Origin of the sequence: Maritimibacter sp. 55A14 (genome assembly GCF_003122205.1) — a bacterium.
GTDB lineage: Bacteria > Pseudomonadota > Alphaproteobacteria > Rhodobacterales > Rhodobacteraceae > QEYE01.
In genome coordinates this window covers 1-54,403 of the sequence record NZ_QEYE01000018.1, presented here as the reverse complement: position 1 = coordinate 54,403, position 54,403 = coordinate 1, and the positions used below count along the sequence as shown (strand labels likewise).

Sequence of the window (54,403 nt, the reverse complement as noted above, 5' to 3'; positions counted from 1 at the left end):
AATCGATACGAGCGCTCCCGGCTACGTGCCGCCGCCCGGCGAGACGGACGCAAGCGAGCCCGCAGTGACCACTTCAAATACAGAGGCCCCGAGATGACCGATGCAAAGACCCAGATCGACGACACCGTGAAATCCAACGACGTGGTGCTGTTCATGAAGGGCACCAAATCCATGCCGCAATGCGGCTTCTCCTCCCGCGTGGCGGGGGTGCTGAGCTACATGGGCGTGGAGTTCACCGACGTGAACGTGCTGAGCGACGACGCGATCCGGCAGGGCGTCAAGGATTATTCCGACTGGCCCACCATCCCGCAACTCTATGTCAAGGGCGAGTTCGTGGGCGGCTGCGACATCATCACCGAGATGACGCTGTCGGGCGAGTTGGACAAGCTCTTCGAGACCCAGGGCGTCGGCTACGACAAGGCCGCGGCCGAGAAGATCCGCGAAGCCAACGCCTAGACGCGGCGCAGCCCGAAGGCCCAGAAAGCCCGGCAGGGTTCCCCGCGCCGGGCTTTTTCATTTCCTTCGCGCCGCCGGCTCAGCCGGCGGCGCGTTCCTCCACCTGATCGGCCAGCGCCTCGGCGCGCGCCGCGATCTCGGCCATCGTTTCGGTCACTTCGGCGGGGATCACCGGCACCTCGACGCGCTTCGGAGCGGGCGCGGGCGTCTCGCGCATCTCCTCGATCAGCGCCTGCTTCTCGGCCAGATCGTCGCGTAGGGCGCGCAAATCCTCCTCCAGCCCGGCGGTCTTGTCGGCCAGCATCAGCGCCGCCATCAGCAGCATCCGCGATTCCGGCAGCCGGCCGATCTGTTCGGCCAGAACCTGCGCCTCGCCATCCAGCATCGCCGCGGCGGCGCGCAGGAAATGCTCCTCCCCGTCCTGGCAGGCGACCTGGAAGACCCGGCCGCCGATCTCGATCGAAACCTCAGGCATTTGCGGCCTCCTGTTCCAGAAGCGGCTTGAGGTCGCGCAGGATCGCGTCGATCTCGGCGGCCTCGGCCTGGCGTGCGACTGTGAGCGCGTGCAACTCGGCGCGCAGCCCCTCCTCCACCGCATCGGCATCGCCCAGCATCGCCTCGTTCTGCTCTCGCAGTTTGGCGTTGCTGGCGCGCAGTTCCGCATTCACGTTGCCAAGCTGGGCGATCTGGGTTTCCTTGAGTGAAATATGCTCCATCAGGCCCGCGACCTTCTCCTCCAGCTTCGCGATCCGCTCGCCGGTCTCCTGCACCGTCGCCTCGGCACGCTCCAGCGCTGCCGTGAGTGCGGCGTTCCGGTCACCTCCCGTCGCGGTGCCGGCATCCAGCCCCGCCGCGATCCGGTCAAGCGCCGCGCGGATGCGGCCTTCCAACTCGTTCAACTCGCTCATGCGTCCGTCCTGTCCGTTCCAGCCCGTTCCGAATCGACCAAACGCGCTCCCGGCGCCAGTCTACCCAATGCGTGCGGAAAATGCTGCCCCCCGGCAACGACGCGGCGGTGCAGCGCTTGCACTTCACGCGCGGGCTGCTATCACGCGCCCAATGTCCAATGTCGCGACAGCGACCTCAAGGGAGCGCGCCCCAGTGGAAATCGCCGATCTTCGCAAGACCCATCCCCAGCACTGGCAGAACGCCTGCGCGATCCGCGCCCTGGCCATGGACGCCGTGCAGGCCGCCAAGTCGGGCCATCCCGGCATGCCGATGGGCATGGCCGACGTGGCCACGGTGCTCTTCGAGAAGCACCTCAAGTTCGACGCCTTCGCCCCCGCCTGGCCCGACCGCGACCGTTTCATCCTGTCCGCCGGGCATGGCTCTATGCTGCTCTACGCGCTGCTGCACCTGACCGGCTACGAGGACATGACGCTGGATGAGATCAGGAATTTCCGCCAGCTTGGCGCGCGGACCGCGGGGCATCCCGAATACGGCCATGCCGCGGGGGTCGAGACCACGACCGGGCCGCTCGGACAGGGCATATCGAACGCCGTGGGCTTCGCGATGGCCGAGGAGTCTCTGCGCGCGCGTTTCGGGCGCAAGCTGGTGGACCACCACACCTGGGTGATCGCCGGCGACGGCTGCCTGATGGAGGGCATCAGCCACGAGGCGATCGGGCTTGCCGGGCGGCAGCGGCTGGGCCGGCTCACCGTGCTGTGGGACGACAACGGCATCTCCATCGACGGCAAGATCGAACTGTCGGACGTGACGGACCAGAAGAAGCGCTTCCAGGCTGCGGGCTGGCACGTGCTCTCCTGCGACGGGCACGACCCGGACGACATCGACCGGGCGCTGAGCGCGGCGCGAAAATCCTCGCGGCCCACGCTGATCGCCTGCCGCACCCATATCGGCTTCGGCGCGCCGGGCAAGGAGGGCACCTCGGCCGCGCATGGGTCGCCGCTGGGCGAGGACGTGATCGCCGCCACCCGCGAGATCTACGGCTGGCCCTACGGCCCCTTCGAGATCCCCGACGACATCCGCGCGCAATGGGCGGCAATCGGGGCGCGCGGCGCGGATGAGCGGCAGGCCTGGGAAGCCCGGCTCGCCGAACAGGGCGCCGGCCGCCGGCGTGCCTTCGAGCGCGTGCTTTCGGGCGCAGCGCCAGCGCAGCTTTCGGCCCGGATCAAGGCACTCAAGAAGCAGCTCTCCGAAGAGGCGCCCAAGGTCGCCACCCGCAAGGCCAGCGAGATGGCGCTGGAGGTGATCAATCCGGTGATGCCCGAGACGATCGGCGGCTCGGCGGACCTGACCGGCTCCAACAACACGCTGACCGGCGATCTGGGCATTTTCGAGCCCGGCAACCGCAAGGGCCGCTATGTCTATTACGGCATCCGCGAGCACGGCATGGCGGCGGCGATGAACGGCATGGCGCTGCATGGCGGCATCCGTCCCTATGGCGGCACCTTCCTGTGTTTCACCGACTACGCGCGGGGCGCGATGCGGCTCTCGGCCCTGATTGGGGTGCCCACGGTCTATGTGATGACCCATGACAGCATCGGGCTGGGCGAGGACGGCCCGACGCATCAACCGGTCGAGCATCTGGCGATCTGCCGCGCCACGCCCAACACAAGGGTCTTCCGGCCCGCCGACGCGGTGGAGACCGCCGAGGCCTGGGAACTGGCGCTGACCAGTGTGCGCACCCCTTCGGTGCTGGCGCTGTCGCGGCAGGGCCTGCCCACGCTGCGCCGCGAGCACAAGGTGAAGAACCTGACCGCGCAGGGCGCCTATGTGCTGGCCGAGGCCGGGGCGAAACGGAAGGCGATCCTGCTGGCCACCGGCTCGGAGGTGGAGATCGCGATGGCCGCCCGCGCGCTGCTGGAGGCCGAGGGCATCGGCACGCGCGTGGTCTCGATGCCGTGCTGGGAGCTGTTCGAGGCCCAGGACGAGGCCTATCGCAAGCGCGTCCTGCCCGCCGGACCGGTTCGCGTCGCCGTGGAGGCCGGCATTCGCTTCGGCTGGGACCGTTGGCTCTATGGCGAGCGCGGCCGGCGCGAGAAGTCGGGATTCATCGGGATGCACGATTTCGGCGCCTCCGCGCCCGCGCCCGAACTTTACGCCCATTTCGGCATCACCGCGGAGGCCACCGCCGAGAAGGTGAAGTCGCTGCTGAAGTGACCGGCCGGGCTGGGGGGCTGTCTGCCCCCCGGCCCCGCGGCGCGGGGCCGCCCCCCGAGGATATTTCGGGCAAGAAGAAACCGGGCGGTCAGTCCGCCCGCGGCCGCAGCGCGGCGATGAGCGGGCCCACGAGACGGGTGGCGGCCGGGATCAGCGCGAGCCCCAGCGCGAGGCCGAAGAGCCCGTTCAGCCCGGCGGTCACAGCCCATTCCACGGCGCCGACAAGCGCGGCGGGCGCGGCATGGGCGGCGGCCAGGGCGATGCCGTGGATCAGGTGGCCCGGACCGGGCAGCGCCAGCACTTCCAGCCCGTGCAGGACGATCGCGCCGCCGACCCAGAGCATCGCCGCCGTGCCCACCGTGGAGAGCAGGCTCATGAGCCGCGGCATGGCGCGCACCAGCCCGCGCCCCAGCGCGCGGCCTGGCGCCGTGCGGGCGGCGCCCGCGAGATGCAGCCCGATATCGTCCATCTTCACGATCAGTGCCACGCTGCCATAGACCGCGACCGTCACCAGGATGCCGACCAGCGCCAGTGTCGCGGCCTGCATCCAGAACGCGCCGGCCGGGATCTCGGACAGCGCGATGGTCATGATCTCGGCCGACAGGATGAAATCGGTCTTGATCGCCCCCGCGACCTTGCGTTCCTCAAGGTGGCCCGGATCGCCGGTGGCCATGTCGGCCTCCACATGCGGATCGCCATGCGGGAAGAGGAAATGGAAGACCTTTTCGGCCCCCTCGAAACAGAGATAGGCGCCGCCCAGCATCAGGAGCGGCGTGATCGCCCAGGGCGCGAAATGCGACAGCGCCATCGCCACGGGCAGCAGCACCAAGAGCTTGTTGCGGAAGGATCCCTTGGTGATCCGCCAGATGATCGGCAGCTCGCGCGCGGGCGCGAATCCGTGCACGTAGCGCGGCGTCACAGCGGCGTCGTCGATCAGCACGCCCGCGGTCTTGCCACCGGCCTTGGCCGCCGCGCCCGCGATATCGTCGACTGACGTCGCCGCAACCTTGGCGATCGCCGCAACATCGTCGAGGAGAGCCAGCAATCCGCTCATGTCCGATCCTCCGCCCGGGTCCTGTCGCTGATAGCGTTGCGGCCCGCGTCAGGCAAGCCGCGCGGCGCGCGGCGCGGCAAGCTTGTCGCAGTTTGCGCTAACAGTGCGGCCTGCCTGCCTTTTACGTCTTTCAGCCCCGCGCAAGGGCCGCTATATGGCCGCCAAACCCATCATGCGCAGGAGTATTCCCATGACCATCACCGTCGGGATCAACGGAATGGGCCGGATCGGCCGCTGCACCCTTGGCCATATCATCGAGAGCGGGCGCAACGATGTGGAGGTCGTCAAGATGAACGCGACCGGCCCGATCGAGACCAACGCCCACCTGATGCGCTATGACAGCGTACATGGCCGGTTCCGCGGCGATATCCGGGTCGAGGGCGACACGATGGATCTGGGCCGCGGGCCGATCAAGGTCTTCTCCACCTACGACCCGCATGAGTTGGACTGGTCGGGTTGCGACATCGTCCTGGAATGTTCCGGCAAGTTCAACTCGCGCGAGGCGGCGGCCGTGCATCTGGAGCATGGCGCCAGGCGGGTGTTGGTCTCTGCCCCCGCCAAGGGCGCGGACCGCACCGTGGTCTTCGGCGTGAACGACAAGGACATGAAGCCGTCCGAACTGGTAATCTCCAACGGCTCCTGCACCACCAACTGCCTGGCCCCGGTGGCCAAGGTGATGCATGACGCCTTCGGCATCGAGAGCGGCATCATGACCACCATCCACAGCTATACCGGCGACCAGCCGACGCTGGACCGCCGCCACAAGGACCTCTACCGGGCGCGCGCCGCGGCGATGGCGATGATCCCGACCTCCACCGGCGCGGCCAAGGCGCTGGGCGAGGTACTGCCGGAACTGGCCGGGAAGCTCGACGGCACCGCGATGCGCGTGCCCACGCCCAATGTCTCGGCCGTCGATCTGAGCTTCGTCGCGGGCCGCGACGTGACCGTGGAGGAGGTCAACGAAGCCGCGCGCAAGGCCGCGGAAGGCGCGATGGCCGGCATCCTGGCCTGGGATCCCGAGCCCAAGGTTTCCATCGACTTCAATCACACCACCGAGTCGTCGATCTTCGCGCCCGACCAGACCAAGGTCGTGGGCGGCCGCCTGGTGCGGGTGCTGGCCTGGTACGATAACGAATGGGGCTTCTCCTGCCGCATGGCCGACATGGCCGTGGCAATGGGCCGGCAACTCTGATCGCGCGGGCGGGGGCCGGGGCCATGACCGACAGGATCGCACTCTTCCTGGCGCTGGCCCTGGTCCTGCTGCTGGTGATCGACGCGCAGATCTTCGACTGGGCGAACACTCTGTTCCTGGTTCAGAAGCTCACCGAACTGACCGAATGGCTGGCCTTCTGGCGCTAGACCCCGCGCCACGGTCCGCCTGAGCAGGAGACGACATGGCCTGGAAGACCCTCGACGACATGGAACTGGCCGGCAAGCGCGTGCTGGTGCGGGTGGACATCAACGTGCCGGTCTCGGGCGGGCTGGTCACCGACGACACCCGTATCAGGCGCATCCTGCCCACCGTGAACGACATCATCGCGGCCGGCGGCAAGCCGATCCTGCTCGCGCATTTCGGCCGCCCCAAGGGCAAGGCCGTGCCGGAGATGTCGCTGGCCGTCGTCCTGCCCGCGCTGGAGCGCGCGCTGGGCCGGCTGGTGGGGTTCGCCACGCTGGAGGAGGCGCCGGCGCGCGCCGCGGGGCTGGTGGCGGGCGACGACGTGCTGCTGCTGGAAAATGTCCGATTCCATCCCGGCGAGGAGGCCAACGATGCCGATTTCGCCGCGACCCTGGCGGCGCTGGGCGATGTCTATGTCAACGACGCCTTTTCCACCGCGCATCGGGCGCATGCCTCCACCGAGGGGCTGGCGCATCTGCTGCCGTGCTGCGCGGGCCGGCTGATGGAGGCGGAACTGCGCGCACTCGAAGCCGCGCTGACCACTCCGGAACGCCCGGTCCTGGCGGTCGTGGGGGGCGCCAAGGTCTCCACCAAGATCGAACTGCTGTCGAACCTGATCCGCAAGGTGGACAAGCTGGTGATCGGCGGCGCTATGGCAAACACCTTCCTGGCCTCGCAGCATATCGGCATCGGCCGGTCGCTGGCCGAACACGACATGACCGGCACCGCCGCCGAGATCATGGACTGCGCGGCGGAGACGGGCTGCGAGATCCTGCTGCCCTCGGATGTGGTCGTCGCGCGGGAGTTCCGGGCGGATGCCCCGCATTCGGTCGTGGACGCCGCGCGTTGCCCCGAGGACGCGATGATCCTCGACGCCGGCCCCGAGAGCGTGGCGCGCATCACCAGCGCCTTCCGCGCCTGCCGCACGCTGATCTGGAATGGCCCGCTGGGCGCTTTCGAGATCGCGCCCTTCGACGCCGCCACCACGGCCGCCGCCAAGATGGCCGCCGAACTCAGCCGCTCCGGCGCGCTGGTCAGCGTGGCCGGCGGCGGCGACACGGTGGCGGCGCTCAACCATGCCGGGGTGGCCGGGGATTTCAGCTATATCTCCACCGCCGGCGGCGCCTTCCTGGAGTGGATGGAGGGCAAGACATTGCCCGGCGTGGCGGCACTGGAAGCCTGCGCGCGGGCCGATTGAAAAGCCACGCGCCTTGACCTAGACAGGCGCAGGGGCGCCCGCGTCCCGGTATTGTCGCGGGAAATCATTGTCGGCCGAGAGTGGAGAGCGAGATGACCAACCAGACCCAGGCAGAGCAGATGCGCAGCGGCAAGGGCTTCATCGCGGCGCTGGACCAGAGCGGCGGCTCCACGCCCAAGGCGCTGAAGCTCTACGGCATCGGAGAAGACGCCTATGGCTCCGAGGCCGAGATGTTCGACCTGATCCACCAGATGCGCGCGCGCATCGCCCAGGCCCCCGCCTTCACCGGCGATCGGGTGATCGGCGCGATCCTCTTCGAGATGACGATGGATCGGCAGATCGCGGGCAAGCCCTCGGCCACCTACCTGTGGGAGGACCGCCGCGTGGTCCCCTTCCTGAAGGTCGACAAGGGGTTGGCGGACAGCGCCGACGGCGTGCGGCTGATGAAGCCGATGCCCGATCTCGATGCGCTGCTGGAGCGCGCCAAGGCGGCGGGCATATTCGGCACCAAGATGCGCTCGGTCATCGACGCGGCCGCGCCCGCGGGCATCCGCGCGATCGTCGATCAGCAATTCGAGATCGGCCGCCATATCCTCGGCCACGGGCTGATCCCGATCATCGAGCCCGAAGTGACGATCAGCATCGACGACAAAGCGGCAGCCGAGGAGTTTCTGCTGGCCGAGATCGCCCGCAATCTCGACGCCCTGCCGGAAGGCCAGGAAGTGATGCTGAAACTCACCCTGCCGGAGGTTGCCAATCTCTACCATCCGCTGGTGGATCATCCGGCGGTGATGCGGGTCGTCGCGCTCTCCGGGGGGTATTCGCGGGACGAGGCAAATGCCCGGCTGGCACAGAATGCGGGCGTGGTCGCCTCCTTTTCCCGTGCGCTGACAGAGGGGCTTTCGGCCGACCAGTCCGATGCAGAATTCAACGCCACGCTGGCCGCCACCATCGACAGCATCCACGCGGCCTCCGTGGCGGGCTGAACCTGCGGCGCGGCCGGGGCTTTTCCGCCACCGCACCGCTTTTTAAGGGATGGGGGATTCACAAGGCGAATCACCTGTGGCAGAGTGGCCTTCAGCCGCGCGACAAAAGACGCGGCATGTAGAGGCAGTAGACGGTTATGTCCCCAGGAAACGGGCGCCCCGCGATCGGCGCGGCGATTTATCTGACCCTGGCCATGTCACTCGGCGCGTATTTCACATTCGCCGCCGTGCAGGGGGATTACGGCCTGTTCCGCCGCATCCAGCTTGAGGCCGAGGGTGACGCGCTGAAGGCCGAACGCGAGGCCCTGCGGCGCGAGATCGCCTGGATGGAAAACCGCACAAGGCGAATGTCCGACAGCTATCTCGACCTCGACCTGCTCGACGAGCAGGCCCGCAAGGTGCTTGGCCTGATCCGGGCTGACGAAATCATCATCCGCTGAACCGCTCGACTCCGGCCATCGGCCACCCTCGCAATTTTTCCGTGCGTTGCGGCGACTCCTGCGTTATATAATATTGTTTAATGTTGAACTACTTTTAAAGCTAGGGGATCGCGCATCATGGCCACCCGAAAAACCTCCAACAAATCAAGTGCCTCGAAGGAAGAGCTTCTCCAATTCTACCGGGACATGCTGCTGATCCGGCGATTCGAGGAAAAGGCGGGCCAGCTTTATGGCATGGGGCTGATCGGCGGGTTCTGCCATCTCTATATCGGTCAGGAAGCCGTCGTCGTGGGGTTGGAGGCCGCGTCCGAGGAAGGCGACAAGCGCATCACCACCTATCGCGACCACGGGCATATGCTGGCCTGCGGGATGGACCCTGACGGTGTCATGGCCGAGTTGACGGGACGCGACGGCGGCTATTCGCGCGGCAAGGGCGGCTCGATGCACATGTTCTCCAAGGACAAGCATTTCTACGGCGGCCATGGCATCGTCGGCGCCAACGTCCCGCTGGGCGCCGGACTGGCCTTCGCGGACCAGTATCGCGAGAACGGCCGTGTCACCTTCACCTATTTCGGCGACGGCGCCGCGAACCAGGGCCAGGTCTACGAGACCTTCAACATGGCGAGCCTCTGGAAGCTGCCGGTGATCTTCGTGATCGAGAACAACCAGTACGCCATGGGTACATCGCAGAAGCGGTCGACCTCCACGCCGGAGATCTACACGCGCGGAGAGCCATTCGGCATTCCGGGCGAGGCCGTGGACGGCATGGATGTCGAGGCCGTCAAGGCAGCGGGCGAGAAGGCGGTCAAGCACTGCCGCGCGGGCAAGGGCCCCTATATCCTGGAGATGAAAACCTACCGCTATCGCGGTCATTCCATGTCCGACCCGGCCAAATACCGCACCCGCGAAGAGGTTCAGAAAATCCGCGACGAGAAGGATCCGATCGAGCATATCCGCGACGTGCTGATTGCGGGCAAGCATGCGGGCGAGGAGGACCTCAAGGCCATCGACAAGGAAATCAAGGCCACGATCAACGCCGCCGCCGACTTCGCCAAGGAAAGCCCGGAGCCCGATGAGGGCGAGCTCTGGACCGACATCTACGCCACCGAAGTGCCGCAGGAAGCCTGAGGAGAGACCGCACATGCCTACCGAGATTCTTATGCCCGCGCTGTCTCCGACGATGGAGGAAGGCACGCTCGCCAAATGGCTGGTCAAGGAGGGCGACGAGGTCGCCTCCGGCGACATCCTGGCCGAGATCGAGACCGACAAGGCGACGATGGAATTCGAGGCCGTCGACGAGGGGCGGATCGGCAAGATCCTTATCTCCGAGGGCACCGCCAATGTCGCCGTCAACACGCCCATCGCCGTGCTGCTGGAGGAAGGCGAGAGCGCGGAGGATATCGAGAGCGCCGAGTCGGGCGGCGACGAGACCGAAAGCAAACCCGCGGAAAAGGCGGAGCCCGCATCCTCCAAGTCCCCCGCGAAACCGAAATCCGAACCCGCCCCGCAAGACCCCGAGATCCCCGAAGGGACCGAGATGAAATCCACCGCGATGCGCGAGGCACTGCGCGATGCGATGGCCGAGGAGATGCGGCGCGACGACAGCGTCTTCGTGATGGGCGAGGAAGTGGCCGAATACCAGGGCGCCTACAAGGTCACGCAGGGGCTGCTGGACGAATTCGGGGCCAAGCGCGTGATCGACACGCCGATCACCGAGCACGGCTTCGCCGGGCTGGGCGTGGGTGCCGCCTTCGGCGGGCTGCGCCCGATCGTGGAATTCATGACCTGGAACTTCGCCATGCAGGCCATCGACCAGATCATCAACTCGGCGGCCAAGACGCTCTACATGTCCGGCGGCCAGATGGGATGTCCTATGGTCTTCCGCGGCCCCAACGGCGCGGCGGCGCGCGTTGCCGCCCAGCATAGCCAGGACTACGCCGCCTGGTTCGCGCAGATCCCCGGACTCAAGGTGGTGCAGCCCTATTCCGCCGCCGACGCCAAGGGGCTGCTCAAATCCGCGATCCGCGACCCCAACCCGGTGATTTTCCTGGAGAACGAGATCCTCTACGGCAAGTCATTCGAAGTGCCGGTGATGGACGATTTCACCGTCCCGCTGGGAAAGGCGCGCATCTGGCGCGAGGGCTCGGACGTGACGCTTGTGAGCTTCGGCATCGGCATGACCTACGCACTCGAAGCGGCCGAGAAGCTGGCCGAGGACGGGATCGAGGCCGAGGTGATCGACCTGCGCACGCTCAGACCAATGGACACCGACGCGGTAATACGCTCGGTAAAGAAGACCAACCGCTGCGTCACCATCGAGGAGGGCTGGCCGGTCTGCTCGATCGGCAACCACATTTCCGCAGTGCTGATGCAGCAGGCGTTCGACTATCTCGACGCGCCGGTCATCAACTGCACCGGCAAGGACGTGCCCATGCCCTATGCCGCGAACCTCGAGAAACTGGCGCTGACCTCGGTCGCCGAGGTGCTGGACGCCGTCAAGCAAGTGACATACCGCTGAGGAGCGCCGCCCATGCCCACTGAAATTCTCATGCCCGCGCTGTCTCCGACGATGGAGGAAGGCACGCTTGCGAAATGGCTGGTCAAGGAGGGTGACGAGGTCTCCTCCGGCGATCTTCTGGCCGAGATCGAGACCGATAAGGCGACGATGGAATTCGAGGCCGTCGACGAGGGCCGGATCGGCAAGATCCTTATCTCCGAGGGCACCGCCAATGTCGCCGTCAACACGCCCATCGCCGTGCTGCTGGAGGAAGGCGAGAGCGCTGAGGATATCGAGAGCGACACCGCGGGCGGCGACGGCTCCGAGAAGCCGAAGACGGAAGACAAGCCCGCGAAATCCGAAGACACGGCCACGAAACCTGAAAGTGGGAACGGCCCGGACACCAGGGCCCCGGCCGCCCCGGAAACCGCGGAGGGGGAGCGTATCTTCGCCTCCCCCCTCGCCCGCCGGATCGCCGCCGAGAAGGGCCTCGATCTGACCGCGATCAAGGGCTCCGGCCCGCATGGCCGCATCGTCAGGGCCGATGTGGAGGACGCAAAGCCAGCCGAGGCCGCCAAAGCGCCCGCCGCCAAAGCCGCCCCTGCGGCGCAGGCGGCCGCCCCGTCCGGCCCGTCGGCGGATCAGGTGGCCAAGATGTTCGCGGATCGTGACTACGAGGAAATGCCGCTCGACGGCATGCGCCGCACCGTGGCCGCTCGCCTGACCGAGGCCAAGCAGACCATCCCGCATTTTTACCTTCGCCGTGATATCGAACTGGACGCGCTGCTGAAATTCCGCTCCCAGCTCAACAAGCAGCTTGAAGAGCGCGGCGTGAAACTCTCGGTCAACGACTTCATCATTAAGGCCTGCGCGCTGGCCCTGCAGGAAGTCCCCGACTGCAACGCGGTCTGGGCCAGTGACCGGATACTGAAACTCAAACCCTCGGATGTGGCGGTGGCCGTCGCGGTCGAAGGCGGGCTCTTCACTCCGGTCCTCAAGGACGCGCATCTCAAGACGCTCTCGACGCTCTCGGCGGAAATGAAGGATCTCGCCAGCCGCGCCCGCGACCGCAAGCTCGCGCCGCATGAATATGTCGGCGGCAGCTTTGCGATCTCCAATCTTGGCATGTTCGGGATCGAGAATTTCGACGCCGTCATCAATCCGCCGCACGGCTCGATCCTGGCCGTGGGCGCCGGGGTCCGCAAACCCGTTGTCGGCGCGGATGGCGAGTTGACCACCGCCACTGTGATGTCCTGCACGCTCTCGGTCGACCACCGTGTCATCGACGGTGCGCTCGGCGCGGAATTTCTGGCCGCGGTCAAGACGCACCTGGAAAACCCGCTCGGCATGCTGGCCTGACCGGGCCACACGCGAACACAAAAGAACGCCCGCCTGGACAGGCGGGCGTTTTCGTTTTCCTCAACCGTTGCGCGGGGCCTGAATGGCTCAGAGATTTTCGCTGGGGCTGTTGAGAAGCTGGTCCATGCTGATCGCGGGCTGCGCGCATCCCGCCTCGCCCACGATCTTCGCCGGCACGCCCGCCACCGTTTTCATCGGCGGCACCGCCTCCAACACGACCGAACCCGCGGCGATGCGCGAGCAATGGCCCACGGTGATATTGCCCAGCACCTTGGCACCCGCACCGATCATCACGCCATCGCCGATCTTCGGGTGCCGGTCGCCGTCCTCCTTGCCGGTGCCGCCCAGCGTCACCGAGTGCAGCATCGAGACATTGTCGCCGACGACCGCGGTCTCCCCGATCACGATGGAATGGGCGTGGTCGATCATGATCCCCTGCCCCAGCCGGGCAGCCGGGTGAATATCGACACCGAACACTTCCGAGACGCGCATCTGGATGAAGAAGGCCATGTCCTTGCGCCCGATCTCGTAGAGCCAATGCGCCAGCCGGTAGGATTGCACCGCCTGGTAGCCCTTGAAGTAGAGAACCGGCTGCAACAGCCTGTGGCAGGCCGGGTCGCGCTCGTAGACCGCCACCAGATCGGCCCGCGCCGCGCGGCCCAGTTCGGGGGCGCGGCCATGCGCCTCGTCGAAAATCTCGCGCAGGATTTGCTCGGACATCTCGCCGGAGGCCAGTTTCATAGACAGCCGGTAGGCCAGCGACCGTTCCAGCGTCGGATGGTGCAGCAGGCTGGAATGCACGAGCCCGCCCAGAAGCGGCTCTTCCTGAACCACCCGCTCGGCTTCGTCGCAGATCCGGTCCCAAACCGGGTCGATCGCGGACAGATTCGTGCGTCTCTTGGCCATGGCGCTTTCCTCCTGGATGCCCATCTTCTACACCAGATAAGCGCTACGGACCAAATGAGAAAGGGTAATCCGTAACATGACCGTCCCTGATGACCGTCTTGCGGCCTTCCGGACCCGCCTGCACGACATGCTGGCGGAGCTTTCCGATCAGGATAAGGCGGCCGAAGGCAGCCGCGACACGGTCGCGTTGGACCAGCAATCGGTGGGGCGCCTGTCGCGCATGGACGCCATGCAGCAGCAGGCGATGGCGAACGCCACCCATGCCCGCCGCCAGCAGATGATCCTGCGCATCCGGGCCGCGCTCTCGCGCCTCGACGCGGGCGAATTCGGCTATTGCGAGGATTGCGGCGAGGAGATCGCGCCCGGACGCCTCGACCTCGATCCGACCGTCACGCGATGCGTCAGTTGCGCTTCCGGCTGATTGCCCGGCCCGCCCTGCGCCGCGCCAGCAGCGCCTCGAAGACCAGCATCATGCATGCGCAATAATCCGCGTCGTTCAGGAAGGGCTCCCGCGCCAGCGCGCGCCGCCGCGCCGCCGCCTCCAGCGTGCCGTCCCCCCAGGTTGGATGCGCCCGCCTCAGCCGCTTGCGCCAAATATCGGCCCAGCATGCCTCCGCCACAAGCCGCTCTGCCAGCATGCCGCGCAAAAGCGGCGGCGCGGCCAAAAGCGCGCGCGCCGCGGTCACGACATCCCCGTGCAGGACCGGCCGCATCAGCCATTGATCTCCACCGATGCGAAGGGTCCCGGCCCGAAACTGTCCGAAAGCTGTGCCACGGCCAACTCGAAAGCCACCGCGACTCCATCCTCTGCCTGCGCCGCGGCGGTGTAGCGCCAACCGGGCGCGGTGGTTTCCGCCTCGCGCAGGATTACGCCGTCCCGGATCACCCGGACCCGATACGCTTCCCGCGTCTCGCCCAACGGCACCTTGATCGACGACCAGCTATCGCCGTCGATACGGCTGCGCCGGACCCAACTCAGGTCCAGCGCGCCGTCCGCCTGCGCCTGCATCCGCAGATGCACCGGCGCATAGGGGCGCAGCCCGATCCCGCGGAACGCCTGCTCCACATGCACGAAAACCGGATCGTCCACCGGCCGCTGCGCCGGACCGATCCGGAAATTTCGCTCCAGATCGCGCGCCGAGAGCGGCAGGTCGACCTGCGCGGGCGCGCCGTTCAGCAGCACGACCCGGCTGCCGACGGGCCATGCGTCGGGCTGAATACCATCCGTGCCGGCCTGCCCCCGTAGCCGTAGCGTCAGATCCCAGCGCCCCTCATCCACGAGCACCGCATCCCGGAACTGCAGCACCTCCCAGTTGTCCGTCGAGCCGTCGCCGATCGCCAGCGCGTTGGCACCGGCCAACACCTGCTCCGCCGAGACAGAGGAAAGCGCCCCTCCGAACATTCGCACCCGCAGCGCCGGTCCCCTGTCCCACCGCCCCGACGGCGCGCGCACCAGAACCGTTTCGGTCACACCCACCACGCTCGGTGTCTCGAAAAGCCGGTTGAGCGTGTAGCCCTCGTCGAATGGCGCCGAATAGACTGCAACGGTGCCAGGCCAGGGCGTGGCGCTCACCGCCAAGTGCGGGGCATGCGCCACCTCGTCGCCGGTCAACAGCGGCAGGTCCAGGAATTGCGGAAAGACCGGCGTGACGGGCGCGAAGGCGCGCAACCGCGGTAGCTGCTCGGTCTCATCGCTTGGCGCGTAGAGCCCGCGCTCCACCCGCACCGCATCGCAAAGCCGAGCGCCGGCCTCCTCCACCCTGTCGATCCGGTAAAGCGTGTCATCCCCGCCGGCACGATGCAGCACAACGTCACCCGCCCCCAGATGCATAGCCGAGGGCGGCAACGCGAACCGCGCCGTATCGCGCCCCACCCGTGCCGTGGCCAGCCAGCATTCGACCGCCGCTTGCCCCTCCGTACGGGTCAGCGCGAGCGGCAGGTCCGTCTGCGCCACGCTGCGCGTCTCCTCGTCGGGAAAAATTGTCTCGGCGGCGCGCGCTTCGTAATCGCCGCCGGCCTCCACGAAAATTACCCGCACGCGGCCAGCGGTTTCGGCGTCCGGCTCGCGAAGGGTCTGCACGCCCGCCGGCTCACCCGGCAGAACCGCGAGACGCGGCTCGTCGAGCACCGCATCAGGTGCCGCGTCGCGGTTGAAGAAGCGCAGCGTCCCGCCGCGCTCCCCCGCGTCGAACCCATAGGCCAGAACCAACGGCTGAATCGCCGCGCGCGCCGTCGAGACATCCGACAGCTCATATCTGCGCAATACCGAATAAAGCCCCGAGACATCGAAGGCGTCCATCCCCGAACGCTCGCTGATCTCGGCCACCACGTCGTCCAGCGTCTCCAGCGTGAGGCGCCCGTTCAGCCAATGCCCGCGCGCAAAATTGTCGCCATCGGACCAGAGCGCGGTGTTGTTCGGAAAGGCCGGCCAGGGGCGCGCATCCCAGGCCCAGACCAGGATGCGCGACGGATCGACCATCGACCCGTCATAGATCTCCGAGACCGGGTTGTTCTCCGGCTCGGACCAGAATCCCAGCACCGCACGAAGATATTGCAGCAGCATCAGGTCGTCGCGCCGGCCGTTGGAAAATCGCGGCAGGGAAGACTCGCTCGATCTGGGATCCAGGAATTTGTTGGGTTCGTTGGCACCCTTGTCGATCGCCGCGCAACCGATCTCGGTGAACCAGAAGGGCTTGGACTGCGGCTCCCAGGCCGTGGGCGTCTCCTGCCGCACGCCGCCGATCCGTTCGAAATGCGGCTGCGACCACCAGTTGCGAAGATCCTTGAACCGAAACACCCAGGGCTCGCCATAGGCGCCATCGGTGATCGGTGTCCTGATCTGTGCCGCGCGCTCTTCCTCGGAGCCATAGAACCAATCGAAGCCCTCCCCGCCCGCTATATTGCCTCGCAGATAGTCGAGATTGTAAATCTCGCCGAATTTCGCGTCGGCATGGTCCTCGCCCTCCCGCCAATCGGCGACCGGCATGTAATTGTCGACCCCCACGAAGTCTATTGCGACATCCGCCCAGAGCGGGTCGAGATGGAAATAGACATCGCCCGATCCGTCCTGCGGATGATATCCGAAATACTCGCTCCAGTCCGCGGCATAACCGATCCGGGTTTCAGGCCCGAGGATCGCGCGGACATCGCCCGCGAGTGCGCGCAGCGCGGCGACCGCCGGGAAACTTCCGCCCGCGCCGCGGATCTGCGTCAGACTGCGAAGTTCCGAACCGATGACGAATGCCTCAACGCCCCCCGCCAGCGCACAGAGATGGGCGTAGTGCAGCACGAAGCGCCGGTAGGACCATTCCTGCGGCCCGGCATAGACTACGCCCGCGCCTTGAGGCGTAAAATCCCCAACCTGCGCGGTGCCGAAGAAACGCGCGACCTCCGCCTCGGCGGCCTGCGTCCCGTCGGGCGAGCCCGGCCGACCGGGCGCGACCTCCGACGTAATCCGCCCGCGCCAGGGAAAGGCCGGCTGATCCTCCGCCTCGCTCCAGGGGTCGGCCAGCCCGTTGCCCGCCGGGATGTCCATCAACACGAATGGATAGAAGATCGCCGCATGCCCGGCCGCGCGCAGCGCCGCAATCGCCTCGATCACCGCTGCATCGGCCGGCGTGCCGCCGAAAGACGGGCGGCCGTCGATCCGGCTGACCTCGGCCACGCCCGCGCGACTCGCGCCGCTCACACGCCAGGGCATTTCCACCCCTTCGTGATCGGCCCGTTCAACGCGCGGCTCGACGCGCCCCCGTCCGGCACGCAGATCGGTACCGAACCAGCTCACGACCAGCGATACGGCGCCGCAATTCGGAACCTCCTCGCGCAGCGCCTCCAGCGAGCGGTCGAAATCGGTGCGGCTGCCCGGCGTGTTGACGTTGAGCCAACGGTTCACGCCCGGCCCGTCGGAGACATGGACCGATGTCGTGGCCAGCGCATACTCACCGGTGCCGGGAATCAGCGCCACCCCCCGAACCAGATCGCCCGGCCGGCCCGGCCCGGCCGCCGCCTGCGGCCGTGCGGCGCGGAAGATCTCGAAACTGAACTGTGGGATCCGGTTGCCGAAGCGCGACAGGTCCAGATCCTCGATCACCACATAGGCCGTGCCCCGATAGGCCGGAGCACGCCCCGCACCCTCCACCGCCTCGATCAGCGGATCGGCGATCTGTACCTCGTCGCCCGGATAGAATCGCAGGTTCAGATCATCCACCGCGATTTCCACGCCATCGGCCCAGACGCGGCCCAAGCGGGTGACCACGCCTTCACCCAACGCAATGGCCAGGCTGACCGTATAGCTGAAACTGCGGGTCTTGGGCGGGCTCGGCGCGCCCTTGCCGCCGCCACCGCTCTCCGTGACAATCTCGCGGAAGCGCGACGCCCAGATCGCCTGCCCCGCGACCCGCACCTGCCCCCAGGTCAGCGGGATCGCGGCGCCCTCGCTCGCGCCGGTCAGGCGGAAACGCTCCACCCGGCCGGTCTCCACCACATCCGAACCCTGACCGATCAGCTTCTGGTCGATCACCCGGCCGAAAGTGACACCCGCCGCCCGGCCGATCACCGCCGACGAGAGCCCCAGGACCGAGCCGCCGATCGCCGCGCCCGCGCTCGCCCCGGCAGCAGACAACAGAATGGTCGCCATCAGGACCTCCTTTCCGGAAATTGAAGCCGCGCCACGATCCGGCGCGCCCAGGGCGCGGAGAGCGGGTTTTCCACCACCATGTGCCCGCTATAGGCGTGAATGAATGTGGGGACCGCGCCGGTCCGCGCTGAAATCCCCAGATGCTTGGCCACGGCTCCCCGCCGCATCCGGAAGAGCAGAACCTCCCCCGGTCCCGCGGCACCTTCGGGCAAGGCAATGAGATGCCGTTCCGCCGCCTGCCAGAGAACCTCGCGGTGCGACGGCTCGGACCAGTCCATCGTGTAGGGCGGCACCGTTTCCGGCTCCGCCCCGTAGAGCCCACGCCAGACGCCGCGCAGCAATCCCAGGCAATCCGCCCCCGCGCCCCTGGCCGAGGCCTGATGCATGTAGGGCGTGCCGATCCAACCGCGGGCGATCCGTACCGCCTCCCCGCCGATCGCGCTCAATTGTTCATGCTCCCGCCATCGTTCCGGCCCGCCTGCACCGGGTAGCTGGTCAGCCAGTCCTCGCCTGGAATATGAGGGAAGCCACGAAAGTTCTTAAAATTATCGAATTTCAGGCGACAGGTTTCCTCGCGCTTGTCACAGCCCGCCTCGATCCGGACACGGTCGCCCGGGCGGATATCGGCACGCAGCGACTCCCAAAGCTCCAGGAACCGCCCGTCCGCCTCGATCCGGTCGTTCTTGATCACGCCAACCAGGCCGGTCGCGGGACCGTCCTCGACCCGGAGGGTGCCTTTTTCGAACCACCGCGGCTGGAACCCGGCAAATTCCGCGAAGCGGAAAATACGCCCGTCCTCCACCACCTCCACCGCCCGCGTCTCGGTGAAACCCGGCGTTTCGAGATCGAAACGGCAGCGCTCGTCGCCCAGCACCGCCGCGCAGCGCTTGTGGAAAATCGCGCCCTGCGGCTGATTGAGCGCCTCGGCCAGCCCGCGCAACTCGGCCTCGAAGGCGCCATCGGCGCGGCGGATCTCGCCCAAACTGCCGCGGAACTGCATCAGCCGATCTTCGGGCTCGGCCCAGTTGACCAGCCAGATGCGAACCTCCGCGCGGTCGAACCGCCCCGCCAGGATATCGGCCTCGGTCACCGCGGCGCCCGACAGCGCGCCCACGGCCTGCGCGTTGTCCACCGACAGGCCCGAGCTTTGCTGAAGCGCCGAGGCCGTCAACCCCGACGCGGCGCGGAACACGATGCCATCAAACGCCAGATCTCGGTCGTGATCGGTGAACCCCATCACCACCCCGTCGCGCCGCGCCACGGCCCAGCAGCGGGTCAACGTTGTCACGCCGCCGGCCAGATGCGCCGCCAGCCTCTCACTCAACTCCTGCATCAGACGCGCACCTCCACCACCGGAACGTTGGGGATCTCCCCGGCCTTGAAATTCGCCACCGATGTCTGGATGCGGTCGGTGTCGAAGCGCACCGGCACGTCGAACTCGAACCCCGCCGTCACCTCCGCGCCCTCGGGCGGCGGATCGGTCAGCGTCACGCGCCCGGTCGTCACGTCCACCTCGTAATGCACGCCCTCCACCAGCCCGTCGCGGCCCAGCCCCAACCGGACGCTGCCGGCCACGGGCTTGGTGATCGGCCTGCGGTACTCCTGTTCGCCGGACCGGTAGCGCTTGGTCAGCTGAAAAGCGCGCGCCAAGCCGTCGCCCAACCCGATCACCTGATCCCCGAAGCCCGGTTCGCGTGAGGGCAGAGAGGATTTGAAATCTGTCCAATCCTTCCACCGGAACCCGAAAAGCTGCCCCTGCCGGGCCTCGAAGAAGGCGATCAGCGTCTCGATATCGTCGAGCGACCGCAGCCCCACCCCCGCATCGTAACGCCGGCGTGCGTCGGCCCAGGGCGTGTTACGCTCTTCATAGCCGTTGGCCAGCGTGACGATCTCGGTGCGCCGCTCCGGCCCGCCCACCGACCCGAAGCTCAGCGCGGCTGGAAATCGTACCTCGTGAAAGCTCATCGACCGTCCTTACCTGTTGCGCGTGCCGCGCCCCAGCGCGCGGCCGACCTGTGCCGCGAGCTGCGACTGCGAGCGGCGGAACCCCTCGACATCCGGGGTGCTGATATTCATCGTCACCTGCACAGAACGTCCGCTGCCGCCCTGCGTGCGCACGCCCAGCCGCCCGTCGGCGCCGCGTGCGAGCGGCATGATCGCCTCGGGTCCGGCCTCGCCCATAAGGCCCAGGCCGCCGCGCATCGGAAAGAGCGTCGCGCCCGAGACCACGCCACCGCTGGCGAAAGGCCGCACCCGCCCCTGGCTGAAACTCGCCCCGTTCTCAAAGGGCAGGATGTCCGAGACAGCCGCGTTCACGCCATTGGCCACCAGCCCGCCCAGCGCGTTCTGCACCGGTCGGATCGCGGTGTTGAAGGCGGCGTCCGACATCGAGCGCGCGACATCGCGCAATGCGTCCGACAGCCGGTCGCCATCGAAAACCAGCCCCTCGAAGGCCCGCTTGAGCCCACTGCCGATACTGCGCGACAGCGATCCCACCTCGCGCCCGGTGAAGAGCATCATCTGGCGCATCGACGCCAGTTCCCCCTGGAAGGCCGCCGAGACCTCCCGCGCCCCGCCGAGGCTCGTCTCCAGAGCCCGGACCTGCTCGTCCAGCCCCTCCAGATCGTCCAGAAAATCCATCACTCTGCCCTCTTTTCCATGTCGGGATAGCGCCGGGCCAGTTCCTCCAGCCGGTCACGCGACAGCGCCGGCGCGGGCGCGGCGCGGCCCAGCATCGTCATCAGCTCCGCCGGCGTGAGCGACCAGAATTCCGCCGGCCGCAATCCCAGCCCGCAGAGCCCCGCACGCATCAGCCCCGGCCAGTCCAGCATGCTCATGGCGCGGACGCGTCCGGCACATGGAAGGCGCGCGCAAGAAGCTGCGCAGCCACCCGCGCGGCCTCCATCGGCCCGCCGCCGATCTCCGCCGCCAGCAGGATGCCCGCATCGCCCTGCCAGCCGCCGCCGCGCATCCCGGCCACCACAAGCGCCAGGATGTCGCGCGTCGAAAACCCGCCAGTCTCGAACCGCTCCACCAGGTCCAGCAGCGACCCTGCCTCCAGCGCCGCCTCCAATTCGGCCAGCGTCCCGAGGGTCAGTTTGCAGACATGCCGCTCGCCATCCACCACCAGCGCAACCTCGCCCGCCCACGGATTGACCATCAGATGCCCGTGAATGTCAGAGCCCCCGCCGAGGCCAGTGTCAGTTCGTAGCTCGCCTCGCCGTCATGGGTGCCGGCATACTCGATCGCGGTGATCTGGAACGGTCCCTCCACGATGCCGAAATCCGGGATGATCACCTGGAAATCTGGCACCTCTCCGTCGAAGAATATCTGCCGCGCGCGCTCGTCGGTATTGGCGTCGCGGAAGACACCCGAGCCGGTTATCGAGGCCGCCCGCACCCCAGCGCCGGCCAGCAGTTCGCGCCAGCCCCCGAGACTGTCGAGCGACGTGATATCGACCGGCTCGGCATTGAAGTTGATGCGCGTGGCCCGCAGCCCCGCGATGGTCTCGAACGTGCCGGTACCTGTCAGGTCCAGCTTGACCAGGAGGTCCTTGCCTTTCTGGGCGCCCATGTGTGTCTCCAAATATTGTCCAGGGATCAATCGTCTTCGACCAGCGCCCGGAAGCGCAGGTCGATCTCTCGCTGTTCGCCGCCGGTGCCCCGTCGCGCGCGGGCACGCAGGAAGTTCAGCCCCACGAGCCGCCCCCGCGCCAGCACCAGCGGCGCGTCCACCAAGGCATCCACCACCGCCGCCGCCACATTCTTGACGGCCTGAAAACCGGTGCCGTCGCCCACAACGCTCACGCTGAAATCCAGCCGCGTCCCCTGCCCCGACACGTCGGACCGGTCGCGCGCCTCCTCGGGACCCAGGCTGACATAAAGCTGCGGCAAGGCACCTGCGGGCGGCATGTCGAAGATATTGCCGCCCACCAGCGCCCCGAGCGCTGGATCGGACACCAGCGCCTGATAGACCGCAGTCTGCAAGGCCGGCGAGACCGCATAGCTCATGCGCCCGCCTCCTCGCTGGCAAAACAGATCAGGTATCGCCCGTCCGACCCCTCCTCGGCGACGGCCTCGATGCGGAAAACCCGCCCGCCGTCGCGCAGGCGTTGGTCGGGGCGCGGGCGCGACGGCGCGCCGTGAGGGGCCGCGCGCACAATGATACGCCAGGCCATGTCCGACACGTTGAGCGCACCGTCGCCGCGTTCACGTCCGGTGCGCGGGCGCAGATCCGCCCAGATCGTGCCCAGCGGAACCCACATCTCGGTGAATCCGCCCGCGCCGTCCAGCAGGCCCTGCGCCTCCTCCAGAACCAGCTTGCGGTTAAGACGGACCGGCCTCATCGGGCACCCCCGATCACCCGCACGGTGCGGTAATGCTCGATAAGCGCCATGACGCCGAATGGCATTGCCGCGCCACCTCCCTCCGCCTCGGCGCGGTGTTCATAGTAATGGGCGGCCAGAAGGAAGACCGCCTGGCTCAGGTCCAGGGGCACTTCCGGCCAAGTGTCGCCATAACCGGCCCGGAACACCAGTTCCACCGACCCGCCCGCAGGCACATGCGGCAGGGCGGTGCCCGCCGCAGCGATCTGCGGGCGCAGCGCATCCTGCACCAGCCGGTAGGCCGCGGGATCGACGACATGCGCCGCGCCCAGCCCGTCAACGATCCGCACCTCAGACAGGGCGACGACCGGCGCCACCGGCAGCGCCTGCGCCTCAGGCTCGCGCCACCGTCCGATCGACCACAGGAAATCCCGCCGGATCAGAACCTTGCCGATACGCGCCTCGATCGCCGCAACGGCCGCGCGCAGAAAGCTCTCCAGGATCGCGTCCTGCGATCCATCGTCGGCAAAGCCGCGGCCCAGGCGTAGATGGTCGCGGAATTCCGCAACCGGCACGGCCGTGCTCAGCACGCTGGTCAGTTCGGTTAACATCATGGGAAATCTCCGTCAGGGGACCGTTCGGGCGCGCGCCGCCCGGCGCCGCTCGGACGGAAGGGAACAGCTGGACAACGCCAGACGCGCACGCCCGGCCCCGCACAGCCGAAACCGCGCGGGGCCATCGCTCAAACCGTCACCTCGCGGCTCAGGTCAGCGCGAATTTCAGCAGTTTGATCGCGGCGTAGTCGCTGACATCGCCGCCCACCCGCTTGGTCGCGTAGAAGAGCACATGCGGCTTGGCCGAGAAGGGATCGCGCAGGATGCGCAGATCGGGCCGCTCGGCGATCGTGTAGCCGGCACCAAAATCGCCAAAGGCGATGGCGTGGCTGCCCAGCGCGATATCGGGCATGTCCTCCGCGATCAGCACCGGATAGCCCATCAGCCGCGCGGGCTCGCCCGCCGCCAGCCCGTCCGACCACAGGAAGCGGCCATCGGCATCCTTCATCTTGCGCACGGCCCCGGCGGTCTTCGAATTCATCACGAAGCTCGCATTGGCGCGGTAGCGCGCGCCCAGCGCATAGACCAGATCGACGATCGCATCCGCCGGGTTCACATCGGCGAAATCGCCATCCTTGCCGGAAGGCACATAGCCCAGGCTGCCCCAGCTCCAGGAGCCATTGTCGATGGTCGAATGGTTGAGGAACCCGGTCGGCTTGTCGATACCGTCACCATTGATGAATGCCGCAGCCTCGGCGCGCGCAAACTTGTCGGCGATGCGCTCGGCCAGCCAGCCCTCCACGTCGAAGGCGCTGTCGTCGAGCAGCCGCTGCGACGCCTTCGGCAGCGCGCTCAACTCATGCAGCGGGATCGAGATGCGGTCGATCAGCGGCGTGCCGGTCTCGGTGGCCGAGGCCGTCTCGGTCGCCCAGCCGGCGCCGACATCGGTATGGTCCACCAGAACGTCATAGGCGGTGGCCTCGACCGCGACCGTGTTGGCGATGGCGCGGATCGACGCGGCGGAGTTCAGAACCCCCTGGATGCGCTCCGCAGTCTGCGGATCGACGAGATACCCGCCCTCGGCGGACACCGCGCTCGACAGCGCTTTCTCCTCCAACTGCAGACCGCGCAGCGCGTCATCGTCACCGGAACGCAGATAGGCATTGAATGCCTTGCGATGCGGCAGGTCGGGCTCGGCGGCGGTCGAGAGCGCCGGGCGCTTACGGGTCATGGTCTTGGCGTTCAGCATGGAAATTCGCTCTTCCTGTTGTTGAAGTCTGGTCCTGATGTCGGATTGAAAGCCTTTGAATTCACTCAAAAAACATGAAATCGCAGCTTTCACGTCCGGAAGCGGGCCGGGATCGGGCACTCCGACGCCGCCCCGCGACTTGGTCTTGGTCTCGGTCATGGGAAATCCTGTATTTGGGATCAGGGGTGGTCGCCGGCCCGTTCCTCGGCCAGCGTGCGTCCGGCATCGCGAAACATCTCCGCCAACGCGATTGCGAGTGCCGCGTCGCCGGCATTGCCGGACTTCGCGCCCACCCGCGCTTCGGGAAGCATCGGGAAGGTCACCAGCGACACTTCCCAAAGCTCCAGTTCGGCCAGCAGGCGCTGGCCTTTCGCATCCTTCCGGGCCTTCACCGTCCGATAACCTATCGACAGCCCGTCGATCGCCCCTGCCCGGACCAGCGCCATCGCGTCGCGCCCGCGCGCCACATCCGTCAGGATGCGGCCCTTGACATGCAGGCCCCGGCTGTCCTCGCGCACATCGCCCCAGACACCGATCGGCTGGGCCGGGTCGTGCTGCCAGAGCATCTTGACCGACCGGCCCTGGGCGCCCAGCCGCTGAAGCGAATGCGTATAAGCGCCCTTCAGCACCACGTCACCGCCCTGGTCGCCGCGCCCGAAAAGCGAGGCATAGCCCGAGATCTCGGCCGTGTCCGTGACATCGAGCGATGCGTCGAACTGGCAGAACTTGTGCTCGAGCGTCGGAACGCAAGTTTTTTCAGTCATACGACAATTTCCTCCTATGGTATCATCTTCAGAAGGCTGAAAGCGCCCTGGGTCAGCACGAAACTCGCCACCGCGAACACCGCCAGCCACAGCCGTTTCTCGACCCGCTCCAGCACCGTTTCGATCACCTGCAACCGCCGCTCCAGCGCCGACCAGCGTTCGTCGAGCACGCGCTCATTGGCCTCCAGCCGCGCCGCAGTGGGATCGAAAGGCTCATAGAGAAACCGCGACCCGGTGCCTTTCGGGCGCGCCGTCATTCCTCCTCCGGGCGTGGCGGCAAGCCCAGCAGACGGCGCTTCTCCGCCTCACTCAGGAAATCCGTGCCGGCAATCCGCGCCCAATGCACCTCGCGCTCCAATGCCAGGGCGGGCACCGCGTCGAGATCGGGCTTCAACTCGAGCAACTCGCCACAGAACCCGGCCAGCCAAGATGCCAGCGCTGCCGTCACCCCGCGCGGCCAGCGGCAGCACCGTCAGGCGGTAGAAGGCGCGGTTCGCCTCCTGGTAATTGGCATAGGTCGCATCCCCCGGCAGCCCCAGCAGCATCGGCGGCACACCGAAGGCCAGCGCGATCTCGCGCGCGGCGCTCTCCTTGGTTTTCTGGAACTCCATGTCGGAGGGCGAGAAACCCATCGGCTTCCAGTCCAGCCCGCCTTCCAGCAGCATCGGACGACCGGCATTGACGGCCCCCTGGTGATAGCTCGCCATCTCGTCCTGGAGCCGCGCATACTGATCTTCCGACAGCGCGCCCTGCCCGTCCGCGCCGCGATAGACGATCGCCCCGGACGGCCGCGCGGCATTGTCCAGCAGCGCCTTGGACCAGCGGCTCGCTGCATTGTGGACATCGACCGCCGAGGCCGCCGCCTGCAAGGGCGACAGCCCGTAATGGTCGTCCTGCGGATGGAAGCTGCGGATATGGCAAACCGGCATGCTGTCCGTCATGTCGAAGCGGTGCGCCTTGGCACCGACCTTGTACTCATAAGCAATGGGCCAGCCATCCGCGCCGGGGATCAGGCTCATCCGGTCGGAACGCAGCACGTGCAACTCCTGTGGCAGCCCCTCGCCGCCCACCGCCTCGACATATCCGTTGCCCGACAGCAGCAACTGACCATAGAGCGCCTCCAGCAGGTCGGCTCGGCCCTGCGCCGGGTTGGGCCGCGCCAGCAGCCGCAGAACCGGGTGCGCCTCGAAGCGCCGCCCGTCATCCTGCAAGACCAGCGGCAGAGCCGCCGCAGCCTCCGCCACCAGCTTCACGCAGCGGAATCCGACCGGGTTCCCGGTAAATCCCGTGCGCGTCAACGACACCGTATCGCGCGGGCTCCAGGCCACGCGCCCGGCCCCGTGCAAGGCCACGACGGGCCCTGTGGCCGAGGCTTTGACCTCTGGCGGCTCGGGCCTCTCGCGGCGAAATATCTGCAATACCATAACGGTTTGGCTCCCCTTGCTGAGGTGAGACATGATGACAGCCAGACAGCCGCCTCGTTTCACTTTTGAAAAATGGGCCGCCGTGCCCTTCTCAGAGCGCGCGCATCTGCGGCCTGCGCCAATGCGCGGCCGGCTCGATCATCAGATCGGTCAGCGCCCAGACCAGCGCATCCACGCGGTCGGGGCTGCCCTTGCCCTCAAAGCCCTGCGCCGTCATTCGGCACATCTGATCCTCCAGCGCGTCCAGACCACGGCAATGGGTAACGCGCCTCTGCTCATAGAGCGCGGCCACCGGTTCGGCGCGGGCCTGCTTTCCCCGCGCGGCGCGCACCGCGCGGAACGGCACCAGCGGATCGATCTGCCGGATCACGCTCTCCACCAGGTCGCCGCCCTGGTTGACCTCGGCCACCAGCCGGTCCGCGCCGTGCCGCGCCATCGCGTCGATCGCCGCCTGCGCCCAGCGCTGCGGAGAGGTGCCGCTCACGCTGGCATCCTCCAGCACAACGGCGCGCCATTGGGTCGGCGGCCCCTCGGTCACCGCACCCGCCACGACGATGCCGCAGGCATCCGACCGGGCATGGCCGGTCACCGGCGGATCGACGGCGACGACGATGCGTGTCAGTTCCGGCACCTCGACGATGCGGCAGGCCTCGATCCCCGCCGAGGTCCAGAGCGCGCCCTCCGCATCCTCCAGCAGCACGCCGTCCAGTTCCTGCCGGCCCAGCCGCGTGCCGCCGTATCTGCGCCGCACCTCCTCGAGGAAGGATCCTGCCAGCCAGGCCCGGTTGGCCTCCGTCGGGGCCGAGGTGACGACCGTGCCGGGGGTTCTCAGTATCTCCTTCAGGACGGACACGTTCTTGGGCGTGGTGGTCACGACCTGCCGCGGGCAGTCGCCCAGCCGCAAGCCGAATTGCAGCATGTCCCAGGTGTCGCGCGCCTTCTTCCACTTCGCCAATTCGTCCAGCCAGGCCGCGTCGAATTGCGGCCCGCGCAGGCTTTCGGGCTCGTGGGCCGAAAAGACCTGCGCCACGGCGCCGTTGGGCCAAACCAGGCGCTTGCGCGTCGCCTCCCAGACCGGGCGGCGGTCGGGGGGGGAGCAGGCCAGGATGCCGCTGTCGCCAAAGACCATGACCTCGCGGACCTGCTCGACCGTCTCGCCCACCAGCGCCAGCTTGCGCGCCGCGCCCGGATCGGGGGGGCGCGCGCCCTCGACCTGCGCGCGGACCCACTCGGCCCCGGCGCGGGTCTTGCCCGCCCCGCGCCCCCCCAGGATCACCCAGGTGCGCCAGTCGCCCTCGGGCGGCAACTGGTGCTCCAGCGCCCAGAACTCGAAGAGCCAGGGCAGCGCCAGCATCGACTCCTCACTCAGGCCGTCCAGAAACGCCTCCGCCTCCTCCACTGTCGCGGAGGCGAGCAAGTCTGCGCCCGATTTCAGCGCGCGCCGCATCGAAGTCGATGGCATGGCCGTGGACGGCGCCGCGCTCCGCCTTGCAGAATTCTTCAAATCTGGATTCCTCCTGGATCGCATTCGTCAGGGACTTGGAAAGCTGCTGCCGCGCCGTTTCAAGCTGCGCGACCGCCGCCGCCTCTCCCGCTTCGATCCGCGCCAGCACATCCCTCAATTGCCGCCGCGTCCGCTCGAACTGTTCCCGTGCCGCCTGAAGCAGCGCGTCCTTCGGTCTGTCCCCGTGGGAGTGATCAATCGCCATGTATGGGTAAGCCCGCCTCTCATGCATGCTCCGCACGAGAGAAACAGAAAAGCGGCGTGACCCCGCCACGCCGCTTGCCCATTTCTTCCAGCTTGCCCGAAGGTATACTTCGGACCGTTCGGAAAATCAAGAAATTTATTGTTACCAATGGGTTAACGCATAGCGCGCACGCGCTGGCACCCGTGGCCTACTCCGCGTGCTCGGCCTCGATGGCCCGCCAGCGCGCCACATTGCGATTGTGCTCTGCAAGCGTCTCGGCGAAGACATGCCCGCCTGAACCGTCCGCCACGAAGAAGAGCAGATCGGTCTCGGCAGGATCGACCGCCGCCTCGATGGCGTCCCGGCTCGGATTGGCAATGGCCGTCGGCGGCAGCCCCTCGATCACATAGGTGTTGTAGGGCGTGTCGCGGCGCAGCTCGCTCTGGCGCAGGCCCCGGCCCAGCGCGGCCTTGCCCTCGGTCATCCCGTAGATCACCGTTGGGTCGGTCTGCAACCGCATTCCCTGCCTCAGGCGATTCACGAAGACCGAGGCCACCTGACGCCGCTCCGACACGATGCCCGTCTCCTTCTCCACGATGGAGGCCAGGACCATCGCCTCCTCCGGGCTGGCCAGCGGCAGATCGGCGGCACGTTCCTCCCAGGCCGCCGCCATGATCGCAGATTGCGCGGCCACCATATCGGCCAGAAGCGCCGCCCGGTCCGACCCGCTGCGCACCTCGTATGTGTCGGGCGCGATCATGCCCTCGTCAGGCAGCGGCCCTGTCTCACCGGCCAGGAACCCGGCTGCGCCCAGCCCCTGCGCCACCTGCCAGACCGTCGTCCCCGGCGCCACGGTCACACGGTAGGCAATCGGCCGCCCGCTTTCGACAAGCTCGGCATAGACGTCCGGCACATCGCCATCCGGCGCGAAGGCGGCTACTTCCTGCACCTCGCCAGTGCCCGGCGTCCGCTCGCTCAGCCGCATCTCCACCGAGCCCACGCCGATGATGTAATTGGCCACATAGCGATAGCTCGACTGCCCGCCCTTGGTCAGAATGTCGAGTATCTCAGCCATCGGGGCACCCGCGCGCAACTCGTAGGTGCCGAATTTCAGATCGCCGGCCTTGTCGGTGTAATCGGCGCCGATTCGGAAGATCGGCGCGCTCGACACCGCGCCGCGCTCCGCCAGATCGCGCGACACCCGGTTGAGCGTTGCGCCGCGCTCCACCTCGAAGAAGATCGCCTGTTCCAGCGGTCCCGGCCCGGTGAACTGCTTCTGGCCCCAGGCGATCAGACCGCCAATGGCGATCAGCGCTACGACCAGCAGCGTCAGGACATTGGACGCCAGGTGCCGTCCCATCAGCCGGCGGCCCGCCTCAGAACAAGCGAGGCGTTCGTGCCGCCGAAGCCGAAGCTGTTGGACAGCGCCACGTCGATCTTCCGCTCGCGCGCCGCGTTGGGCGCCAGGTCCAGCCGGGTATCCACGGCGGGTGTGTCCAGATTGATCGTCGGCGGCGCGACCTGATCGCGCAGCGCCAGGATGCAGAAGATCGCCTCGACCGAACCGGCCGCACCCAGAAGATGCCCGATCGAGGATTTCGTCGAAGACATGGTCGCGCCTTCAACAGCGCTTCCCAGAAGCCGCTCGACTGCGCCCAGCTCGATCACGTCAGCCATGGTCGACGTGCCATGCGCGTTGATGTAATCCACATCGCCGGCCGATATCTCCGCCCGTGCCAGGGCCGCAGACATGGATCGGAACCCGCCATCGCCGTCCTCGGACGGGGCGGTGATGTGATAGGCGTCACCCGACAGGCCATAGCCGATCACCTCGGCATAAATCTTCGCGCCGCGCGCCTTGGCGTGCTCGTATTCCTCCAGCACCACGACGCCGGCGCCCTCGCCCATCACGAAACCGTCGCGATCCGCATCGTAGGGCCGGCTGGCGCGTTCCGGCTCGTTGCCGCGCTTGGTGGAGAGCGCCTTGCAAGCATTGAAACCGGCGATGCCGATCTCGTTGATCGGGTTCTCCGCGCCCCCCGCGATCATCACCTCCGCATCGCCCCACTGTATCAGCCGCGCCGCATCGCCGATGGCATGGGCGCCGGTGGAGCACGCCGTGACCACCGCATGGTTCGGCCCCTTGAAGCCGTAGCGGATCGACACCTGCCCCGAGGCCAGGTTGATCAGCGCCGACGGAATGAAAAAGGGCGACACGCGTCGCGGGCCGCGTTCCTTCAGCAGGACGGCCGTCTCGGCGATGGATTGCAGCCCGCCTATGCCCGAGCCCAGCATCACCCCGGTGCGCAGCAGGTCCTCCTCTCGGTCGGGAGTCCAACCCGCGTCTTTCACCGCCTGATCCGCGGCCGCCATCGCATAGAGGATGAAATCATCGACCTTGCGGCGCTCTTTGGGCTCCATCCAGTCATCGGGATTGAAACTGCCGTCCGACCCGTCGCCCATCGGAATCTCGCAGGCATAGGTGGTGGCAAGGTGGCCCGCGTCGAAACGCGAGATCGTTCCGGCTCCAGACTTCCCATCCAGGAGCCGCGACCAGGTTTCCTCGACCCCGCAGGCAAGCGGGGTGACCATCCCCAATCCGGTCACGACGACACGACGCATATCTCTCACCTCATTGCCTCGGCTGCATCAGCGCCCGTGATACACGGGTTTCCAGAGCAGGGGCAAGGGCGGGCGCCGCCGCCCGCGCCGGAAATTGCCGCGGTCAGATGAAGGCCGCGGTTTCTTCGTGCTCGGGGCGGGCGACGTGCAGCGCCTCCTCAAGCGAGAAGCTCTTGTTGAAGAGCGCGCGGCCCACCAACGCCCCGGCAATGTTGTGGACGTATTTCAACCGCGAGATGTCGTCGAGTTGTTGGACCAGTCCGCTTGCGATGACAGGCGTGCGCGAGGTCCCCGCCAGATGCGAGATCACGCCCAGAGACCCCTCGGTCGCGTCCACGTCACTGTCGATATCGGTGATCAGGATCGCGGCCAGCGGGACGCCCTCGAAGGCTTCGATCAGCGCCTCCGGGGTGATGGCGCAAGCCTTGGTCCAGCCCTCGACCATCACCTTGCCGCCGAAGACATCGACCGAAAGCACGATCTGATCGGGGTGGCGCTTGGCCATTTCCTTGACCATTGCGGGGTCACGCGTGCCCATCGTGCCGATCACGATTCGGCCCGCCCCCTGTTCAATCCAGTGCTCGATCTGTTCGCGGGTCCGGAAGCCCCCGGCAAGCTGCACCGGGATCCCGGCATGGCGGATGATCTCCAGCGCCAGCTTGCGATCGCCATTATGCCCGCTCACCGCGTCGAAATCGGTCAGGTGCATCCACTCCGCACCTGCGGCGGCGAATTCGCGCGCCTTTTCAACCGGATCGACATGCCAGATGTCGGCCTCGTCCAGACGCCCGCGCGGCAGGCTCACGCATCGGCCGTTCTGAATTTCAATTGTCGGTAGAATCATCATCTCTGGTCACCCTTGTGTTCAGCGCCGCGCGGCCCACAGATCGCCGCGCGTCGGGTGGGGGGAAGTCTGTCGGCGCCCCTTTGGAACGCCAATGCGCGCAGACCCTACGCCCGCCGGAGTATAGCGTATCCGGTGGCACCGACCAAAAATGATCCCGACGCGACGAAACCCGCCGAAAATGAAAACGGCGCCCCGCGGGACGCCGTTTCCGGAAACTCTCTGACCAGCCGTCCTTACGAGGCTTCGGAGATGAATTTCACCGCATCGCCGAAGGTCTGGATGGTCTCGGCCGCATCGTCCGGGATCTCGATAGAGAACTCTTCTTCGAAAGCCATGACCAGTTCCACGGTGTCCAGGCTGTCGGCGCCAAGGTCGTCGATGAACGAGGCGCTCTCGGTCACCTTGTCTTCCTCAACACCCAGGTGCTCGACAACGATCTTCTTCACGCGATCTGCGATGTCGCTCATGTTCTCAATTCCTCATTCTGTTTGCAGGAACCAGGTCCCGTATTCGTCTTCGCTCGCACGCCCTGACGGGCCGTTCATCCCCGCCGCCTCGGCGGGCCTGCCGCGCGGCGAGTGGACCGCCCCCGGCGAAACTGCGCCGCCTATAGCACACTCGCCGCCATAGGCAAACGGTTTCGGACAGCCCTCAGATCATGGCCATCCCGCCGTTCACATGCAAGGTCTGACCGGTCACATAGGCGCTTTCGGGCGCCGCCAGATAGAGCACGGCCGCCGCGATCTCGTCCGCCTCGCCCATGCGCCCGGCGGGGATCTTCGCCAGGATGCCGGACTTCTGGTCGTCGGTCAGCTTGTCGGTCATCGCCGTGGTGATGAATCCCGGCGCAACGGCGTTCACGGTGATCCCGCGGCTCGCCACTTCGTAAGCCAGGGACTTCGACATGCCGATCATGCCCGCCTTGGACGCGGCGTAGTTCGCCTGTCCCGGATTGCCCGTGGCCCCCACGACCGAGGAGATATTCACAATCCGCCCCCAGCGCGCTTTCATCATGCCGCGCAGCACCCCGCGGCAGAGCCGCATCGTCGAGGTCAGGTTCACGTCCAGCACGCTCTGCCATTCCTCGTCGGACATCCGCATGAAGATGTTGTCGCGGGTGATCCCGGCATTGTTGACCAGGATGTCCACGCTTCCCATCGCTTCGGCCGCCTGTTTGGGCAGCGCCGTCACGGCGTCGGCATCGCTCAGGTTGCAGGGCAGAACATGGGCGCGGTCGCCCAGTTCCGCAGCCAGCGCCTCCAGCGGCTCGACCCGCGTACCCGACAGCCCGACCGTGGCGCCTGCTGCGTGCAAGGCCCGCGCGATCGCCCCGCCGATACCGCCCGACGCGCCGGTCACCAGCGCGCATTTCCCTGTCAGATCGAACATGGTCTCCCCTTTTCGCCTATACGTCAGCCAATGCTTTCCGCCGCCGACCGGACCTCGTCCGGCGTTCCGACATTCCGTGTCTCCAGTTCGCGCGCGATGCGCCGCACCATGCCCGAGAGCGCCTTGCCCGCGCCGATCTCCCAGGTTTCCGTGACTCCGTTCGCGGCCATCCAGGCCACGCTTTCGCGCCAGCGCACCGCCCCCGTCACCTGTTCGACCAGCAGGCGGCGGATCTCCTCGGGGTCGGAGACCGGCGCGGCGCGGACATTAGCCACGACCGGCACATGCGGGGCGCGGATCGTCACGGCCGAGAGCGCCTCGTCCATCGCCGCGGCGGCCGGCGCCATTAGGCTGCAATGGAACGGCGCCGAGACCGGCAGAAGCATCGCGCGTTTCGCGCCCCTCTCCTTGGCCAGACCGACCGCGCGCTCGACTGCGCCCTTGTGGCCCGAGACGACCACTTGCGCGGGATCGTTGTCGTTGGCTGCAGCGCAGATTTCCTCGCCCGCGGCAGCCTCCGCCAGTTCGCGCACCGCCGCCAAGTCGAGCCCCAGGATCGCGGCCATCGCGCCCTTGCCCACCGGCACGGCTTCCTGCATGGCGCGACCGCGCAGGCGCAGAAGCCGCGCGGTATCCGCCAGCGCCAGCGCCCCGGCGGCGCAGAGCGCGGAATACTCGCCCAGCGAATGCCCGGCCACGCAACCCGCCGCGCCGGTGCCCACGCCCTCGGCCTCCAGCGCCGCCATCGCGGCCATCGAGGTCGCCATCAGCGCCGGCTGTGCGTTCTGCGTCAGGGTCAGGTCTTCGATCTCGCCCCCCCAGATCAGCGCCGACAGGCTCTCGCCCAGCGCCTCGTCCACCTCCTCGTAGACGGCGCGGGCGGCCGGATAGCTCTCCGCAAGGGCCTGCCCCATGCCGATGGTCTGCGCCCCCTGGCCGGGAAAGATGAAAGCGCGGCTCATGCTTGGCTCCTCCTGACATGTCACTCGCCATCGCATAGCGCGCCGGGGCGCCGCGCGCAATTGCCGATACCCCCGCACAATGGCTGTGCGCTGATCGCGATTGATGCCGCGCACCGCTCCGCTAGGTTCAGGCCAACCGCAAACACGGAGACCGCGCCGATGTCGCTGACCAACACCGACCTGCATTACGGCAGCGTCGCCAAGAGCCTGCACTGGCTGACCGCTGCCCTGATTCTGACGCTCCTCCCGCTGGGCTGGGTCGCCAACGAATGGCCGATGGAAAGTCAGCAGGAGATCGCTGCCAAGACGCTGCTCTTCCGCATCCACAAGACCCTGGGCGTGACACTCTTTTTCGTGGCGCTCGCGCGCATCGGCTGGCCACTGACCCAGACCCGGCCAACACTGCTCAACGCGCACAAGCGCGGCGAGGCCTTTCTGGCGGAAACGGTGCACTGGCTGCTCTACGCCTCGCTGGTGATCGTGCCGCTCTCGGGCTGGCTGGAACATTCCGCGTCCGAAGGTTTCGCGCCGATCTGGTGGCCCTTCGGCCAGAACCTGCCCTTCGTTCCAAAGGATCCGCATCTGGCCGAAATGTTCGCCGCCTGGCACGGGGTCTTTACAAAGGTCCTGATCGCCGCGGTCGTGCTGCATGTCGCGGGCGCGCTCAAGCATCACGTCATCGACGGCGACGCGACCTTGCGGCGGATGCTGCCGGGCCGTCCGATCGTGGCGACACCGCCGCCGGGCATCGGCCACGCCGCGCCGGCGCTGACGGCGGCGCTGCTCTATGGTGGGGCACTGGCGCTTGCGACCACGCTCGCCGCGACCGCCCCGCGCGACGCCGCCCCCGCCCTGGCCGAGGTCGCATCGGGTTGGGAGGTGCAGGAGGGCACGCTCGGCCTGACGATCACCCAGAACGGCACGCCCGTCACCGGGCAGTTCGCCGAGTGGACCGCGGCAATCGAATTCGCCGAGACCGCGACAGAAGGCAAACACGGCAGCGTGGAGGTCACGATCTCCGTCCCCAGCCTGACCCTGGGCCAGGTCACGAGCCAGGCGATGGGCGCGAATTTCTTCAATTCCGAGGCGTATCCGACGGCGACCTTCACGGCCGACATCCTGCCTGGTGGCAATGGCGGCGGCTATGTCGCGGAAGGTCAGGTCACGATCAAGGGGACAAGCGCCCCGGTCCGCCTGCCCTTCGAACTTGCGATCGAGGGCGACACCGCGCGGATGACAGGCAGTACGGTGCTCGACCGTCGCAACTTCGAGATCGGCACCGGCGTTTCGGACCCCAAGACGCTGGGCTTCGAGGTTGCAATCGATGTCGACCTGACCGCGACCCGCGCCACGCAATAGGGCCGGTTGTGGCTGATCGGTTCCAAGCCAGCCCCGGACTTGATCCGGGGCGGGTGCGGGTAGTGCCGGTTGAACGCGCTGCGCGATAGCCCCCACGCCCAACACAAAAAGGGCCGCCGGAATGTACCGGCGGCCCTTCTCTCGTGCATGATGCCGGTCTACTCGGCCTTCATCGCCTCGATATTGATTTGCACATCCAACTCATCGCTGACATTGGGTGCGAAGGCGCCGACATTGTAGTCGCTGCGCAGGATCGTGGTCGTAGCCGAGAAGCCCGCGCCTTCGACCTGATTGACCGGATGCATGCCCGTGGTGTTCAGCACTGCGTCCAGAACCACCTCGTTGGTCACGCCGTTCACCGTCAGATCGCCGGTGATCTTGCCGGTATTCTCGCCGGTCACCTCGATCCCGGTGGACTCGAAGGTCACCATCGCATCCTCGTCCGCGCCGAAGAAATCGCCCGACATGATGTGGTCGAAGCGCTTGTCCCAGCCGGTGTACATGGAACGCAGCGGGAAGGCGACGCTGACCGAGGAATTCGCCGGGTCTTCCTGGTCGAACATGAGCTCCCCCTCGACTTCCGAGAAGATATGCCAGGTCGTCGAGAAACCGAGATGGTTGAAGGAGTAGAGGATCTGGCTGTGGCTCGGATCGAGCTCGTATTTCACCGGCTCGGCCATCGCCATGCCGGTGGTCGCGGCGCCCAGTGCGGCGGCGAGAAGAATATGTTTCATCGGAACTCCGTCCTTTTCGGTTACGATTTTATCCGCCTAAACTGGCGCAAACGTCTGTGCATACAACCCCGCATTCGCCAACATCCGTTGTGCACGCGCGAACATCGGCCCTCTTGCATCCGGGTCCGCCGCATGTATAAGGCCCCATCCTTCGCCAGAATTCTGGATGTCGCGGGGCCCCTCGTGACCGGGCCGGCGAAGGACACGCCCGGTCTTTGAAGCCCGCCTGAAAACAAGGAAGATGCACATGCCGCTCTACGAGCATGTATTTATTGCGCGTCAGGACCTGTCCAACTCGCAAGCCGAAGGGCTCACCGAACATTTCGGAGCGATCCTCGCCGACAATGGCGGCAAGCTGGTCGACAGCGAATACTGGGGCCTCAAGACGATGGCCTACAAGATCAACAAGAACCGCAAGGGCCATTACGCTTTCTTTCGCAGCGACGCCCCGGCGCCCGCCGTGCAGGAGATGGAGCGTCTGGCACGTCTCCACGACGACGTGATGCGCGTTCTCACCATCAAGGTCGACGCCCATGAAGAGGGCCCGTCGGCGATGATGCAGAAACGCGACGACCGCGAACGCCGCCGTTGATCCAGCGTCTCAGGAAAGGACAGTAAACCATGGCTACCAAACCGTTTTTCCGCCGGCGCAAAGTCTGCCCCTTCTCGGGTGAGAACGCGCCGAAAATCGACTACAAGGACACCAAGCTGCTGCAGCGCTACATCTCCGAGCGCGGCAAGATCGTGCCCTCCCGCATCACCGCGGTGTCGTCCAAGAAGCAGCGTGAACTGGCCCGTGCAATCAAGCGCGCGCGCTTCCTCGCGCTGCTGCCCTACGCCGTGAAATAAGGAGAAGGGATCATGCAAGTCATACTTCTCGAACGGGTTGCGAAACTGGGCCAGATGGGCGAGGTCGTCTCGGTCAAGGAAGGCTACGCGCGCAACTTCCTGCTGCCGCAGAAGAAGGCGCTGCGCGCCACCGACCTCAACATCAAGGCTTTCGAGGCCCAGAAAGCGCAGCTCGAAGCGCGCAACCTGGAAACGAAGAAAGAGGCCGACGCGCTGGCTGCCAAGATCGACGGGCAACAATTCGTCGTGATTCGCACCGCCGCGGATTCCGGCGCGCTCTACGGCTCGGTCTCCACCCGTGACGCAGCCGACGCCGCGACCGAGGCCGGCTTCTCCGTCGATCGCCGCCAGATCGTGCTCGACCGCCCGATCAAGGAATTGGGTCTGCACAACGTCACCGTGAACCTGCACCCCGAGGTCGAGGCACAGATCACGCTGAACGTGGCGCGCTCCGCCGACGAGGCCGAGCTTCAGGCAAGGGGCAAGACGATCCAGGAACTCGCCGCCGAGGAAGAGGCCGAGGCCGAATTCGAGATCGCCGAGCTTTTCGAGGATATCGGCGCGGCGCAGCTCGACGAGCTGGAGGAAGCCGTGGCCGAGGACGAGACCACCGACGAAGACGAGACCGGCACCGGCAAGGACCTTCCCGAAGAGAAGTGACCGCCGGGTCGCCGACCATCGCAAAGGGCCGCCCGCATAAAGCGGGCGGCCCTTTCGCGTCTCCGCCCGGCTTGATCCGCGCCGCATCGGGCCGTAGGCTGGCCCCCGTGCCCGGCCGGGCACCGCTCCGGCCGCGGGCCGCAATCGCGGAGGCCGGACAATGCGCAAACTCCTCCTGCTCCTGATGCTTCTCGGCACCCCGCAGGCCATCGCGCAAAGCGCGATGCAGGGGCTCGACATGTCCTCGCCCAAGATGACCGAGGCCGAGATGTCGCGCGCCGATATCGAGGCGCTGATCGCCGCGGACGACCCCCTCGACCTGACCCGCAAGATGCTGAACGGGCTCGACCTTTCCGGCCTGACGCTCGACGGGGCGGTGTTTCGCGCGGCGCGCATGAATGGCGTGTCGCTGGCCGGTGCCTCGCTGCGCGGCGCGGTGTTCGACCAGGCGTGGATGCTGAAGGCCGATCTCTCCGGTGCCGACCTGACCGGGGCGAGCCTCTTTCAGACCCAGCTCGGCGGCGCCGACCTGCACGACGCGGACCTTTCGCAAAGCCGCGCCGCCGCCGACTTCACCCGCGCCGACCTGTCCGGCGCGCGGTTCCGTGGCGCCGATTTCTCCGCCGACATGAAGAACCAGTCGATGGGGATGATGCGCGGGGTGCTGCGGAAGGCGCGCGCCGCGGGGGCCGATTTCACCGGCGCGAACATGCGGCATGCCGATCTGGAATTCGCGGCACTCACCGGCGCGGACTTCACCGGCGCCGATCTACGCTCCTCCACCCTGGGCGGCGCGGACCTGACAGGTGCGACCATGACCGGCGCGCGGCTGGCGGAGGCGGACCTCGCATCCACGCGGCTCCGCGACGTGACCGGGCTCGACGAGGCCGAGTTGAACCGGGCGCGCAATCTTGACCGGGCGATCCGCGACTGACGCTTCGCTCAGCCGCCTCTGCCGGGCGCCGCCACCACGATCCCCGCGGCCTCGAGCCGGGTGCGAATGTGCGCTGCCATCGCCACCGCCGCCGGACCGTCGCCATGCACGCAGACGCTTTCGGGGCGCACCGGCACCTTGACACCGTTGACGGATGTCACCGCCTGCTCGCCGATCATGCGCAGGACATTCTCCGCCGCCGCCTCGGGGTCCTCGATCATCGCGCTTTCGGTGCCGCGCGCCACCAGAGTGCCGTCGTCATTATAACCGCGATCGGCGAAGACCTCGGAAATGGCCGGGCCGTCATCGGCGCGCGCGGCCGCCTCCAGCGCCGTCGCGGCGATGGCCAGCACCGGCAGCGCCGGATCGGCCAGCCGGATCGCGGCCACCAGCACATCGGCCAGCGCGCGGTCCTCGCTGGCCATGTTGTTGAGCGCGCCATGCGGCTTCACATGGCTCAGCCGGATACCCTCGGCCCGCGCGATCGCATCCAGCGCACCGATCTGGTAGAGCATCATCGCCGTCAGCTCGCCCCGCGTCAGCCCCAGGATGCGCCGCCGCCCGAACCCCTCCAGGTCGTGGAAGCCCGGATGCGCCCCCACCGCCACGCCCTTATCGCGGCAGAGCGCGACAGTGCGCGCCATCTCCGACGGATCGCCGGCATGGAAACCGCAGGCCACATTGGCGGAACTCACAATATCCAGCATCTCGGCATCGCGCCCCATCCGCCAGGGCCCGAAACTCTCGCCAAGGTCGGAATTGAGATCAATCACCGTCATCTTCGTCTCCCCGAACCACGCCACCGATCAGAGTATGCGCCAGCAGGTCGTCCATGTCATGCGGGTCGCGGCGCAGCGGCGCCACGCGGCCCGGCAGCGCTGCGATCTCGGCGCGCAGGCGGCCCAGCGCCGCCACGGCGGCGTCGCGACTGACCATTTCCAGCCGAAAGCGCGTGCCCGCCGGCATCTGCGCCAGAACGTGAATATCCGCGCCGATCACCGTGGCGATCCGGGGATAGCCGCCGGTGGGTTGCCGGTCGGCCAGCAGCACGGCGGGCTGCCCGTCGCCGGTCACCTGCACATCGCCCAGCACCACGGCGTCGGAGACGATGGTCAGTCCCTCGGCGCTTTCGAGCGGCCCGCAATCGGGTTCCAGCCGGACGCCCTGCCGGTCGCGCTGCGAGGTGACGCGGAAAGTCGCCGCGGCGAAACCGGCACGCACCTCCTCCGGGAAAACCGCGCTTTGCGGCCCCCACATCGCGCGCAAGCTCCGGCGCGAAAAGTAATCCGGCGCGGGCAGCCCCTGCCCCGGCGTACCGCCTGACCGACCGGCCTCCAGCGTCACGCCCGCCTCCGGCACCAGCCCCAGCCCCGCCCGAAGATGGGTCGAGCGCGCACCCAGTACGACCGGGCTGCGGATGCCGCCCGCCACATGCAGATAACCATAGACCCCGCCGCGCGCCGGTCCCAGCGTCAGCTCGTCGCCGGCCTCCAGCGCCACACCCGCCCGCCAGGTCTGCGCCGCGCCGTTGACCTTGAGCGGCATGTCCGCCCCGCTGCCGGCCACCAGAAGCGGGCCGGTGGCGCGGAACCGTCCGCCCATCACAGCCAGTTCCAGCGCCGCGTCGTCGCGCCCGTTGCCCAGGATCGCTTGCCCCTCGGCCAGCGCGACCATGTCCACCGCGCCCCCGGCCGTGACCCCGTAGCGCTGCCAGCCCGCGCGGCCCCGGTCCTGCACCGTGGCGCCCGCGCCGATCTCCATGATCTCCAGCCCGCTCATTCCAGCACCTCGCCGCGCGCGGCGGCCGGATCGAACCGCGCGGCCTCCGCCTCGCTCACCGGCTCGAAGCGGATCTCGTCGCCCGGCGCAAGCAGGAAGGGCCGCTCGGAACCCGGATCGAAGCTGCGAAAGGGCGAGGTCGCGATCCGCCGCCAGCCAGTCGGCATAGGGGTGGAGGGCAGCACCGTTTGCCGGATCGCCACCAGCACCGAGCCCGCAGGCACCTCCGGCGCGATCCCGGTGCGCCGCGGCATGTCCCAGGCCGCGCCAAGCCCGCCCAGATAGGCGCAGCCGGGCGCGAATCCCAGCATCAGGACGCTCAGCCGCGCGCCCGCGTGATCCTCGACAAGCTGCTCCTCGCTCAACCCGGCGAGGTCGGCCGCCTCGGCCAGGTCCGGGCCCGCCGCGCCGCCATAGACCGCCGGCACCCGCCACAGCCTCCGGCCCGGAGGCGGCGGCGCGTCGTACCAGTCGCGCGCGGCCAGCCGCTCCTCCACCGTCGCACGCAACCGCCCCGGCTCAAGCTCCAGCGGGTCGTAGCGGATCAGGACCGAGGCGATGGTCGGCACGGTCTCGATCACGCCTGCGGGCATCTCGGCGCGCAGCGCAGCATCGAACGCCATGACCGCCCGGTTGATCGCCGGATCATAGACCGTCCCGAAGGCGACCAGAAGGCCCGCCTCGCCCGCATCGTGCAGCACGGGCGGGCCGAATTCGCGGCGCACGGGGTCGGTCATCGGGGTCTCCTGCCGTCTCGGACAGCGCCAGTAAACCGGCCGCCGCCGCGGCCAGCAAGTCCCTGCCAGCCGCGTAAGCGAAAATAAACCCGGCGTACCGATGATAGCCGCGATCAGACGGAACGGAGGTGAGAGAGATGGCCGACATCGCAGACCCGCAGGACGACATCTATGGGCGCGCCCTGCAAGTCGCGGCCCCGCCGGGCATGCCTGCCCATCCGGGTAGCGGCGCGCGCGCTGGCCAAACGTCAGAAGGCCGCCGTGATCGTGCGGCTGCTGCTCGACGGAGGCACGATCCCGGCCCTGTCGCATCTCGACGACCAGATGCAGGCGGACCTGACCGCCGCAATGGCGGGGATGCGCTATGTCGATCGGGAAACGCTGATCGCGGTGGTGCTCGAGTTCCTGGAGGAGATGGAAAGCATCGGAATCACCTTCCCCGGCGGTCTCGACCGCGCGCTGGCGCTTCTGGAGAACCATATCAGCGCGGGCGCCAGCGACTATCTGCGCCGCGCGCAGGCCGCGCATGGCGGGGCCGATCCCTGGGCGCGAATCGCCGGGCTGGAACCCGAGACGCTGATGCCGTTCATCGCCGGAGAAAGTCCGCTCGTCGCCGCGGTGGTGCTGTCGAAACTTTCCACAGCGAAGGCCGCTGCGCTGTTGGAACGGATGCCGGGGGCGCAGGCGCGCGCGGTGGCCCTGGCGATCCCCGCCACCGAAGGCACGCCACCCGAGACCGTCACGCGGATCGGCCAGACCCTGACGGCACGGCTCGACGACCGGCCTGCGCGCGCCTTCAGCGACGATCCCGCGGCGCGAATCGGCGCGATCCTGAACCTCGCGCCCGCCGCCACGCGGGAGACGCTGCTGGACGATCTCGACAGCGCCGACCAGAACTTCGCCGAACAGGTGCGGCGCACGATCTTTACCTTCGCCGATATTCCCGAACGGCTGGACCCGCTGGACGTACCCAAGGCGCTCCGCGGGATCGACAATGACCAACTCGTCACGGCGCTCGCCGCCGGCGGTGCGGTTGCGCCCGACGCGGTCGAGTTCCTGCTCGACAACATGTCCAAGCGCAAGGCAGAGCAGTTGCGCGAGGAAATCGCCGAGCGCGCGGGCGTCAAGCGCAAGGATGGCGAGGCCGCCCATGCCGCGCTGATCCAGGAGATCCGGAGGCTCCACGAGACGGGCGAGATCGTGCTGAACTCGCTCGACAAGGAAGAGGAGGACTGACCGCCCGGCCGGGGCGTGCTGCCCCGCCCGCTCAGGGGGGGGCGACGCCCGAGACGGACCAGGCCACGCGGCGGGAAAGGTGGTGTCACACAGGCCGCGAACCGGCGGCGCCAACGGTCCGCTGCGCGGCCTGAGACCGACCTGCCGTCCCTGCGCCGCGTGCGAACCGGCAGGGACCGCGCCACCTGCCGCCCGGTGCGCAGCCCGTTCCGCACGCTACGCGAACGATAGATCGCAGAGCCTCGCCGTGCGTCGCCTTTTCCGGCGCTCCTGAACCGCCCATTACCACAGCGTCATTTGGCGGCGAGAACGGGCGCACCAGCACAGGTCTCGGACCCACCCCTGCACCACGCGTCGAAGGGCATCGCATCACCGACCTCCCGTCCGACCCTGGGGGGCCATGGACGAGCCACCGGCCCGAGCGGTGGCGCCGGTGCCAATCCGTACTGTTTCGGCGATTGGGGCCGCCCAACCCCGGAACGGTCCGGCGGTGCGCCCGCCGCGTGGCTCATCCGGATCCGGCGCGGCAACACCTTCCCGATGCGGCGCGCGTGGGCTCGGGTCTACTCCGGCGGCGGCTCGGGCGCGCCGGCCTCCGTGTCTGGCGCCTGCCCCGGCTCGTCCAGTTCGACCATCTCATGCGTCAGCGCGGGCGGCTCCGGCCCGATGCGCAGCGCGCGGTGGCCGCGCGCCTGCCCCAGGCGGCCAGTGCAGATCCTGCGCCCTTCCGCCGAGACGAGCGTGACCTGCGACAGCACCCCGGCTCGCAATTCGATCGCGTCGCCGGGCGCCAGAGATTTCAGCCGCGCGAGCGGCAGCCGCATCCGGTCGAGCACCGCGTTCAGGCGGATCGGCGCAGTACCCAGCGCCGCGTCGAGCCGCGCCGACCAGTCCGCATCGGGATCGACCTGCGGACCGGGCGGCGCGGCCCCGGCCCGCTGCGGCAAGGCGATCAGCATCCGCCCGACCGGAGATTCCGCCCCCAGCCGCAACTCGAAGGTCACGCGCAGCCAGCCACCCGCAGGCAGGCTGTAGCGCAGCGGCGCCGGGTCGGTCAGGTAATCGGCAAAGCGCAACCGCGCGGCCCCCGAAAGACCCGGCACGCGGTCCAGCCCGGCCAGCAGCGCGTCGATGAAATCGCGCGCCAGCGCCGCATCCACCGTGCTTAGCGCCCGCCGCCCGCTGCCATCGGTTTCGGCCCCGCGCGGGACACGCCCGGTGATGCGGATCGCCACCAGCGCCTCCACCAGCGCGGCGTCCATCGCCACCAGCCCGCCCGATCCGCCCTCGCGCGACACCAGCGCGATCAGAGCGTCGCGCGGCACCGCAGCCAGCATCTCCTCCAGCCCCGCGACCTCACCCTCGATCGCGTCCAGGTCGCAGCCCAGCCCGAGACGCGACCGCGCCGCGGCGGCGGCCGCGCGGCGCAGTCCCTCCGCCATTTCCGCGCCGCAGGCCGAGGCGTGGCCACGCCCCGCGGAAAGCATCCGCCGCAGGACCGGAACCGCCGTCTCGGGCGCATCTGGACTGATCTGATCCGACATCACGGACCAGATGTCGCGCGGAATCTTTTACAAAGCGTGTACCTTCGCGACGATCATGCCGCCTGCGCCACCCGGCGCGGCAGCGAGACGCGGAACCGCGCGCCGCCCGGACCCGGCATATAGCTGATCGAGCCGCCCAGGTTGCGCATGATCTCGCGGCAGATCGCCAGGCCCAACCCGGCGCTGCCCGCCGCGGAATGATCGGAGAGCCGCGCGAATTTCTCGAAGATGAGGCTTTGCTGGCCCTCCGGGATGCCGCTTCCGTTGTCTTTGAACTCGACCGCGACGCGCGTGCCGTTGACCCGGACCTTTATGCGCAACTCCGGTTCGGCGGCGTCGCAATATTTCAGCGCATTGCCGATCAGGTTGATGAAAACCTGCCGCAGCCGGTCGCAATCGGTGTAGAGCGGCACGTCCTCCAGCACGGGCTCTCGGCGGATCTTCAGGCGGCTGTCGCGCGGCTCGGGCACCACGGCGGAGACCGCGCGGTCCAGCAGGTCGGCCAGGTTGCCCTCCTCCGGGTGCAGCGTCACCTGCCCGTTCTCCAGTACGCTGAGATCAAGCAGGTCGTCGAGAAGCCGCGTCAGCCGCAGGCTCTCGTCATGGATGATCGAGGAGAATCGCTGAAACTCCTCCTGGCTCAGCCCCCGCGTGTCACGCAGGATCTCCGAGAACGCCCGGATCGAGGACATCGGCGTGCGCAGCTCATGGCTGATCTGGCTCAGGAAGGCGTCCTTCTGCACGCTGAGTTGCGTGAGCATGGCGTTGGCGGTGCGCAATTGCGCCGCCGTTTCCGCCAGTTCCTTGGACTTCGCCTCAAGCTGGGCGGAATATTCCATGATTTGCGCCGTCTCGTCGGCCACCGCCAGAAGATCCTCGACCGAGACAGACACGCCGCCGGTGATCTGCCCGACCATCGCATGGGCCGTGGCCGCACCGACCGAGCCGGAAAGCTCACGCTCCAAGAGGTCTATGAATTCGCGGGTTGGATCGGGCAGGTTGCCCTCCTTACCCTGCCTGTGCGCCGCGGCCTGGAAAAGTGCCTGTGCCTCGGGCGCGCCCAGCAGGCGCTGCGACATGATCAGCAGATCCTCGGCAGCCGCCGAGCCGCCGATCCAGCCGCCCGGCCCGGTGGAATGCTGGAACACGTTGACGAACTGCGCGCCCTGGAGCCGCTCCAGCGGCGAGGGAAAACTCAGCAGCGAGACGACGACGAAGAGCGCCGTGTTGACGCCCAGGCTCCACCCCATCGCGTGGATCAGCGGGTCGTCCCCGCCGATGCCGAACAGCGCCTGCGGGCGCAGCCAGTGGATGCTGAAAGGTCCGTCGGCCAGGATCGTGGCCGGCAGCAGCCACGAGCCGCCGAAGCTGGGCAGGAACAGCGTGTAGAGCCAGAGCGCGAAACCCGCGATCAGCCCCGCCGCCGCGCCCCGCCGCGTGGCGCCGCGCCAGAAAAGCCCGCCCACCAGCGCCGGCAGCGCCTGCGTCACGCCCACGAAACTGATCAGCCCGATGGCGGCCAGCGCCTCGGACCCGCTGGTGAAACTGTAATAGGTATAGCCCAGCGCAAGCACCCCGCCGATCGAGAGCCGCCGCGCCGTCAGCGCGACATTACGCACGTCGCCCGAGACCGTCGCCGTGCCCTCGCGCATCCGCAGCCAGAGCGGCATGACGATATGGTTCGACACCATGGTGGAGAGCGCGATGGCCGCGACGATCACCATCGAGGTGGCCGAGGAGAAACCGCCGAGAAAGGCCAGCAACGCCAGCGTCTCGCGCTCGAAGGCCAGCGGCAGGGTCAGCACGAAGAGGTCGGGGTTGGCATCCGGCGGCTGGACCGCCAAGCCGATCACGGCGATTGGCACCACGAAGAGGCTCATCAAGAGCAGGTAGAGCGGGAAAGCCCAGGAGGCGGTCGCCAGGTGGCGCTCGTCGGAATTCTCCACCACCGTCACCTGGAACATCCGCGGCAAGCAGATCACCGCGGCCCCCGACAGGAAGATGAGCGGCACCCAGCGTCCGCCGGTCCCCTGCCATTGGGCGATCGCACTCTCGTCGATACGGTCGAGCACCGCACCGGGCCCGCCGGCCACACCCCAGACCACGAAGACCCCTACCGCCAGCAGCGCCACCAGCTTGACCACCGCCTCGACCGCGATCGCGGTGACCACCCCGTGGTGCTGCTCGTTGGCATCGAGGCTCCGGGTGCCGAAGAGCACGGTGAAGAGCGCCAGCCCCACCGCGACCCAGAAAGCGGTGGAGGTGCGGTCGCGCGGCGCCCAGGCCTCCGCGGCCGGCGCGGCGAAGACGTCGAAGCTCAGCGTCACGGACTGGAGCTGGAGCGCGATATAGGGCGTGGTGCCGACGACCGCGAGCAGCGTCACGATCACCGCCAGCAAGTTCGACTTGCCGTAGCGGGACGAGATCAGGTCGGCCACCGAGGTGATGCGTTGCATGCGCCCGACACGCACCATCTTGCGCAGGAACCACCACCAGCCGACGAACACGATCGTGGGTCCCAGGTAGATCGTCAGGAACTCCAGCCCCGAACGCGCCGCGTAGCCGACAGCGCCATAGAAGGTCCAGGCGGTACAGTAGATCGACAGCGACAGCGTATAGATGACGGGGGAGCGAAGCCAGCCCGCATGGCCGCCCTGCGCGTGGCGTTCCGCGGCGAAAGCGATGATGAACAGGAACGCCACATAGACGATGCAGACGACGACGAGCGTGTCGAAGCCGACCATCAGCCCCCGTCTCCTCCGCCTGCGGGGCGCTCGTCGCCGCCGCCGCGTACCAGGCGCACAGAAAGCACGCCGGCGGCCAGCACCAGAAGCGCCCAGGCAGCGAAGAAATAGATCCCCGCAGCACGGGTGGAGACGACGCCTTCCGACCCGTCCTCGGCGCGGAATCCCATCAGCGGCAATAGGAAGAGCAGCACCGCCAGGACCGGCAGCAGGAAGGCCGCATCATGCAGCCGCCGGCGGCGGTAGTTCCGCTGCTCCAGAAGTAGCGCGTGTTCGGCCCGCCGGCTCATCCGCCCGTCAGCTCGCGCACCGAGGCGAGCACCTCCTGGTTGGAAAACGGCTTGGTCATGAAGCGGCTGGCCCCGACGCTTTCGGCAAGCGCGCGGTCGCGGCTCTGCCCCTTGGCCGTCAGCATCAGCACCGGCAGCGCCGCCGTGCCGTCGTGGCCGCGCAGTTCCTTGAGGATGTCGAACCCGCTGCGGTTGGGCAGCATCACGTCCAGGATCACCACATCGGGTCTGTGCGCGCCCACGGCCTCCACCGCGTCGGCCCCGTCCGAATGGGTGCTCACGCGCCAGCCGTCCCGTTCCAGTATGAAGCGGATGGCCTCTATGATATTCGGCTCATCCTCGATCAGAAGGACGTGTTTGCCCATCTGCGGTCTCCCCCCTGTGACCTTGTCCGCATCACGCCGGTCAGTGCTTTCTTTTTCCGCCATAATGCCTGCTTTGACGCCGGTGTCAAAACCCGCAACATGCCGTCATGTGCTGTGCCGCAGGATTGACGGCTCACGACGCGCCGCGCAGTCGCTCCGCGCGCAGATGCGGCAGCTCGTTCCCACGCGAAAGACCTGCGCCGCGGAGGCCTCCGCCGTGCGGTCGTCGATCCGGTGAAAGAGCATCGCCGCCTCGACGATCTGCGGCCCGTCGAAAGCGGCGCCGGTGACCGGCAGGCAGACGGCATGGGCCAGGAAGCGCAGCTCATCGGGCGTCTCCATCACCGCGCGCAGCGGCTGTGCCGGGCGCATCAGCGCCTGGAAGAGCGGCCAGAGCGCGCAGGCCGCGCCATAACGCGGCAGCGAGAAGCCGGGCAACGCCTTGCGGAAGATCAGCGTGCCCGAGCCGTCGCATATCACCAGCCCGAAATCCGGCGCCGCGCCATCGGGCGGCAGGCTCGCCAGGCGCCGGAACACGCCAAGCAGATCGACACCGAACTCGGCAGCCAGCCGCCCCGGATCGTGGTCGAGCCGCGCGCAGGCGTCCTGGAAGGGCGCCAGCGGCAGGCGCTGAGCGTCGGCGCAATAGCGTTCCAGATACGCTTGCGCCAGGCCCCTTTCCGCCTCGCCGGTCAGCGACGCCGCGCGGTCGATCAGCGTCTCGGGCGTCGCACCCGCCTCCAGTTCGGGGAAGTGATAGGCGTTCGCCTCGGCGAAATCGGCGGCCGCGTCGGGCGCGGTGGAAAAGCCCGTTTCCTCGCGCGAGATCTGGTCGAAATAGCGCACCAGCTCCTGCGTGGTGTCCGACAGGCGGCGGCTGTCGTGGAACACGTTGTCGTGGAATCGGGCCAGCCATTCGGCCTCGATATCCGGGGTCTGGGCCAGAATCGACGCGGTGGAGCGGATGGCGCTGACTGTGGTCAGGATGTCGTGCATGGACTCAGACAGGAACGGATCGTGTGTCAGCCGGTCCGACAGGCTGTCCACGGTTTCCTCCAGCCCGGTGATGCGGCGGTCCTGCGCCGCGATGAGCTGCGCCCATCCGGGAAACCGGCCCGCCAGATCCTCCACGCGGTCGAGGTCGGCGCCCGTCCCCTCGATGCGTTCCGCGGCGCTGCGCAGCGAGCCCAGAAGGGCAGCTTCCGCCCCCTCGGTGAGGGTGGCGACCTCGACCCCGAGTTCCGCCGCGAGATCGAGCAGCAGCTTGCCACCGATTCTGCGCCGGTTGTGCTCGATCAGGTTGAGATAGGAAGCCGAAATCCCGACACGCCGCGCCAATTCGGCCTGGCGCAGGCCAAGGTTCATGCGCCGCTCACGGATACGTTGGCCGATAAAGGTTCGTGACGCCACGTCAAAGCCTCTGAAATCGCGCCGGTTTTCCGGCCGCTGGTAAATTCATTTACACCTCGGGTGTAAATCTTGTGTAGATATTCACAAATTTATTATTATACAGCAAGCGGTTGTTGCGTAATTTTCTAAGCACCCCCCATAATGACGACGACCTGTAAAGGGTCCGGCGTCTCGTGGAGGAGGTCGTCGTCAAAACCTATGGGAGGATTACATGTCCAAATCGAATTTCACCCGCCGGGGTGTGCTGAAAACCAGCGCCGTGGCAGGTGCCGGCCTTGCCATGCCGACGTTCTTCACGTCGATGGCCAACGCCTACACCAACGAGCCGTCCGGCGACACCGTGACCCTGGGCTTCAACGTGCCCCAGTCCGGCCCCTATGCCGATGAGGGTGCGGACGAGTTGCGCGCCTACCAACTGGCCGTCAAGCACCTGAACGGCGAAGGCGACGGCGGCATGTTGAACACCTTCTCCTCGAAGGAGCTTCAGGGCAACGGCATCCTGGGCAAGAAGGTCGCGTTCGTCACCGGCGACACCCAGACCAAGTCCGACGCCGCGCGCGCCTCCGCCAAGTCGATGATCGAGAAGGATGGCGCCATCATGATCACCGGCGGCTCGTCTTCGGGCGTGGCCATCGCCGTGCAGGGCCTCTGTCAGGAGGCGGGCGTGATCTTCATGGCCGGTCTGACGCACTCCAACGACACCACCGGCAAGGACAAGAAGGCCAACGGCTTCCGGCACTTCTTCAACGCCTACATGTCGGGCGCGGCGCTGGCACCGGTGCTCGAGAAAATGTACGGCTCCGACCGGAAGGCCTATCACCTGACCGCCGACTACACCTGGGGCTGGACCCAGGAGGAGTCGATCAAGGCCGCGACCGAGGCGCTGGGCTGGGAAACCGTCAACGCCGTCAAGACGCCGCTGGCCGCGACCGACTTCTCGTCCTATATCGCGCCGGTCCTGAACTCGGGCGCCGACGTTCTGGTCCTGAACCATTACGGCGGCAACATGGTCAACTCGCTGACCAACGCCGTGCAGTTCGGCCTGCGCGACAAGCAGGTGAACGGCAAGAACTTCGAGATCGTCGTGCCGCTCTATTCGCGCCTGATGGCGCAGGGCGCCGGCGAGAACGTGAAGGGCATCTTCGGCTCCACCAACTGGCACTGGTCGCTGACCGACGAGGGCTCCAAGACCTTCACACAGTCCTTCGGCAAGGAATACGGCCGTCCGCCGAGCCAGGCCGCGCAAACCTGCTATGTGCAGACCCTGCTCTATGCGGATGCCGCAACGCGCGCGGGCACCTTCAACCCCTGCGGCATCGCCGAGGCGCTGGAAGGCTTCGAGTTCGACGGGCTGGGCAACGGCCCGACGCTCTACCGCGCCGACGACCACCAGTGCTTCAAGGACGTGCTCGTGGTGCGCGGGAAAGAGAACCCGGAATCCGAATTCGACCTTCTGGAAGTGGTCGAGGTCACCCCGGCCGCGCAGGTCACCTATCCGCCGGATCACCCGATGTTCGCGGGCGGCGCGCTGGGCGACTGCAATCCGGGCGCCTGACCGACCGGCAGCAGAAAAACCGGCCGCGCTTCACGCGCGGCCGGTCCTTCCGGTCAAGTCTGCCGGACCCACCACTGCAAATCACGGGTGGACAAGATGGATGCTATCCTCCTGCAAGTCCTGAACGGCCTCGACAAGGGTTCGGCCTATGCACTGATCGCATTGGGCCTGACGCTGATCTTCGGCACGCTGGGCGTGGTCAACTTCGCTCACGGCGCGCTCTTCATGATCGGGGCGTTCTGCGCGGTCACCTTCCAGAAGCTGTTGACGCTGTCCTACATTACGATCGACGAGACGCGCACCGACTTTCTGGGCAACCCGCTGGAGGTCAAGTCGCCCTATGTCGAGGGCTGGTTCGGCCCGGAAACGGGCGGCGCGATCATCGACTGGGCCGTGCCACTGGCCATCCTTTTCTCGATCCCCGTGATGGTCGCGTTCGGCTTCGTGATGGAACGCGGCCTGATCAAGCACTTCTACAAGCGCCCGCATGCCGACCAGATCCTCGTGACCTTCGGCCTGGCGATCGTGCTGCAGGAGATCGTCAAATATTTCTTCGGCGCCAACCCGATCCCGACCCCGGCGCCCGATGCATTCAGGGGCTCGCTCGATTTCGGCGTGCTGCTGGGCTTCGATCCGAACGCCATCATCTATCCCTATTGGCGGCTGATCTATTTCCTCTTCGCCTCGTTCATCATCGGCGCGGTCTTCGCCTTCCTGCAATTCACCACTTTCGGGATGGTGGTGCGCGCGGGCATGGCCGACCGTGAAACCGTCGGGCTGCTGGGCATAAATATCGACAAGCGCTTCACGCTGATGTTCGGGCTCGCCGCGGCGGTGGCCGGGCTTGCCGGGGTCATGTACGCGCCGATCAACTCGCCCAATTACCACATGGGCATGGATTTCCTCGTCCTGAGCTTCGTCGTGGTCGTGGTGGGCGGCATGGGCAGCCTGCCCGGCGCCGTGGCCGCGGGCTTCCTGCTGGGCATTCTGGAAAGCTTCGCTTCGATGAACGAGATCAAGTCGATCCTGCCCGGCATCGACCAGATCATCATCTATCTTGTCGCCATCGTCATCCTGCTGACCCGTCCCCGCGGTCTGCTGGGTCGCAAGGGCGTGATGGAGGAGTAAGAGCATGACCTTCCTCGGCCTCAACGAGCGGGACACAAGGTTCCTTCTGATCGTCGTCGCGCTGACGATGTTCACGCCCTTCCTGCTTCAGCCCTTCGCGGAAAACAGCGGGCTGGCGCAGTTCAATGCGGGCTATCCCGACCTGATGCAGCGTTTCGCGATTTACGGGATCTTCGCCATCGGCTTCAACATCCTCTTCGGGCTGACCGGCTATCTGAGCTTCGGCCACGCGGCCTTCCTTGGCGTCGGCAGCTACTCGGCGGTGTGGATGTTCAAACTCCTGAGCATGAACATCATCCCCGCGATCATCCTGGCGGTCATCGTCTCGGGCCTCTTCGCGTTGCTGATCGGCTTTATCTCGCTGCGGCGGACCGGCATCTATTTCTCGATCCTGACGCTGGCCTTCGCGCAGATGTCCTTCAACCTGGCCTATTCGGTGCTCACCCCGATCACCAATGGCGAGACCGGGCTGCAACTGACCCTGTCAGACCCGCGCATCCTGGACCCCGAGAGCATCACCAACTCTCTGCCCTCGACCTCGCTCTTCGGGCTGGAGATGAACGACTCGGCACAGTGGGAGGTATTCGGACGCGTCTTCACCTTCTCGGTGGGCTATTATGTCTGCGCGGTGATCGCGATCATCGCCTTCTATATCAGCCTGCGGATCTTCCGCTCGCCCTTTGGGCTGATGCTGCGCGCAATCAAGACCAACAAGACGCGCATGGCCTATACCGGGCTCAACACCCGGCCCTACGCGCTGGCGGCCTTCGTGATTTCGGGCATGTATGCCGGTCTGGCAGGCGGCCTGCTGGCCTCGATGGACCCGCTCGCCGGGGCCGAGCGTATGCAATGGACCGCCAGCGGCGAGGTCGTCCTGATGACGATCCTGGGTGGTGCGGGCACCCTGATGGGGCCGGTGCTGGGCGCGGGCTTCATCAAGTATTTCGAGAACATCTTCTCGAAGATAAATGACAACGTCCTGCATGGCTGGTTCGCCTTCATGCCCGACGGGCTGGAGGACGCTCTGATCACGCTCATCCATCCCTTCGTGGGCAAGGGCTGGCACCTGACGCTCGGCATGCTTTTCATGCTGGTGGTCATCTTCCTGCCTGGCGGCCTGGTGGAACTGGGCCAGCGCATCGCAGGGCTCTTCCGCCGCAGGAAGGCCGAGGACAGGTCCGACGACGGCTCCAAAGCCACCACCCCGGCCGAGTAAGGAGGCACCGATGGGAATTCTCGAAGTCAAGGGCGTCTCCAAGCGTTTCGGTGGCCTGAAGGCGCTCGACGACGTCAACATCACGGTCAAGGAAAACACCGTTCACGCCATCATCGGGCCGAACGGGGCGGGCAAGTCCACCTTCCTCAACTGCCTGGTGGGCAAGCTGATCCCCGATACCGGCTCGGTGATGTTCGAAGGCCAGTCCCTGCTGGGCGTGGCGCCGCACAAGATCAACCAGATGGGCATTTCCCGCGTGTTCCAGACGCCCGAGATCTTCGCCGACCTGACGGTGTTCGAGAACGTGCTGATCCCGCTCTTCGCGAAGCGCGACGGCTCCTACCGGATGCACGCCTTCGAGACCGTCGAGAACGAGGCCGACATCATCGCCCTTGCCGAACAGATGCTGATCGACGTGAACATGATCGACAAGCGGCACGCACATTCCGCGAGCCTCTCGCGCGGGGACAAGCGGCGGCTGGAGATGGCCATGTGCCTGTCGCAGTCGCCAAAACTCCTGCTCCTGGACGAACCGACTGCGGGCATGGCGCGGGCCGACACCAACAACACGATCGACCTGCTCAAGGAGATCCGCGACAAGCGCGACATCACCATGGCGATCATCGAACATGACATGCATGTGGTCTTCAGCCTCGCCGAGCGGATCACCGTCATGGCCCAGGGTACGCCCCTGGTCGAGGACACGCCGGACAATATCAAGGGCCACCCGAAGGTCCAGGAAGCCTATCTCGGCGGACACTGAAGGACATGGCAATGAACAGCGAACCAAAGGCATTCACTTCCAGCAAGCACTCGCTGGAACTCGCCGCCAGCCACGCGACCACGGCGCCGGCCTTTTTCTCGGCCTATCACCTGCACGCCTATTACGGCGAAAGCTACATCGTGCAGGGCGTCGGCTTCACGGTGCACGAGGGCGAGATCCTGGCGCTGCTGGGCCGCAACGGCGCCGGCAAGACCTCGACGCTGCGGACCATCGCGCGGCTGGACAACCCCAGCCTGACGCATGGCGAGATCTGGCTCGACCACCAGCGCCTGCACGACAAGAAGGCCCATGAAGCCGCGATCGCGGGCGTCTCGCTTGTGCCCGAGGACCGTCGCATCATCGCCGGGTTGACCGTGGAGGAGAACCTGCAACTGGCCCAGATCGTGGAGCCCAAGGGGTGGTCGCTGGAGCGTATCTACGAGCTGTTCCCGCGGCTTGGCGAGCGGCGCAAACAGGAAGGCGTGACGCTCTCGGGCGGCGAACAGCAGATGCTCGCGATCGCCCGGGCGCTTGCGCGCGACATCAAGCTGCTGCTGCTCGACGAACCCTACGAGGGCCTCGCCCCGGTCATCGTGCGGGAGATCGAGAAAACCCTCCAATTGATCCGCGAACAGGGGATCACCACGGTAATTGTCGAACAGAATGCGATCGCGGCCCTTGAAATTTCCGATCGGGCGGTGATCCTTGATACAGGGTCGGTTGTTTTCGACGGCACTGCCAAGGAAGTGCTCGAGAACGAGGACCTGCGCCACGAATACCTGGCCATCTGAGCCGGGGGAGGAGGCTCCGGGCCGCACGCCCGGAGCGGTATCAGAACGACAGGACATCGCCATGACCGACAGCAGTTTTCCGCCCGCCGAAGATTTCGTCAAGACCGCCCATATCGACGCTGCGCGCTACGAGGAGATGTATGCGCGCTCGGTTTCGGATCCTGAGGGGTTCTGGGGCGAGGCTGGGGGGCGTCTGGACTGGATGCGGCCCTACGGGACGGTGAAGAACACGAGCTTCGCCTATCCGGACGTGTCGATCAGGTGGTTCGAGGACGGCACGCTCAATGTCTGCGCCAATTGCGTGGACCGGCATCTGGAGACGCGCGGCGCGCAGACCGCGATCATCTGGGAGCCCGACGATCCCGGCGACGCGGCGCGGCACATCACCTATGCGGAGCTGCACGGCCATGTCTGCCGGATGGCGAATGTGCTCAA

59 protein-coding genes and 1 pseudogene are annotated in these 54,403 nt (G+C 67.2%); 23 read left to right on the top strand and 37 right to left on the bottom strand.

The window, feature by feature from the left end:
- Positions 1-93 precede the first annotated feature (93 nt).
- Positions 94-456, top strand: coding sequence for a Grx4 family monothiol glutaredoxin (gene grxD / locus DDZ14_RS14660; RefSeq protein WP_109425729.1), 363 nt, complete (start codon positions 94-96; stop codon positions 454-456).
- A 79-nt stretch (positions 457-535) separates the two neighbouring features.
- Here the strand turns inward: grxD and DDZ14_RS14655 are convergent, their stop codons facing one another.
- Positions 536-931, bottom strand: coding sequence for a cell division protein ZapA (locus tag DDZ14_RS14655; protein ID WP_109425728.1), 396 nt, complete (start codon positions 929-931; stop codon positions 536-538).
- Positions 924-1,364, bottom strand: a complete 441-nt coding sequence (locus DDZ14_RS14650; RefSeq protein ID WP_109425727.1) for a hypothetical protein — start codon at positions 1,362-1,364, stop codon at positions 924-926. Before DDZ14_RS14650 ends, DDZ14_RS14655 begins: the two co-directional genes overlap by 8 nt.
- 193 nt (positions 1,365-1,557) lie before the next feature.
- Between DDZ14_RS14650 and tkt the strand changes: the two genes are divergently transcribed.
- Positions 1,558-3,579, top strand: coding sequence for a transketolase (tkt, locus tag DDZ14_RS14645; RefSeq protein ID WP_109425726.1), 2,022 nt, complete (start codon positions 1,558-1,560; stop codon positions 3,577-3,579).
- 88 nt (positions 3,580-3,667) lie between these two features.
- Here the strand turns inward: tkt and DDZ14_RS14640 are convergent, their stop codons facing one another.
- The gene (locus DDZ14_RS14640; RefSeq protein WP_109425725.1) at positions 3,668-4,633 is read right to left on the bottom strand and encodes a DUF808 domain-containing protein; all 966 of its coding nucleotides are present in this window, start codon (positions 4,631-4,633) and stop codon (positions 3,668-3,670) included.
- Between the two features lie 190 nt (positions 4,634-4,823).
- Here DDZ14_RS14640 and gap point away from each other — a divergent pair, with 190 nt between their 5' ends.
- The 8 genes from gap (at position 4,824) to DDZ14_RS14605 (ending at position 12,509) form a co-directional block, all read left to right on the top strand.
- On the top strand, positions 4,824-5,825 hold the full coding sequence (gap, locus tag DDZ14_RS14635) for a type I glyceraldehyde-3-phosphate dehydrogenase (RefSeq protein ID WP_109425724.1): 1,002 nt from the start codon (positions 4,824-4,826) through the stop codon (positions 5,823-5,825).
- Between the two features lie 23 nt (positions 5,826-5,848).
- Complete coding sequence (locus tag DDZ14_RS19900; protein WP_199221353.1) at positions 5,849-5,992, top strand: hypothetical protein; 144 nt, start codon at positions 5,849-5,851, stop codon at positions 5,990-5,992.
- Between the two features lie 35 nt (positions 5,993-6,027).
- A complete protein-coding gene (pgk, locus tag DDZ14_RS14630; RefSeq protein WP_109425723.1) occupies positions 6,028-7,227 on the top strand; it encodes a phosphoglycerate kinase in 1,200 nt (399 codons plus the stop codon).
- Positions 7,228-7,319: 92 nt separating this feature from the next.
- On the top strand, positions 7,320-8,213 hold the full coding sequence (locus DDZ14_RS14625; RefSeq protein ID WP_109425748.1) for a fructose bisphosphate aldolase: 894 nt from the start codon (positions 7,320-7,322) through the stop codon (positions 8,211-8,213).
- Positions 8,214-8,350: 137 nt separating this feature from the next.
- A complete protein-coding gene (locus DDZ14_RS14620) occupies positions 8,351-8,653 on the top strand; it encodes a septum formation initiator family protein (RefSeq protein WP_109425722.1) in 303 nt (100 codons plus the stop codon).
- Positions 8,654-8,770: 117 nt separating this feature from the next.
- A complete protein-coding gene (pdhA, locus tag DDZ14_RS14615) occupies positions 8,771-9,781 on the top strand; it encodes a pyruvate dehydrogenase (acetyl-transferring) E1 component subunit alpha (protein WP_109425721.1) in 1,011 nt (336 codons plus the stop codon).
- Between the two features lie 13 nt (positions 9,782-9,794).
- Positions 9,795-11,171 (top strand): pyruvate dehydrogenase complex E1 component subunit beta, encoded by a 1,377-nt coding sequence (locus DDZ14_RS14610; protein WP_109425720.1) that lies wholly within the window; start codon positions 9,795-9,797, stop codon positions 11,169-11,171.
- A gap of 12 nt (positions 11,172-11,183) precedes the next feature.
- Positions 11,184-12,509, top strand: coding sequence for a pyruvate dehydrogenase complex dihydrolipoamide acetyltransferase (locus DDZ14_RS14605; RefSeq protein WP_109425719.1), 1,326 nt, complete (start codon positions 11,184-11,186; stop codon positions 12,507-12,509).
- Positions 12,510-12,596: 87 nt separating this feature from the next.
- Here the strand turns inward: DDZ14_RS14605 and cysE are convergent, their stop codons facing one another.
- Complete coding sequence (gene cysE, locus DDZ14_RS14600) at positions 12,597-13,415, bottom strand: serine O-acetyltransferase (RefSeq protein ID WP_109425747.1); 819 nt, start codon at positions 13,413-13,415, stop codon at positions 12,597-12,599.
- 76 nt (positions 13,416-13,491) lie between these two features.
- Between cysE and DDZ14_RS14595 the strand changes: the two genes are divergently transcribed.
- Positions 13,492-13,836: a TraR/DksA family transcriptional regulator gene (locus tag DDZ14_RS14595; RefSeq protein WP_109425718.1), complete on the top strand. Its 345-nt coding sequence runs from the start codon at positions 13,492-13,494 to the stop codon at positions 13,834-13,836.
- Here the strand turns inward: DDZ14_RS14595 and DDZ14_RS14590 are convergent.
- The 24 genes and pseudogenes from DDZ14_RS14590 to fabD form a co-directional block, all read right to left on the bottom strand.
- Positions 13,817-14,128 (bottom strand): hypothetical protein, encoded by a 312-nt coding sequence (locus DDZ14_RS14590; protein WP_109425717.1) that lies wholly within the window; start codon positions 14,126-14,128, stop codon positions 13,817-13,819. The genes DDZ14_RS14595 and DDZ14_RS14590 overlap by 20 nt on opposite strands.
- Complete coding sequence (locus DDZ14_RS14585; protein ID WP_109425716.1) at positions 14,128-18,051, bottom strand: glycoside hydrolase/phage tail family protein; 3,924 nt, start codon at positions 18,049-18,051, stop codon at positions 14,128-14,130. The genes DDZ14_RS14590 and DDZ14_RS14585 overlap by 1 nt, the downstream gene beginning before the upstream one ends.
- Complete coding sequence (locus tag DDZ14_RS14580; protein ID WP_109425715.1) at positions 18,051-18,497, bottom strand: peptidase; 447 nt, start codon at positions 18,495-18,497, stop codon at positions 18,051-18,053. The genes DDZ14_RS14585 and DDZ14_RS14580 overlap by 1 nt, the downstream gene beginning before the upstream one ends.
- Positions 18,494-19,384, bottom strand: coding sequence for a DUF2163 domain-containing protein (locus DDZ14_RS14575; protein ID WP_109425714.1), 891 nt, complete (start codon positions 19,382-19,384; stop codon positions 18,494-18,496). The genes DDZ14_RS14580 and DDZ14_RS14575 overlap by 4 nt, the downstream gene beginning before the upstream one ends.
- Entirely contained in the window at positions 19,384-20,016 is a 633-nt protein-coding gene (locus DDZ14_RS14570) for a DUF2460 domain-containing protein (protein WP_109425713.1), read from the bottom strand. The genes DDZ14_RS14575 and DDZ14_RS14570 overlap by 1 nt, the downstream gene beginning before the upstream one ends.
- Positions 20,017-20,025: 9 nt before the next feature.
- The gene (locus DDZ14_RS14565) at positions 20,026-20,691 is read right to left on the bottom strand and encodes a phage tail tape measure protein (RefSeq protein ID WP_109425712.1); all 666 of its coding nucleotides are present in this window, start codon (positions 20,689-20,691) and stop codon (positions 20,026-20,028) included.
- The gene (locus DDZ14_RS14560) at positions 20,691-20,888 is read right to left on the bottom strand and encodes a rcc01693 family protein (RefSeq protein ID WP_109425711.1); all 198 of its coding nucleotides are present in this window, start codon (positions 20,886-20,888) and stop codon (positions 20,691-20,693) included. Before DDZ14_RS14560 ends, DDZ14_RS14565 begins: the two co-directional genes overlap by 1 nt.
- Positions 20,885-21,211: a gene transfer agent family protein gene (locus DDZ14_RS14555; protein WP_109425710.1), complete on the bottom strand. Its 327-nt coding sequence runs from the start codon at positions 21,209-21,211 to the stop codon at positions 20,885-20,887. The genes DDZ14_RS14560 and DDZ14_RS14555 overlap by 4 nt, the downstream gene beginning before the upstream one ends.
- Positions 21,211-21,624 (bottom strand): phage major tail protein, TP901-1 family, encoded by a 414-nt coding sequence (locus tag DDZ14_RS14550; protein ID WP_109425709.1) that lies wholly within the window; start codon positions 21,622-21,624, stop codon positions 21,211-21,213. The genes DDZ14_RS14555 and DDZ14_RS14550 overlap by 1 nt, the downstream gene beginning before the upstream one ends.
- 26 nt (positions 21,625-21,650) lie before the next feature.
- Positions 21,651-22,061, bottom strand: a complete 411-nt coding sequence (locus DDZ14_RS14545) for a DUF3168 domain-containing protein (RefSeq protein WP_109425708.1) — start codon at positions 22,059-22,061, stop codon at positions 21,651-21,653.
- The gene (locus DDZ14_RS14540; RefSeq protein ID WP_109425707.1) at positions 22,058-22,396 is read right to left on the bottom strand and encodes a head-tail adaptor protein; all 339 of its coding nucleotides are present in this window, start codon (positions 22,394-22,396) and stop codon (positions 22,058-22,060) included. The genes DDZ14_RS14545 and DDZ14_RS14540 overlap by 4 nt, the downstream gene beginning before the upstream one ends.
- Positions 22,393-22,989, bottom strand: coding sequence for a head-tail connector protein (locus DDZ14_RS14535; RefSeq protein ID WP_109425706.1), 597 nt, complete (start codon positions 22,987-22,989; stop codon positions 22,393-22,395). The genes DDZ14_RS14540 and DDZ14_RS14535 overlap by 4 nt, the downstream gene beginning before the upstream one ends.
- A 148-nt stretch (positions 22,990-23,137) precedes the next feature.
- The gene (locus DDZ14_RS14530) at positions 23,138-24,337 is read right to left on the bottom strand and encodes a phage major capsid protein (RefSeq protein ID WP_109425705.1); all 1,200 of its coding nucleotides are present in this window, start codon (positions 24,335-24,337) and stop codon (positions 23,138-23,140) included.
- A gap of 20 nt (positions 24,338-24,357) precedes the next feature.
- Positions 24,358-24,942, bottom strand: a complete 585-nt coding sequence (locus tag DDZ14_RS14525; RefSeq protein WP_109425704.1) for an HK97 family phage prohead protease — start codon at positions 24,940-24,942, stop codon at positions 24,358-24,360.
- Positions 24,943-24,956: 14 nt separating this feature from the next.
- The gene (locus DDZ14_RS14520) at positions 24,957-25,199 is read right to left on the bottom strand and encodes a hypothetical protein (protein ID WP_109425703.1); all 243 of its coding nucleotides are present in this window, start codon (positions 25,197-25,199) and stop codon (positions 24,957-24,959) included.
- Positions 25,196-26,366: pseudogene (locus tag DDZ14_RS14515) on the bottom strand (phage portal protein). Before DDZ14_RS14515 ends, DDZ14_RS14520 begins: the two are co-directional and overlap by 4 nt.
- A 91-nt stretch (positions 26,367-26,457) precedes the next feature.
- Positions 26,458-27,813 (bottom strand): DNA-packaging protein, encoded by a 1,356-nt coding sequence (locus DDZ14_RS14510; protein ID WP_369915120.1) that lies wholly within the window; start codon positions 27,811-27,813, stop codon positions 26,458-26,460.
- Positions 27,728-28,075, bottom strand: coding sequence for a hypothetical protein (locus DDZ14_RS19895; protein ID WP_199221354.1), 348 nt, complete (start codon positions 28,073-28,075; stop codon positions 27,728-27,730). Before DDZ14_RS19895 ends, DDZ14_RS14510 begins: the two co-directional genes overlap by 86 nt.
- 187 nt (positions 28,076-28,262) lie before the next feature.
- A complete protein-coding gene (mltG, locus tag DDZ14_RS14505; RefSeq protein ID WP_109425701.1) occupies positions 28,263-29,414 on the bottom strand; it encodes an endolytic transglycosylase MltG in 1,152 nt (383 codons plus the stop codon).
- A complete protein-coding gene (gene fabF, locus DDZ14_RS14500) occupies positions 29,414-30,676 on the bottom strand; it encodes a beta-ketoacyl-ACP synthase II (RefSeq protein WP_109425700.1) in 1,263 nt (420 codons plus the stop codon). Before fabF ends, mltG begins: the two co-directional genes overlap by 1 nt.
- A gap of 103 nt (positions 30,677-30,779) precedes the next feature.
- On the bottom strand, positions 30,780-31,523 hold the full coding sequence (locus DDZ14_RS14495; protein WP_109425699.1) for a HisA/HisF-related TIM barrel protein: 744 nt from the start codon (positions 31,521-31,523) through the stop codon (positions 30,780-30,782).
- Between the two features lie 233 nt (positions 31,524-31,756).
- Positions 31,757-31,990: an acyl carrier protein gene (locus tag DDZ14_RS14490; protein WP_109425698.1), complete on the bottom strand. Its 234-nt coding sequence runs from the start codon at positions 31,988-31,990 to the stop codon at positions 31,757-31,759.
- Positions 31,991-32,174: 184 nt separating this feature from the next.
- On the bottom strand, positions 32,175-32,912 hold the full coding sequence (fabG, locus tag DDZ14_RS14485; RefSeq protein WP_109425697.1) for a 3-oxoacyl-[acyl-carrier-protein] reductase: 738 nt from the start codon (positions 32,910-32,912) through the stop codon (positions 32,175-32,177).
- 23 nt (positions 32,913-32,935) lie between these two features.
- Positions 32,936-33,874 carry an ACP S-malonyltransferase gene (gene fabD / locus DDZ14_RS14480; protein ID WP_109425696.1) on the bottom strand — a complete coding sequence of 313 codons (939 nt, stop codon included), beginning with the start codon at positions 33,872-33,874 and terminating at the stop codon, positions 32,936-32,938.
- A 159-nt stretch (positions 33,875-34,033) separates the two neighbouring features.
- Between fabD and DDZ14_RS14475 the strand changes: the two genes are divergently transcribed.
- A complete protein-coding gene (locus DDZ14_RS14475; RefSeq protein ID WP_109425695.1) occupies positions 34,034-35,233 on the top strand; it encodes a cytochrome b/b6 domain-containing protein in 1,200 nt (399 codons plus the stop codon).
- 158 nt (positions 35,234-35,391) lie between these two features.
- Here DDZ14_RS14475 and DDZ14_RS14470 read toward each other — a convergent pair whose 3' ends face one another.
- Entirely contained in the window at positions 35,392-35,967 is a 576-nt protein-coding gene (locus DDZ14_RS14470; protein ID WP_109425694.1) for a YceI family protein, read from the bottom strand.
- Between the two features lie 247 nt (positions 35,968-36,214).
- Here DDZ14_RS14470 and rpsF point away from each other — a divergent pair, with 247 nt between their 5' ends.
- From rpsF to DDZ14_RS14450, 4 genes are all read left to right on the top strand, one after another.
- Entirely contained in the window at positions 36,215-36,559 is a 345-nt protein-coding gene (gene rpsF / locus DDZ14_RS14465) for a 30S ribosomal protein S6 (protein ID WP_109425746.1), read from the top strand.
- A gap of 29 nt (positions 36,560-36,588) precedes the next feature.
- Positions 36,589-36,816 (top strand): 30S ribosomal protein S18, encoded by a 228-nt coding sequence (rpsR, locus tag DDZ14_RS14460; RefSeq protein ID WP_109425693.1) that lies wholly within the window; start codon positions 36,589-36,591, stop codon positions 36,814-36,816.
- Between the two features lie 12 nt (positions 36,817-36,828).
- Positions 36,829-37,476 carry a 50S ribosomal protein L9 gene (gene rplI / locus DDZ14_RS14455; protein WP_109425692.1) on the top strand — a complete coding sequence of 216 codons (648 nt, stop codon included), beginning with the start codon at positions 36,829-36,831 and terminating at the stop codon, positions 37,474-37,476.
- Between the two features lie 160 nt (positions 37,477-37,636).
- Positions 37,637-38,410 carry a pentapeptide repeat-containing protein gene (locus DDZ14_RS14450; RefSeq protein ID WP_109425691.1) on the top strand — a complete coding sequence of 258 codons (774 nt, stop codon included), beginning with the start codon at positions 37,637-37,639 and terminating at the stop codon, positions 38,408-38,410.
- Positions 38,411-38,418: 8 nt separating this feature from the next.
- Here DDZ14_RS14450 and DDZ14_RS14445 read toward each other — a convergent pair whose 3' ends face one another.
- Genes DDZ14_RS14445 through DDZ14_RS14435 form a run of 3 tightly spaced genes read right to left on the bottom strand, consistent with a single transcriptional unit; the run spans position 38,419 to position 40,926 of the window.
- On the bottom strand, positions 38,419-39,189 hold the full coding sequence (locus DDZ14_RS14445; protein ID WP_109425745.1) for a LamB/YcsF family protein: 771 nt from the start codon (positions 39,187-39,189) through the stop codon (positions 38,419-38,421).
- Positions 39,176-40,189: a biotin-dependent carboxyltransferase family protein gene (locus DDZ14_RS14440; protein WP_109425690.1), complete on the bottom strand. Its 1,014-nt coding sequence runs from the start codon at positions 40,187-40,189 to the stop codon at positions 39,176-39,178. The genes DDZ14_RS14445 and DDZ14_RS14440 overlap by 14 nt, the downstream gene beginning before the upstream one ends.
- The gene (locus tag DDZ14_RS14435; protein WP_109425689.1) at positions 40,186-40,926 is read right to left on the bottom strand and encodes an allophanate hydrolase subunit 1; all 741 of its coding nucleotides are present in this window, start codon (positions 40,924-40,926) and stop codon (positions 40,186-40,188) included. Before DDZ14_RS14435 ends, DDZ14_RS14440 begins: the two co-directional genes overlap by 4 nt.
- Before the next feature lie 171 nt (positions 40,927-41,097).
- Here DDZ14_RS14435 and DDZ14_RS14430 point away from each other — a divergent pair, with 171 nt between their 5' ends.
- A complete protein-coding gene (locus DDZ14_RS14430) occupies positions 41,098-42,162 on the top strand; it encodes a flagellar motor switch protein FliG (protein ID WP_109425688.1) in 1,065 nt (354 codons plus the stop codon).
- Positions 42,163-42,725: 563 nt separating this feature from the next.
- Here DDZ14_RS14430 and DDZ14_RS14425 read toward each other — a convergent pair.
- The 5 genes from DDZ14_RS14425 to DDZ14_RS14405 all read right to left on the bottom strand — a co-directional run bounded on the left by DDZ14_RS14425 (position 42,726) and on the right by DDZ14_RS14405 (position 48,515).
- Positions 42,726-43,706, bottom strand: coding sequence for a FliM/FliN family flagellar motor switch protein (locus DDZ14_RS14425; protein WP_109425687.1), 981 nt, complete (start codon positions 43,704-43,706; stop codon positions 42,726-42,728).
- A gap of 53 nt (positions 43,707-43,759) precedes the next feature.
- Positions 43,760-46,450 carry an ATP-binding protein gene (locus DDZ14_RS14420; protein WP_109425686.1) on the bottom strand — a complete coding sequence of 897 codons (2,691 nt, stop codon included), beginning with the start codon at positions 46,448-46,450 and terminating at the stop codon, positions 43,760-43,762.
- On the bottom strand, positions 46,450-46,740 hold the full coding sequence (locus tag DDZ14_RS14415; RefSeq protein WP_109425685.1) for a hypothetical protein: 291 nt from the start codon (positions 46,738-46,740) through the stop codon (positions 46,450-46,452). The genes DDZ14_RS14420 and DDZ14_RS14415 overlap by 1 nt, the downstream gene beginning before the upstream one ends.
- On the bottom strand, positions 46,737-47,105 hold the full coding sequence (locus tag DDZ14_RS14410) for a response regulator transcription factor (RefSeq protein ID WP_109425684.1): 369 nt from the start codon (positions 47,103-47,105) through the stop codon (positions 46,737-46,739). Before DDZ14_RS14410 ends, DDZ14_RS14415 begins: the two co-directional genes overlap by 4 nt.
- Before the next feature lie 105 nt (positions 47,106-47,210).
- Positions 47,211-48,515: a helix-turn-helix transcriptional regulator gene (locus DDZ14_RS14405; protein ID WP_255417506.1), complete on the bottom strand. Its 1,305-nt coding sequence runs from the start codon at positions 48,513-48,515 to the stop codon at positions 47,211-47,213.
- Positions 48,516-48,726: 211 nt separating this feature from the next.
- On the opposite strand from DDZ14_RS14405, the gene DDZ14_RS14400 reads away from it, so the two are divergent.
- From DDZ14_RS14400 to DDZ14_RS14375, 6 genes are all read left to right on the top strand, one after another.
- Positions 48,727-50,070: a substrate-binding protein gene (locus tag DDZ14_RS14400; RefSeq protein ID WP_109425682.1), complete on the top strand. Its 1,344-nt coding sequence runs from the start codon at positions 48,727-48,729 to the stop codon at positions 50,068-50,070.
- 96 nt (positions 50,071-50,166) lie between these two features.
- Complete coding sequence (locus DDZ14_RS14395) at positions 50,167-51,198, top strand: branched-chain amino acid ABC transporter permease (protein WP_109425744.1); 1,032 nt, start codon at positions 50,167-50,169, stop codon at positions 51,196-51,198.
- Positions 51,199-51,202: 4 nt separating this feature from the next.
- Positions 51,203-52,414, top strand: a complete 1,212-nt coding sequence (locus tag DDZ14_RS14390) for a branched-chain amino acid ABC transporter permease (protein ID WP_109425681.1) — start codon at positions 51,203-51,205, stop codon at positions 52,412-52,414.
- A 10-nt stretch (positions 52,415-52,424) separates the two neighbouring features.
- Positions 52,425-53,177, top strand: coding sequence for an ABC transporter ATP-binding protein (locus tag DDZ14_RS14385; RefSeq protein WP_109425680.1), 753 nt, complete (start codon positions 52,425-52,427; stop codon positions 53,175-53,177).
- Positions 53,178-53,188: 11 nt separating this feature from the next.
- A complete protein-coding gene (locus DDZ14_RS14380; protein WP_109425679.1) occupies positions 53,189-53,968 on the top strand; it encodes an ABC transporter ATP-binding protein in 780 nt (259 codons plus the stop codon).
- A 61-nt stretch (positions 53,969-54,029) separates the two neighbouring features.
- Positions 54,030-54,403, top strand: a 374-nt coding sequence (locus tag DDZ14_RS14375) for an acetyl-coenzyme A synthetase N-terminal domain-containing protein (RefSeq protein WP_304598365.1), incomplete at its 3' end; no start/stop codon positions are given.

Coding starts and splice junctions, on each gene's coding strand:
- grxD (WP_109425729.1), top strand. CDS start 94: ATGACCGATGCAAAGACCCAGATCGACGACACCGTGAAATCCAACGAC.
- DDZ14_RS14655 (WP_109425728.1), bottom strand. CDS start 931: ATGCCTGAGGTTTCGATCGAGATCGGCGGCCGGGTCTTCCAGGTCGCC.
- DDZ14_RS14650 (WP_109425727.1), bottom strand. CDS start 1,364: ATGAGCGAGTTGAACGAGTTGGAAGGCCGCATCCGCGCGGCGCTTGAC.
- DDZ14_RS14640 (WP_109425725.1), bottom strand. CDS start 4,633: ATGAGCGGATTGCTGGCTCTCCTCGACGATGTTGCGGCGATCGCCAAG.
- gap (WP_109425724.1), top strand. CDS start 4,824: ATGACCATCACCGTCGGGATCAACGGAATGGGCCGGATCGGCCGCTGC.
- DDZ14_RS19900 (WP_199221353.1), top strand. CDS start 5,849: ATGACCGACAGGATCGCACTCTTCCTGGCGCTGGCCCTGGTCCTGCTG.
- pgk (WP_109425723.1), top strand. CDS start 6,028: ATGGCCTGGAAGACCCTCGACGACATGGAACTGGCCGGCAAGCGCGTG.
- DDZ14_RS14625 (WP_109425748.1), top strand. CDS start 7,320: ATGACCAACCAGACCCAGGCAGAGCAGATGCGCAGCGGCAAGGGCTTC.
- DDZ14_RS14620 (WP_109425722.1), top strand. CDS start 8,351: ATGTCCCCAGGAAACGGGCGCCCCGCGATCGGCGCGGCGATTTATCTG.
- pdhA (WP_109425721.1), top strand. CDS start 8,771: ATGGCCACCCGAAAAACCTCCAACAAATCAAGTGCCTCGAAGGAAGAG.
- DDZ14_RS14610 (WP_109425720.1), top strand. CDS start 9,795: ATGCCTACCGAGATTCTTATGCCCGCGCTGTCTCCGACGATGGAGGAA.
- DDZ14_RS14605 (WP_109425719.1), top strand. CDS start 11,184: ATGCCCACTGAAATTCTCATGCCCGCGCTGTCTCCGACGATGGAGGAA.
- cysE (WP_109425747.1), bottom strand. CDS start 13,415: ATGGCCAAGAGACGCACGAATCTGTCCGCGATCGACCCGGTTTGGGAC.
- DDZ14_RS14595 (WP_109425718.1), top strand. CDS start 13,492: ATGACCGTCCCTGATGACCGTCTTGCGGCCTTCCGGACCCGCCTGCAC.
- DDZ14_RS14590 (WP_109425717.1), bottom strand. CDS start 14,128: ATGCGGCCGGTCCTGCACGGGGATGTCGTGACCGCGGCGCGCGCGCTT.
- DDZ14_RS14585 (WP_109425716.1), bottom strand. CDS start 18,051: ATGGCGACCATTCTGTTGTCTGCTGCCGGGGCGAGCGCGGGCGCGGCG.
- DDZ14_RS14575 (WP_109425714.1), bottom strand. CDS start 19,384: ATGCAGGAGTTGAGTGAGAGGCTGGCGGCGCATCTGGCCGGCGGCGTG.
- DDZ14_RS14570 (WP_109425713.1), bottom strand. CDS start 20,016: ATGAGCTTTCACGAGGTACGATTTCCAGCCGCGCTGAGCTTCGGGTCG.
- DDZ14_RS14565 (WP_109425712.1), bottom strand. CDS start 20,691: ATGGATTTTCTGGACGATCTGGAGGGGCTGGACGAGCAGGTCCGGGCT.
- DDZ14_RS14560 (WP_109425711.1), bottom strand. CDS start 20,888: ATGAGCATGCTGGACTGGCCGGGGCTGATGCGTGCGGGGCTCTGCGGG.
- DDZ14_RS14555 (WP_109425710.1), bottom strand. CDS start 21,211: ATGGTCAATCCGTGGGCGGGCGAGGTTGCGCTGGTGGTGGATGGCGAG.
- DDZ14_RS14550 (WP_109425709.1), bottom strand. CDS start 21,624: ATGGGCGCCCAGAAAGGCAAGGACCTCCTGGTCAAGCTGGACCTGACA.
- DDZ14_RS14545 (WP_109425708.1), bottom strand. CDS start 22,061: ATGAGCTATGCGGTCTCGCCGGCCTTGCAGACTGCGGTCTATCAGGCG.
- DDZ14_RS14540 (WP_109425707.1), bottom strand. CDS start 22,396: ATGAGGCCGGTCCGTCTTAACCGCAAGCTGGTTCTGGAGGAGGCGCAG.
- DDZ14_RS14535 (WP_109425706.1), bottom strand. CDS start 22,989: ATGATGTTAACCGAACTGACCAGCGTGCTGAGCACGGCCGTGCCGGTT.
- DDZ14_RS14530 (WP_109425705.1), bottom strand. CDS start 24,337: ATGACCGAGACCAAGACCAAGTCGCGGGGCGGCGTCGGAGTGCCCGAT.
- DDZ14_RS14525 (WP_109425704.1), bottom strand. CDS start 24,942: ATGACTGAAAAAACTTGCGTTCCGACGCTCGAGCACAAGTTCTGCCAG.
- DDZ14_RS14520 (WP_109425703.1), bottom strand. CDS start 25,199: ATGACGGCGCGCCCGAAAGGCACCGGGTCGCGGTTTCTCTATGAGCCT.
- DDZ14_RS14510 (WP_369915120.1), bottom strand. CDS start 27,813: ATGCGGCGCGCGCTGAAATCGGGCGCAGACTTGCTCGCCTCCGCGACA.
- DDZ14_RS19895 (WP_199221354.1), bottom strand. CDS start 28,075: ATGGCGATTGATCACTCCCACGGGGACAGACCGAAGGACGCGCTGCTT.
- mltG (WP_109425701.1), bottom strand. CDS start 29,414: ATGGGACGGCACCTGGCGTCCAATGTCCTGACGCTGCTGGTCGTAGCG.
- fabF (WP_109425700.1), bottom strand. CDS start 30,676: ATGCGTCGTGTCGTCGTGACCGGATTGGGGATGGTCACCCCGCTTGCC.
- DDZ14_RS14495 (WP_109425699.1), bottom strand. CDS start 31,523: ATGATGATTCTACCGACAATTGAAATTCAGAACGGCCGATGCGTGAGC.
- DDZ14_RS14490 (WP_109425698.1), bottom strand. CDS start 31,990: ATGAGCGACATCGCAGATCGCGTGAAGAAGATCGTTGTCGAGCACCTG.
- fabG (WP_109425697.1), bottom strand. CDS start 32,912: ATGTTCGATCTGACAGGGAAATGCGCGCTGGTGACCGGCGCGTCGGGC.
- fabD (WP_109425696.1), bottom strand. CDS start 33,874: ATGAGCCGCGCTTTCATCTTTCCCGGCCAGGGGGCGCAGACCATCGGC.
- DDZ14_RS14475 (WP_109425695.1), top strand. CDS start 34,034: ATGTCGCTGACCAACACCGACCTGCATTACGGCAGCGTCGCCAAGAGC.
- DDZ14_RS14470 (WP_109425694.1), bottom strand. CDS start 35,967: ATGAAACATATTCTTCTCGCCGCCGCACTGGGCGCCGCGACCACCGGC.
- rpsF (WP_109425746.1), top strand. CDS start 36,215: ATGCCGCTCTACGAGCATGTATTTATTGCGCGTCAGGACCTGTCCAAC.
- rpsR (WP_109425693.1), top strand. CDS start 36,589: ATGGCTACCAAACCGTTTTTCCGCCGGCGCAAAGTCTGCCCCTTCTCG.
- rplI (WP_109425692.1), top strand. CDS start 36,829: ATGCAAGTCATACTTCTCGAACGGGTTGCGAAACTGGGCCAGATGGGC.
- DDZ14_RS14450 (WP_109425691.1), top strand. CDS start 37,637: ATGCGCAAACTCCTCCTGCTCCTGATGCTTCTCGGCACCCCGCAGGCC.
- DDZ14_RS14445 (WP_109425745.1), bottom strand. CDS start 39,189: ATGACGGTGATTGATCTCAATTCCGACCTTGGCGAGAGTTTCGGGCCC.
- DDZ14_RS14440 (WP_109425690.1), bottom strand. CDS start 40,189: ATGAGCGGGCTGGAGATCATGGAGATCGGCGCGGGCGCCACGGTGCAG.
- DDZ14_RS14435 (WP_109425689.1), bottom strand. CDS start 40,926: ATGACCGACCCCGTGCGCCGCGAATTCGGCCCGCCCGTGCTGCACGAT.
- DDZ14_RS14430 (WP_109425688.1), top strand. CDS start 41,098: ATGGGCGCGCCCTGCAAGTCGCGGCCCCGCCGGGCATGCCTGCCCATC.
- DDZ14_RS14425 (WP_109425687.1), bottom strand. CDS start 43,706: ATGTCGGATCAGATCAGTCCAGATGCGCCCGAGACGGCGGTTCCGGTC.
- DDZ14_RS14420 (WP_109425686.1), bottom strand. CDS start 46,450: ATGGTCGGCTTCGACACGCTCGTCGTCGTCTGCATCGTCTATGTGGCG.
- DDZ14_RS14415 (WP_109425685.1), bottom strand. CDS start 46,740: ATGAGCCGGCGGGCCGAACACGCGCTACTTCTGGAGCAGCGGAACTAC.
- DDZ14_RS14410 (WP_109425684.1), bottom strand. CDS start 47,105: ATGGGCAAACACGTCCTTCTGATCGAGGATGAGCCGAATATCATAGAG.
- DDZ14_RS14400 (WP_109425682.1), top strand. CDS start 48,727: ATGTCCAAATCGAATTTCACCCGCCGGGGTGTGCTGAAAACCAGCGCC.
- DDZ14_RS14395 (WP_109425744.1), top strand. CDS start 50,167: ATGGATGCTATCCTCCTGCAAGTCCTGAACGGCCTCGACAAGGGTTCG.
- DDZ14_RS14390 (WP_109425681.1), top strand. CDS start 51,203: ATGACCTTCCTCGGCCTCAACGAGCGGGACACAAGGTTCCTTCTGATC.
- DDZ14_RS14385 (WP_109425680.1), top strand. CDS start 52,425: ATGGGAATTCTCGAAGTCAAGGGCGTCTCCAAGCGTTTCGGTGGCCTG.
- DDZ14_RS14380 (WP_109425679.1), top strand. CDS start 53,189: ATGAACAGCGAACCAAAGGCATTCACTTCCAGCAAGCACTCGCTGGAA.